Source organism: Chengkuizengella sediminis (assembly GCF_010078385.1).
Taxonomy (GTDB): domain Bacteria; phylum Bacillota; class Bacilli; order Paenibacillales; family KCTC-33759; genus Chengkuizengella; species Chengkuizengella sediminis.
The window spans coordinates 1-57,671 of sequence record NZ_SIJC01000003.1; the positions used below are offsets into that span (position 1 = coordinate 1).

The 57,671-nt window shown below is 35.1% G+C and carries 53 protein-coding genes and 2 pseudogenes (1 of these 55 running past the window's edge); 15 read left to right on the forward strand and 40 right to left on the reverse strand.

The window, feature by feature from the left end; genetic code table 11:
• Positions 1-487: 487 nt before the first annotated feature.
• The 5 genes and pseudogenes from EPK97_RS07185 (at position 488) to EPK97_RS07205 (ending at position 3,993) form a co-directional block, all read left to right on the forward strand.
• Positions 488-754, forward strand: coding sequence for an ATP synthase subunit c family protein (locus EPK97_RS07185; RefSeq protein ID WP_162035957.1), 267 nt, complete (start codon positions 488-490; stop codon positions 752-754).
• Positions 755-979: 225 nt separating this feature from the next.
• Positions 980-2,362, forward strand: a complete 1,383-nt coding sequence (locus EPK97_RS07190) for an aspartate aminotransferase family protein (protein ID WP_162036358.1) — start codon at positions 980-982, stop codon at positions 2,360-2,362.
• Positions 2,363-2,365: 3 nt separating this feature from the next.
• Positions 2,366-2,641 (forward strand): annotated as a pseudogene (locus EPK97_RS22140) (CoA transferase subunit A); the annotation flags it as partial.
• Position 2,642: 1 nt separating this feature from the next.
• A pseudogene (locus EPK97_RS22145) lies at positions 2,643-2,972 on the forward strand (CoA-transferase); the annotation flags it as partial.
• 166 nt (positions 2,973-3,138) lie between these two features.
• Positions 3,139-3,993: a MurR/RpiR family transcriptional regulator gene (locus EPK97_RS07205; protein ID WP_162035959.1), complete on the forward strand. Its 855-nt coding sequence runs from the start codon at positions 3,139-3,141 to the stop codon at positions 3,991-3,993.
• A gap of 123 nt (positions 3,994-4,116) precedes the next feature.
• Here EPK97_RS07205 and EPK97_RS07210 read toward each other — a convergent pair whose 3' ends face one another.
• Both EPK97_RS07210 and EPK97_RS21750 read right to left on the reverse strand, forming a co-directional pair.
• Positions 4,117-5,118: an LNS2 domain-containing protein gene (locus EPK97_RS07210; RefSeq protein ID WP_162035960.1), complete on the reverse strand. Its 1,002-nt coding sequence runs from the start codon at positions 5,116-5,118 to the stop codon at positions 4,117-4,119.
• Positions 5,119-5,190: 72 nt separating this feature from the next.
• Positions 5,191-6,651, reverse strand: a complete 1,461-nt coding sequence (locus tag EPK97_RS21750; RefSeq protein ID WP_240903726.1) for a phosphatidylinositol-specific phospholipase C domain-containing protein — start codon at positions 6,649-6,651, stop codon at positions 5,191-5,193.
• A gap of 912 nt (positions 6,652-7,563) precedes the next feature.
• On the opposite strand from EPK97_RS21750, the gene EPK97_RS07220 reads away from it, so the two are divergent.
• Positions 7,564-8,853, forward strand: a complete 1,290-nt coding sequence (locus EPK97_RS07220) for a stalk domain-containing protein (protein WP_162035961.1) — start codon at positions 7,564-7,566, stop codon at positions 8,851-8,853.
• A 164-nt stretch (positions 8,854-9,017) separates the two neighbouring features.
• Here EPK97_RS07220 and EPK97_RS07225 read toward each other — a convergent pair whose 3' ends face one another.
• From EPK97_RS07225 to EPK97_RS07345, 25 genes are all read right to left on the reverse strand, one after another.
• On the reverse strand, positions 9,018-9,740 hold the full coding sequence (locus EPK97_RS07225) for a hypothetical protein (RefSeq protein ID WP_162035962.1): 723 nt from the start codon (positions 9,738-9,740) through the stop codon (positions 9,018-9,020).
• 112 nt (positions 9,741-9,852) lie between these two features.
• Positions 9,853-10,575, reverse strand: a complete 723-nt coding sequence (locus EPK97_RS07230) for a hypothetical protein (RefSeq protein ID WP_162035963.1) — start codon at positions 10,573-10,575, stop codon at positions 9,853-9,855.
• A gap of 135 nt (positions 10,576-10,710) precedes the next feature.
• Positions 10,711-11,145: a hypothetical protein gene (locus EPK97_RS07235; RefSeq protein WP_162035964.1), complete on the reverse strand. Its 435-nt coding sequence runs from the start codon at positions 11,143-11,145 to the stop codon at positions 10,711-10,713.
• Between the two features lie 148 nt (positions 11,146-11,293).
• Positions 11,294-12,016, reverse strand: a complete 723-nt coding sequence (locus tag EPK97_RS07240) for a hypothetical protein (RefSeq protein WP_162035965.1) — start codon at positions 12,014-12,016, stop codon at positions 11,294-11,296.
• A gap of 38 nt (positions 12,017-12,054) precedes the next feature.
• The gene (locus tag EPK97_RS07245) at positions 12,055-12,741 is read right to left on the reverse strand and encodes a hypothetical protein (protein WP_162035966.1); all 687 of its coding nucleotides are present in this window, start codon (positions 12,739-12,741) and stop codon (positions 12,055-12,057) included.
• 956 nt (positions 12,742-13,697) lie between these two features.
• Positions 13,698-14,474 carry an N-acetylmuramoyl-L-alanine amidase gene (locus tag EPK97_RS07250; RefSeq protein WP_162035967.1) on the reverse strand — a complete coding sequence of 259 codons (777 nt, stop codon included), beginning with the start codon at positions 14,472-14,474 and terminating at the stop codon, positions 13,698-13,700.
• A gap of 11 nt (positions 14,475-14,485) precedes the next feature.
• Positions 14,486-14,680, reverse strand: coding sequence for a BhlA/UviB family holin-like peptide (locus EPK97_RS07255; protein ID WP_162036360.1), 195 nt, complete (start codon positions 14,678-14,680; stop codon positions 14,486-14,488).
• 121 nt (positions 14,681-14,801) lie between these two features.
• A complete protein-coding gene (locus EPK97_RS07260; protein ID WP_162035968.1) occupies positions 14,802-16,211 on the reverse strand; it encodes a WD40 repeat domain-containing protein in 1,410 nt (469 codons plus the stop codon).
• Between the two features lie 59 nt (positions 16,212-16,270).
• Positions 16,271-16,561, reverse strand: a complete 291-nt coding sequence (locus EPK97_RS07265) for a hypothetical protein (protein ID WP_162035969.1) — start codon at positions 16,559-16,561, stop codon at positions 16,271-16,273.
• Positions 16,562-16,594: 33 nt separating this feature from the next.
• A complete protein-coding gene (locus tag EPK97_RS07270) occupies positions 16,595-18,277 on the reverse strand; it encodes a hypothetical protein (protein WP_162035970.1) in 1,683 nt (560 codons plus the stop codon).
• Positions 18,278-18,292: 15 nt separating this feature from the next.
• On the reverse strand, positions 18,293-18,688 hold the full coding sequence (locus tag EPK97_RS07275) for a DUF2577 domain-containing protein (RefSeq protein ID WP_162035971.1): 396 nt from the start codon (positions 18,686-18,688) through the stop codon (positions 18,293-18,295).
• 57 nt (positions 18,689-18,745) lie between these two features.
• A complete protein-coding gene (locus EPK97_RS07280) occupies positions 18,746-19,315 on the reverse strand; it encodes a YmfQ family protein (protein WP_338075662.1) in 570 nt (189 codons plus the stop codon).
• A complete protein-coding gene (locus tag EPK97_RS07285; RefSeq protein WP_338075663.1) occupies positions 19,305-20,387 on the reverse strand; it encodes a baseplate J/gp47 family protein in 1,083 nt (360 codons plus the stop codon). Before EPK97_RS07285 ends, EPK97_RS07280 begins: the two co-directional genes overlap by 11 nt.
• The gene (locus EPK97_RS07290; RefSeq protein WP_240903727.1) at positions 20,387-20,821 is read right to left on the reverse strand and encodes a DUF2634 domain-containing protein; all 435 of its coding nucleotides are present in this window, start codon (positions 20,819-20,821) and stop codon (positions 20,387-20,389) included. The genes EPK97_RS07285 and EPK97_RS07290 overlap by 1 nt, the downstream gene beginning before the upstream one ends.
• Positions 20,822-20,825: 4 nt before the next feature.
• Positions 20,826-21,785: an XkdQ/YqbQ family protein gene (locus EPK97_RS07295; protein ID WP_162035972.1), complete on the reverse strand. Its 960-nt coding sequence runs from the start codon at positions 21,783-21,785 to the stop codon at positions 20,826-20,828.
• A complete protein-coding gene (locus EPK97_RS22350; protein ID WP_338075664.1) occupies positions 21,782-22,429 on the reverse strand; it encodes a LysM peptidoglycan-binding domain-containing protein in 648 nt (215 codons plus the stop codon). The genes EPK97_RS07295 and EPK97_RS22350 overlap by 4 nt, the downstream gene beginning before the upstream one ends.
• A gap of 11 nt (positions 22,430-22,440) precedes the next feature.
• Positions 22,441-24,531 (reverse strand): hypothetical protein, encoded by a 2,091-nt coding sequence (locus EPK97_RS07305; RefSeq protein WP_162035973.1) that lies wholly within the window; start codon positions 24,529-24,531, stop codon positions 22,441-22,443.
• A gap of 186 nt (positions 24,532-24,717) precedes the next feature.
• Complete coding sequence (locus EPK97_RS07310; protein WP_162035974.1) at positions 24,718-25,116, reverse strand: phage tail assembly chaperone; 399 nt, start codon at positions 25,114-25,116, stop codon at positions 24,718-24,720.
• Between the two features lie 94 nt (positions 25,117-25,210).
• Positions 25,211-25,648, reverse strand: coding sequence for a phage tail tube protein (locus EPK97_RS07315; protein ID WP_162035975.1), 438 nt, complete (start codon positions 25,646-25,648; stop codon positions 25,211-25,213).
• Between the two features lie 32 nt (positions 25,649-25,680).
• Complete coding sequence (locus EPK97_RS07320; protein WP_162035976.1) at positions 25,681-26,709, reverse strand: phage tail sheath subtilisin-like domain-containing protein; 1,029 nt, start codon at positions 26,707-26,709, stop codon at positions 25,681-25,683.
• A 1-nt stretch (position 26,710) separates the two neighbouring features.
• Complete coding sequence (locus EPK97_RS07325; RefSeq protein WP_162035977.1) at positions 26,711-27,169, reverse strand: hypothetical protein; 459 nt, start codon at positions 27,167-27,169, stop codon at positions 26,711-26,713.
• A 461-nt stretch (positions 27,170-27,630) separates the two neighbouring features.
• On the reverse strand, positions 27,631-28,161 hold the full coding sequence (locus EPK97_RS07330; protein ID WP_162035978.1) for a hypothetical protein: 531 nt from the start codon (positions 28,159-28,161) through the stop codon (positions 27,631-27,633).
• Positions 28,148-28,597 carry a sigma factor-like helix-turn-helix DNA-binding protein gene (locus EPK97_RS07335; protein WP_162035979.1) on the reverse strand — a complete coding sequence of 150 codons (450 nt, stop codon included), beginning with the start codon at positions 28,595-28,597 and terminating at the stop codon, positions 28,148-28,150. The genes EPK97_RS07330 and EPK97_RS07335 overlap by 14 nt, the downstream gene beginning before the upstream one ends.
• A gap of 416 nt (positions 28,598-29,013) precedes the next feature.
• A complete protein-coding gene (locus tag EPK97_RS07340) occupies positions 29,014-29,646 on the reverse strand; it encodes an isochorismatase family protein (RefSeq protein WP_162035980.1) in 633 nt (210 codons plus the stop codon).
• Between the two features lie 216 nt (positions 29,647-29,862).
• Positions 29,863-30,378 carry a DUF4309 domain-containing protein gene (locus EPK97_RS07345; protein ID WP_162035981.1) on the reverse strand — a complete coding sequence of 172 codons (516 nt, stop codon included), beginning with the start codon at positions 30,376-30,378 and terminating at the stop codon, positions 29,863-29,865.
• Positions 30,379-30,534: 156 nt separating this feature from the next.
• Between EPK97_RS07345 and EPK97_RS07350 the strand changes: the two genes are divergently transcribed.
• The gene (locus tag EPK97_RS07350; RefSeq protein ID WP_162035982.1) at positions 30,535-30,720 is read left to right on the forward strand and encodes a hypothetical protein; all 186 of its coding nucleotides are present in this window, start codon (positions 30,535-30,537) and stop codon (positions 30,718-30,720) included.
• Positions 30,721-30,929: 209 nt separating this feature from the next.
• Here the strand turns inward: EPK97_RS07350 and EPK97_RS07355 are convergent, their stop codons facing one another.
• Positions 30,930-31,649, reverse strand: coding sequence for a Fic family protein (locus EPK97_RS07355; protein WP_162035983.1), 720 nt, complete (start codon positions 31,647-31,649; stop codon positions 30,930-30,932).
• Positions 31,650-31,765: 116 nt separating this feature from the next.
• Complete coding sequence (locus EPK97_RS07360) at positions 31,766-33,514, reverse strand: B12-binding domain-containing radical SAM protein (protein ID WP_162035984.1); 1,749 nt, start codon at positions 33,512-33,514, stop codon at positions 31,766-31,768.
• A gap of 207 nt (positions 33,515-33,721) precedes the next feature.
• On the opposite strand from EPK97_RS07360, the gene EPK97_RS07365 reads away from it, so the two are divergent.
• From EPK97_RS07365 to rlmD, 4 genes are all read left to right on the forward strand, one after another.
• Positions 33,722-34,300 carry a TetR/AcrR family transcriptional regulator gene (locus EPK97_RS07365; protein ID WP_162035985.1) on the forward strand — a complete coding sequence of 193 codons (579 nt, stop codon included), beginning with the start codon at positions 33,722-33,724 and terminating at the stop codon, positions 34,298-34,300.
• A gap of 99 nt (positions 34,301-34,399) precedes the next feature.
• Positions 34,400-35,629 (forward strand): NADH:flavin oxidoreductase/NADH oxidase family protein, encoded by a 1,230-nt coding sequence (locus tag EPK97_RS07370; protein WP_162035986.1) that lies wholly within the window; start codon positions 34,400-34,402, stop codon positions 35,627-35,629.
• A gap of 596 nt (positions 35,630-36,225) precedes the next feature.
• Entirely contained in the window at positions 36,226-36,756 is a 531-nt protein-coding gene (locus EPK97_RS07375; protein ID WP_162035987.1) for a hypothetical protein, read from the forward strand.
• A 267-nt stretch (positions 36,757-37,023) separates the two neighbouring features.
• Entirely contained in the window at positions 37,024-38,424 is a 1,401-nt protein-coding gene (gene rlmD, locus EPK97_RS07380) for a 23S rRNA (uracil(1939)-C(5))-methyltransferase RlmD (protein WP_162035988.1), read from the forward strand.
• A 462-nt stretch (positions 38,425-38,886) separates the two neighbouring features.
• On the opposite strand, the gene EPK97_RS07385 is transcribed toward rlmD, so the two are convergent.
• Positions 38,887-39,795: a branched-chain amino acid transaminase gene (locus EPK97_RS07385; RefSeq protein WP_240903728.1), complete on the reverse strand. Its 909-nt coding sequence runs from the start codon at positions 39,793-39,795 to the stop codon at positions 38,887-38,889.
• A gap of 305 nt (positions 39,796-40,100) precedes the next feature.
• On the opposite strand from EPK97_RS07385, the gene EPK97_RS21365 reads away from it, so the two are divergent.
• On the forward strand, positions 40,101-40,274 hold the full coding sequence (locus EPK97_RS21365; RefSeq protein WP_170295486.1) for a hypothetical protein: 174 nt from the start codon (positions 40,101-40,103) through the stop codon (positions 40,272-40,274).
• Positions 40,275-40,644: 370 nt separating this feature from the next.
• Here the strand turns inward: EPK97_RS21365 and EPK97_RS07390 are convergent, their stop codons facing one another.
• The 7 genes from EPK97_RS07390 to xylA all read right to left on the reverse strand — a co-directional run bounded on the left by EPK97_RS07390 (position 40,645) and on the right by xylA (position 51,971).
• A complete protein-coding gene (locus tag EPK97_RS07390) occupies positions 40,645-41,283 on the reverse strand; it encodes a fibronectin type III domain-containing protein (RefSeq protein ID WP_162035989.1) in 639 nt (212 codons plus the stop codon).
• A 375-nt stretch (positions 41,284-41,658) separates the two neighbouring features.
• Complete coding sequence (locus EPK97_RS07395) at positions 41,659-45,345, reverse strand: glycosyl hydrolase (RefSeq protein WP_162035990.1); 3,687 nt, start codon at positions 45,343-45,345, stop codon at positions 41,659-41,661.
• A 242-nt stretch (positions 45,346-45,587) separates the two neighbouring features.
• The gene (locus EPK97_RS07400; RefSeq protein ID WP_162035991.1) at positions 45,588-46,778 is read right to left on the reverse strand and encodes an MFS transporter; all 1,191 of its coding nucleotides are present in this window, start codon (positions 46,776-46,778) and stop codon (positions 45,588-45,590) included.
• 65 nt (positions 46,779-46,843) lie between these two features.
• Positions 46,844-47,479: a YigZ family protein gene (locus EPK97_RS07405; RefSeq protein ID WP_162035992.1), complete on the reverse strand. Its 636-nt coding sequence runs from the start codon at positions 47,477-47,479 to the stop codon at positions 46,844-46,846.
• Between the two features lie 99 nt (positions 47,480-47,578).
• Positions 47,579-48,931: a glucose-6-phosphate isomerase gene (locus EPK97_RS07410; RefSeq protein ID WP_162035993.1), complete on the reverse strand. Its 1,353-nt coding sequence runs from the start codon at positions 48,929-48,931 to the stop codon at positions 47,579-47,581.
• Between the two features lie 115 nt (positions 48,932-49,046).
• Complete coding sequence (xylB, locus tag EPK97_RS07415; protein ID WP_162035994.1) at positions 49,047-50,543, reverse strand: xylulokinase; 1,497 nt, start codon at positions 50,541-50,543, stop codon at positions 49,047-49,049.
• 120 nt (positions 50,544-50,663) lie between these two features.
• On the reverse strand, positions 50,664-51,971 hold the full coding sequence (gene xylA / locus EPK97_RS07420) for a xylose isomerase (protein ID WP_162035995.1): 1,308 nt from the start codon (positions 51,969-51,971) through the stop codon (positions 50,664-50,666).
• Between the two features lie 188 nt (positions 51,972-52,159).
• Between xylA and EPK97_RS07425 the strand changes: the two genes are divergently transcribed.
• The 3 genes from EPK97_RS07425 to EPK97_RS07435 all read left to right on the forward strand — a co-directional run bounded on the left by EPK97_RS07425 (position 52,160) and on the right by EPK97_RS07435 (position 54,957).
• A complete protein-coding gene (locus EPK97_RS07425; RefSeq protein ID WP_162035996.1) occupies positions 52,160-53,326 on the forward strand; it encodes an ROK family transcriptional regulator in 1,167 nt (388 codons plus the stop codon).
• Between the two features lie 246 nt (positions 53,327-53,572).
• On the forward strand, positions 53,573-53,881 hold the full coding sequence (locus EPK97_RS07430; RefSeq protein WP_162035997.1) for a hypothetical protein: 309 nt from the start codon (positions 53,573-53,575) through the stop codon (positions 53,879-53,881).
• 206 nt (positions 53,882-54,087) lie between these two features.
• Positions 54,088-54,957, forward strand: a complete 870-nt coding sequence (locus EPK97_RS07435) for a LysR family transcriptional regulator (protein ID WP_162035998.1) — start codon at positions 54,088-54,090, stop codon at positions 54,955-54,957.
• 356 nt (positions 54,958-55,313) lie between these two features.
• Here EPK97_RS07435 and EPK97_RS07440 read toward each other — a convergent pair whose 3' ends face one another.
• From EPK97_RS07440 to EPK97_RS07450, 3 genes are all read right to left on the reverse strand, one after another.
• On the reverse strand, positions 55,314-56,261 hold the full coding sequence (locus EPK97_RS07440; protein ID WP_162035999.1) for a hypothetical protein: 948 nt from the start codon (positions 56,259-56,261) through the stop codon (positions 55,314-55,316).
• A gap of 239 nt (positions 56,262-56,500) precedes the next feature.
• The gene (locus EPK97_RS07445) at positions 56,501-57,430 is read right to left on the reverse strand and encodes a VanZ family protein (protein WP_338075677.1); all 930 of its coding nucleotides are present in this window, start codon (positions 57,428-57,430) and stop codon (positions 56,501-56,503) included.
• 188 nt (positions 57,431-57,618) lie between these two features.
• Positions 57,619-57,671: the 3' portion of an acyl-CoA carboxylase subunit beta gene (locus EPK97_RS07450; protein ID WP_162036001.1), read on the reverse strand. The gene runs 1,477 nt beyond the window's last position; 53 of the gene's 1,530 nt are visible here — the last part of the coding sequence; its start codon lies beyond the right edge, outside the window; its stop codon occupies positions 57,619-57,621.

The window sequence follows — 57,671 nt, forward strand, 5'->3', positions numbered from 1 at the left end:
CACCAATGGAATATCGTCACTATTTAACTGCAACAGTTGCATAAAATAGCGCCAATCTGTCGATTGACGCTACATACATCTTTATATTATTTCCACTGTCTATTTGACAGGGGGCAGTTCAAATGAATTGGCGTTTTTTGCTTTTAACTTAAGTTTCCCAAATAAATGCGAATAAACCAATTAAAAATTCCATTATATCCCTCCTCAATTAGCATTCTATTCTTCTTCATTTTAGTTGTAAAACATTAATTACCTATATTTTTCTCCAATTTTATGATTATGTCTTACTCTACCCAAATATGAAATCAACCTGTCGAAACAAAATACTTTACAGCCTTCTTGTTTTTTTACGTCTTATTTTCTAAAAACATTATCAATAATGTTCTAAAAACAATATAATATCTGAACCATTGTTTTAAACATGAGCTTCAAATATTTACAAGTGTAGAGTGTTTATCATTATTCAGCAGTCACAGGAGGTGAAAAAATGTCATTTTCTAAATTTTGTTGTTGTGCTATAGGTGCAGGAATCGCTATGTTAGCGTTGATCGGTATTGGAATCGGAATTGGCCAAGCGGGTGCATTTGCAGTAGAAGGAATCGCACGACAGCCCGAAGCAGCTGATGCGATTAATGAAACTTTAATTTTTCGTGTAATACTGCCTGAATTATTTCTTGCCTTACTCGCTTTTACTGTTTCCATACTAATTATCTTTCTATGTGTAATAAAAAGAAAGGAAACACCCCATTGTTAAAAAAGTGATTCAGGTTTCGACAATCTGCGTTTCCCTAACTTCAACATGGTAGACCTTGATATATCAAGGTCTACCATGTTGTTTACATTTAAACATCTTAAAACTATTCTAAATGGAAATGGATGGTCTTTTAGTTGTAAATATTTCAAAAAGCCCTTTATGTAATAAATATTTCATAGTATTATATTATAAGAAATAAAAATTTAAAATGAACATGTGGAGGTCCTGCTGTTGGAAAAAACAAAATTTAACCTATTATCAGAAAAGACAAAACAATCTGCTGAATTATTTGAACAAGCGAAAAAGGTGATACCAGGTGGTGTTACAGCTAATATCAAGTATATTGCACCCCACCCCATCTTCATGGAAAAAGGTAAGGGTAGTAAACTTTATGATGTCGACAATAATGAGTATATCGACTATCTTTTATGTTACGGCGCATTAATCCTAGGTCATGGTCATCCTTATGTATTTGAATCAGCAATGAAACAAATGAAAGAAGCCGGCACGACTATTTTTGGAACACCTCACCGTTTAGAATCAGTTATGGCTGAAAAATTAATTTCACTTTATCCAGGTATTGAAATGGTCAGATATTCAAACTCCGGCTTGGAAGCTACGTTGCTTGCGATCAGAACAGCAATGGCTTATACAGGAAAACCGAAACTTGCTAAATTTGAAGGACATTATCATGGCGGATACGATCAAGTACTGTTGAGTGTTAACCCCGAGGATGATCAAGCAGGCAATGCGGAATTTCCAAATCCCGTGCCTGAGTCTCGCGGAATTCCTGACTATTATGTGGAGAATACGATCATACTTCCATTCAATGATTTAGCATCAACAGAGAAGATTTTAAGAACAAAAGCGCATGAAATTTCTTCTATCATTATGGAGCCAATTCAAGGCGGGTTTATTCCTGCAGATCAAGAATTTATGGCAGGGCTCAAAGTGTTAACAGAAGAGCTTGGCATCCTGCTCATCTTTGATGAAGTCAAAACGGGTTTTAGATTATCCCTTGGTGGCGCACAAAAAAATTACGCCATTAAACCTGATATCACAGCTCTTGGAAAAGTACTTGGAGGTGGGTTCCCAGTAGGTGCAATCGGTGGAAAAAAAGAGATTATGCTCATCAGTGCACCTGATGGAGGGAGAGATATTCTAACGGCTGGCGCTGAAAATAAAAACAAACAGGATGCTTTGTTTCACAGCGGAACATACAACGGTCATCCGACAATCCTTGCGTCAGGCCTTGCAACAATTGAGGTGCTTGAGAGTGAAGGTACTATGGAAACATTATTCTCTAATACTCAATTACTGAGGGTTCAGCTTGAGGATGTATATAAACAATACGATATACCTATGAAAACGGTAGGAGAAGGCAGTATTTTCAATATCATTCTTACAGAAAACAACATTAAAAACTATCGCGATATGAATAAAGCAGATACCACCTTAAGAAAAAAGCTAGATTACGAATTACTGAAACTTGGAATTTATACGAAACCACTTAATCGCTACTCCATGTCAGTCGTTCATACAGAGGAAGACATTGCTCGTACAGTAGAAGCGCATAAAAATGCAATTCAAATTGTTAAGCAGGTGTGATGTATGAAAAAGAAAGTAATACAACGTATTGAAGATGCCATAAATGACATTCAAGACAGTGCAACGCTGATAGTTGGTGGATTTGGTTTGTGTGGAATTCCTGAAAAGGCAATCCAAGCGCTAGTAGAGCAAGGAACCAAAGATCTAACCATTGTCAGCAACAATTGTGGAGTTGATGACTTTGGTCTAGGGCTTTTATTAAAAAACAAACAAATTAAAAAAATGATTTCCTCATATGTTGGTGAAAATAAGGTATTTGAACAGCAATATTTAAGTGGGGTCACAAAACGGCGATTTAGCGAACTGGATGATTCCGAGCAGAATGGTTAAAGGCATGGGAGGGGCAATGGATCTTGTTCATGGTGCAAAACGCGTCATTGTTATAATGGAGCATAAAAATAAATATGGGAAACCTAAAGTGAAAAAGGAATGCACACTTCCTTTAACTGGAAAAGGCATTGTGGATCTTCTAATAACAGACTTAGCTGTTTTTGAATATACGTCTAAAGGCATGATGTTAATCGAAAGTTTGAACAAAGCAACAGTCAAATCTATAAAGGAGCATACTGAAGCTGACTTTATTGTTCATGATAGTCTTAACCAAGTGTAACCGTAAAGATTATTAAAGAAAAGATTAGGATGATTCAACATTCATAAGTGGGGATTCTATCTTGCGAAGAGTGAAGCCCTACTTTCATTTTGTAGATGCAAACAGCAGCATATTAAAGTAAACTGAAGAAAAGGTTACTTTCTAGTAATGTAGAAAGAGGTTTAACATGGATATTAATGTGTATAAGGTCATCTCAGAGAAAATGTCATCAATGAGCAAATCACAATTAAAAGTTGCACAGTTCATTTTGAAAAATCCAAATCATGTTCCTTTTCATAACGTAGGGGAATTGGCAAGATTGGCGAATGTCAGTGATGCAACCATTGTTCGATTTGCAACTTTTCTTGGTTTTTCAGGTTATCCTGAATTTCAACGTCATATTCAAACTTCTGTGCAACAACAACTATCAACCGCTGAGAGACTCAAGCTGTCTAACAAGTTGTACGGAGAAAATGATCAAGAAATTTCTCAAATCTTTAAGGAGGATATTGGGAATATTCAATTGACCATGGAAAATTTAGATGCCAAAAGCTTTCATCAAGCAGTCGAGTATTTATTGAAAGCTAAAAAAGTGTATATTGTGGCGAACAGAAGTGCAGCGGCATTAGGAATGTTTATGCATTATTATTTGAATATGATTCTTGATCATGTTGAAATACTTGAATCTATGAAAGAAAATGCAGACCGATTATATGATTTGCAAAATGACGATTTAGTTGTTGGTATTAGTTATTCTCGTTACACCAAAAACACAGTTGATGTTTTTTCTTACGCAAAAGAAAAGGGTTCTATGACCATCGCTTTAACAGATAATCTCTTATCACCACTAATTCAACATGCAGACGTTTCATTAACATCAACAAGTCAAATGCCAACATTTATAGATTCTTTTGTTGCACCATTAAGTTTAATAAATGCTTTAATTATCTATACAGGAAAAGAAAAAAAAGATGGTTTTGATCAAAAATTAAATTCTTTAGAAGATGTTTGGGATAGATTTAACGTATTTTATAAAGATTAATAACGTCCAGTTCGATCGGCATAGAAACTGTTAAAACCGATATAAACAGCATTCATTGTACTAGTTGTAAAGAAGTAGTTATTAACGTCTTACGTTATCAACTACTTCTTTATTAAGGTAGGTTTAATTCCCTATTAGAGTCATTAGATGATCTGGATAATTATTTACGGGTGTAGTTCCCTCAATGCCTGCATTTTCTCCAATTATAAATATCCGATCCCTGTTCAATCCAACGTTTAAATATGCTTCTATATCCGTCAGAGCATTTCCATAAGCATCATCTATCATCCCTCCACTATTCAATACATTTGATAAATAGCCTTCTTTATACCCTGCTGAATCATCAGTAAAAGATGCCTCCGGATACGTATGTAATATCCCATGTGGAAAACCATTTTCAATTAGCCATCTTTGTGAAACTTCAGATAACCAATATGGTCTTGCTGTCAGATAGATTATATTGTATCCTTGCTCAACATAATAATCTACAACGTCATTAGCACCTGTATACATTTCTGCACGATATGTCTCTGAAAAAAATTCATCAGCATATTCTTTTACAGATTCGAAATCATCAGTTGTCAATGTACCATCAATATCAAAAACAACAAACTTTTGATCTTGATCAATTACTTTAATAAACATATTTGCAAAAGTTGCATCACCTTCAACATGCAATCTAATTAGGTGTAATCCATCTCCTAGTTTCTGATCTTCAGGGATAGTAAATGATATTCGACCATCTGAGTCAGTTTCTTTCCTACCCATCTGTGACCAAGCAGGTTCTTCATCTGAAAATGACCACAAATATATTGAAATCCATTCACCTTCAAGGTCTTTCCTAATATCTCCATATTGAAATTTCCCTTCGATTATCTGTGATTCAGTAATATTATAGATTTTGTCATAACCATTATGATGTGGAGTATGAGTTGATATGAAGAATTCATTAAAAAAATCGTCAAAACCTTCGGGTTGTGGGCTAGTAAATACATCTACTGACAGATCATAATACAACTTACTAGAACTCCCTGAAGCATCCACTAAATTGTTAGTTGGGAGAATAAGTATAACTGGCAGGATCAATAAAAAAAGATATTTTTTCACTTTATCATTTCCTTTCAATATATTTCTCCTTATTTTATTACTCAATCAGATAGTAAAAAATGATATTGTACGGTGGTTTACTATAAATGATTATTTAACAGCATAAACGTTAACGGTAAATGAATTCCCACCTGTACCTGATGGGTCTGCTATATATATGGAGTCATTCTTTATGACATTAGTGTATGAACCATTTTTTAATGAGTTAAAAATAATTGGATCAGTCCATATCGCAACATCCTCTTTCACTCTAAAACTGATAGTATCTGCATTGGAGTTATTAACAATTTCCCAATATAATTTTTCAGTACCTGAAGGAATGTTTACTGTAGAAAAGTTATTGCTTGAACGGTGTTTCTGACCTGACTGAGGTCCACCATTTGATGTAATTGAAGCAATTAGAGTAAGTTGTTCTACTGGTCCTTCATACTCACTTCCTTCGTTCATACTTTTAATGATATTAACGATATCAGATTCATGAAACCAATCTAGCATAATAATATTTAATGGTTCATTAGCCCAATCATTTAGCACCCATCTTGGAACTTCATTGTTTGCTGATCTAGCTAAATCATGTAATGAATCAACACCTATCGCAGAAAACGGATCTAAACCTCCAAGTACAGCATCTATGATTAAATCATCATCAGGTGTTAATACCCCTTGAAGAACAAAAAACTTGTTTAGATCTGCTGAGTTTATACTTTGATCAAGCTTTTGTTTTAATACATTTACATCAGTTGTATTTGCCCAATCCGATTGTATGTTCAATCTGTGATCCCAAATCCAACTCATAAAGTCATCTGCATAAATATTTCTTATATCTATTGTGTCAGTATAACGCTGGTGATCACTGCCATATAACACGATAACTCTCTTATTTTCATTCCAAAGCTGATCAAGTGTAACATTAACTCCATATGATGGTGGAATTAATAAATCACCAAAAGTATTTTGGAGTAAATTATTGAGATGATTATAGCTCGTTTCAGTCATTTCATAAAAATGTAGAAAATCCAAAATAACAATTTCCTTTTCGTTTTCATTCAAAAACCTTTTCGTATCAGCGATGATTTCATCCACTGACTCCCCATATAAACCGTGAAGAGTACGTAAATTCGTTTCTTGAATTTGATAGTCGTCAAAAACCGGCTGCCATACATTTGGTGCTACGCGTAAATCAAAATAACGAATTCCTTCATTTAACTGTTCTTCAATGGTTAAACCTTGTGTCTGTGACCAATCAGCAACAATTGATTTTCCTGCGTGTGCAGCTCCATTTTCAAATATATCTTTAAGATTCCAAAAATCTGGACCTGGGTCTCTAGGGTCACTTGCATCATCCATCGTTGATGTACCAGAGTCATGAGTACCTGGTAAAATAACCTCTCGTAATGTACGATTACCAAATTCAGGGGTATTTGAGTTCACTTGCTCCATCCAATTCTCATTGCTTTCAGCAGACAGAACAAAACTACTATTCATCCAAACTGATGCAAATAATAATGTAAAAATAATAATAAAATTTAATGATTTTTTTGCCATATTCATTAAAACTTCCTCCTCTTTAATTAAATTGATTTAACTATTTCTCACATTGAAAGCCCTTACATTTGTAAATAAAGAACATCTTTAAAATAAATAGATACAATTACACTATCATTGCATGATTTTCCATCCCCCTTTATTTAAGTATTATTATATAGTTAGTTATAATTAACATTATGTGTCAATACTCCAATGGTTCAATAAATAATAGATTAATTATCTTTATTTTTAAAATATTCTGATAATAATGAATATGCTCAATGTATAATTATCACCAATATAGAGCTTAGAAATCTTCCACACTTAATATTATGCAACTTCTCTATGTAAGTCCTTATATTTGCTTTGCAAATAATATATTACGATTAAGCAACTAGTCTTACCACTTAAGTATATTCTCCATAATATACTACGGTTGTAATTATTTGTCAATATAAGATTGGAAGCGGTGTAACAATTGATAGATTTAAGTCAAAAGATGTTGAAAAGTATACTTATTTAGCAAATTAACTGTTAACAACGCTTGGTGACAAAACTCCCACAAAACTTGACACAGACTGGTAGAAAAGTAAATTGATAGATTTAAATCTTTCATTTATAATTTAAATAGAGTATTTTGTAAGTTAATCCATACTAGTTAATAATTATTCCCTTGCACATTACTTCTTCCATTATGAAACAAATCTTAGCATCCATTTACTATATTACATCAATATAAATTCTAATATCTTCTTCTACTCTATTATTTATTTTTAACTAAACAAAGTTACACTCAATACTTTTAATTTGCAGTCGTGATGTGGAAAAAAGTAATGCGAATTATTAAATGGGAAATTCATTACAAAGTGAGGTGAATCTAACTTATCAAACAAATACTCAAATTCAAAAGAAAAAGATAATCAGGAGGAGTTAATTTTGAAAAAAAGAACCATAATTTCGATCTTGTTTATTTTATCTTTTATATTTTCTGCAACTGCATTAGCAGCAGAAGTATCAAAGACAGAAGTCTGGATTGACGGAGAGCAAATACAATTTGAACAAGAGCCATTTATAAAAAATGGGACTATACTTGTTCCTTTTAGGGTTTTGTTTAGTGAATTGGGTTTAAATGTAAAGTGGGATCAAGAAACAAAAACAGTCACTGGGGAAAATGACGGTTTAACCGTTGAATTGACACTGAATAATAATCAAGTCACCGTAAATGGTGAAACGATCGAATTGTTAGTCCCCCCCCAATTGGTTAATAATCATACTTTTGTACCCTTAAAATTTGTAGGAGAATCAACAGGGGCAAGTGTACAATGGAATGGTGAAACGAATGCAATATCCATTGATAGCCCTGATTCACAGGGAAATGAACAATCAGAATCAGCGACAGACTCTGATTATGTTGCTACAGTAAATGGTGAAAAAGTAGATAAGGACAAGCTATTTGATTTAATGCTTCAACAACTAGGGGAAGAAACTACTGACGCTTTGATTCAACAGTTAATTGTTCAAACTTTAGTGTCTCAAGAATTAGCAAAAGAAGGGTTAAGTGTGACAAATGAAGAATTAGCGAACCGCGTGGTTAAAGAAATCGAACAATTTAAAACTTCATTTGGTTCTGAAGAAGAGTTTGAAGCTTATTTACTTCAATACGGAATGTCTATGGAAGATTATCAGGAATTTGTAGAAGAAATGATCCCATTCCAACTTCAGGTTGAAAAATTATTTGAATCAAAAATTAATATAACAGATGAAGAAATTGCAACTTATTATGAAGAAAATTTATCGTTCTATACAGAAGAAGAGCAAGTAAAAGCATCTCATATCTTAGTGGAAACGAAAGAAGAAGCTGAAGCTATTATGCAACAAATTAATGATGGCGCAAATTTTGCAGAGCTAGCTATAGAACATTCAACTGATCCAGGAAGTGGTGCAAATGGAGGAGATTTAGGTTTCTTTGGACGAGGTATGATGGTACCTGAATTTGAGGAAGCAGCTTTTAATTTATCCTTTGATGAAGTTAGTGAAATCGTACAAAGTCAATTTGGATTCCATATCATTAAAGTAACGGATAAAAAAGAAGCTAACACACCTACTCTTGAGGAAAAACAAGAAGAAATCAAAGAAGAGTTAATGAAAGTAGAAATTAGTAAACAGTACCAATTATGGATTGAAGAAGCTAGAACAGGATCAGAAATTGAAGTTTTGATTAACTAGAATAAGGTATAAATAGAGATAAAGAATTAGGGTTTCTTGATTTTTTATCCCCAACTACAGCCAGTGTAGATAACATTAATTTTTTAAAATAATGGAGATATGATATTATTCATATCTCCATTTTGTGTGTTTATTGAAGAAATATCAGATATTGAGTTATAGAATCATAATTTCATGATTTTAATCGCTTTTACATTCACACTATAATTGTAATTTGTAAAAGACGCTTCATTTAAGTATTCCTCCATCGAACAATTAACCCCTATCGTTACGCCTACCGGCATTCCTAGCAACCTTCCATCTCTCTCTACAGCAAATAATAGATTGTATAGATAACTGATAGAAGATTCATTTGTTTCTTTCCACTGTAACCATCCGGTATTATATGGAACTAAGTTCAAAAAAGTGGCTCTCATCGTCTCTTCGTAAGCTGCTAATTGATCCTCTGTTAATTCAACTCTTAGCCTATTCGTAAATAAGTCTACTAATTGAGATGACATGAATTCAACATTGGCATCTTCCTGATAGATGGTTGAATTAAACGTTCCGAGAAGCCCCATTGTAGCATCTTCTCTAATGATACTAATGGCTGGACAAAACTCTAGTTCTAATGTTTCTCTATTCACGGCCTGTGTAAGTTTATCGGCTATATAGAGAGCATCAGCAAGGGAGTCATCAGATAAGTGCCAAGCTTCTCTGAATTCAACCGTTCCATCTTCTTTTAAGATCAGCATAGGCATACTAGACTTCGTAGTTGATTCATCGCTCTGAAGAGCGCGGACACCTTGTTTCGGTTCGGGACTTTGATTCTCGCAAGCAAGAGATATCGTAGAAATATGAGTGCTTAATAGCACGATTGTCATCACGCAAATAAATATTTTTTTCATCACAATGTTCCTCCTTGGGTTTCGAATTGAATTAAGGTAGAAATGATGAGAATAATCAACCCTTTACTTATCCTATTACACTAAATCGATCTAGTCTCGAATAGGTTTTTCATCAATTAAACTTCATGATTTTAACGGCTTTCACATTGACACTATAATCGTAATTTGTAAAAGAAGCACCACATAAAAATTCCTCTTTAGAAGCATTAGCCGATACCGTTAAACCTACTGGCATTCCTAGTAACCTTCCATTTTTCTCAACCGCAAAGAATAGGTTATATAGATAACTTGTGAAAGAGGCAGATGATTCTTTCCACTGCATCCATCCAGTATCCACTGAACTTAAGTTTAAAAAAGTGGAAGTTATCGTTTCTTCATACGCTCCCAATTGAGCCTCTGTTAATTCAACAGATACAGCATTCGCAAGGAAATCTACTAATCTTGCTGACATGAGTTCAACGTTAGCATCTTCCTGATGGATCGTTGAATTAAGCGTTCCGAGAAGCCCCATTGTAGGATCTTGCTGAATGATATCAATGGCTGTGCCAAACTCCAGTTCCAATGTTTCTCTATTCACGGCCCCTGTGAGCTTATCTGCCATATAAAGAGCATCCATAAGTGAGTCGTCAGGTAAGTGCCAAGCCTCTCTAAATTCAATCGTTCCATCTTCTCTTAAGATCATCATAGGCATACTAGATGGCGTTGATTTAACGCTCTGAAGAGAGCGAACATCTTGTTTCGATTCAGCACCTTGATTCTCCGAAGCAAGGGAGTTCATAGAAATATGAGAGCTTAATAACGCGATTGCCATCGCACAAACGAATAATTTTTTCATCACAATGTTCCTCCTTGGGTTTGAATACGTCAATCAATTGGTGATCATCACTTACAAAAAGATCGCCTCTCTCTAAAAGGTGACGATCTTTTTGATTCCAATAATATTTTTAATTTTTAAATAAAAAGAATAGACCTAGTTTCCATACACATCCACAGTTTTTATGACCGTTTCATCTCCCCGGGGGTCATTATTCTCATGGACTGAATAAAATCGAACATACCTTCCTTCTTGCCCTACATTAAAGGTTAAAAAACTGCCCACCTTTTTAACAGGTAATCTACCTACCGATTGACCATCTACATAAGCAACGAGATGTGCAGTATTCCAATTTCCTACATTATCATGAGCATAAACAACAATGTTGTCTATGTATTTCTGACCTCCTAAATCGATCTGATAATATTTAGAATTCCCACCACAACTACCTCCACCAATACAGATATCTGGGATAGAACTGTAAAGTAAGCTGCTAGCTTCGATACTACTTGTATCCGTTACACTCGTATCAATTGAATCGGTAAAACTACTATTTCCCTCTGCACTAGTAAAATTAGAACCTGTGACCATCAGTAAACACACCAAGAACGACATCATAACTTTTTTCATTATAGCTACCTTACCTCTCCGTTTTTTTGATTAAGTGAGCATATATCTAGAAAGAAATCGTATCAACAAACACTACAGGTCATGGATGATTCATACAACTCTCATGTTTTTAATTAAATTTCATGATTTTAACGGCTTTCACATTGACACTGTAATCGTACTTTGTAAAAGAAGCTCCATTTAAGAATTCCTGCTTAGAAGCATTCGCTGACACTGTTAGGCCTACTGGCATTCCTAGTAACCTTCCATTTTTCTCTACAGCAAAGAACAGGTTATATAGATAACTTGAGAAAGATTCAGATGATTCTTTCCACTGCATCCAACCGGTATCCACTGAACTTAAGTTTAAAAAAGTGGCTCTCATCGTTTCCTCGTAAGCTGCCTGTTGATCCTCTGTTAATTCAACGGATACAGCATTCGCAAGAAAATCTACTAATTTACGACACATAAGTTCAACATTCGCTTGTTCTTGATGGATCGACGAATTCAGTGTTCCGAGAAGCCCCATTGTAGGATCTTCCTGAATAATATCAATGGCTGTACCAAACTCCAATTCTAATGTTTCTCTATTCACGGCCTGTGTAAGTTTATCCGACATATAAAGAGCATCCATAAGCGAGTCGTCAGGTAAGTACCAAGCTTCTCTAAATTCAACCGATCCATCTTCTCTTAAAATAATCATAGGCATAATAGACGGGGTTGATTCAACTTTCTGAATAGATTGGACATCTTGTTTCGATTCAAGTACTGGATTCTCCGAAGCAAGGGAGTTCATAGAAGTATAAGAGCTTAATAACGCGATTACCATCGCACAAACAAATAATTTTTTCATCACAATGTTCCTCCTTGGGTTTTGAATTGCATAAATGATTAGATGATCTTTATCATCTTTACACCTTTTAATGCGACCTTAAAATGAAAAGATTCATTTCCAGATAAATTCAATACTTGTTCTTTGGATGCGTTTAGCTCTGTAGTAAAAATGAAAGGTAAAGCCAATAGTACGCTCTCCTTTTCGACTAAAAAGATCATATTGTAAGTATACGTTGTGTGATTCTTCGAATGGGGGTCTGAGATGATGTTCATCCAATGGTTATCCACTTGATCTTTTAGATTCAAAAAGGCCTCTGAGATCGCTGCCTCATACAACTCCAAATTCTGTTCAGTAGGTTCTAATTCCAAATGAAATAGAATCATAGTGGCTGCTTGATGAACCGCAGTGTCGGTGGTCATTTCTGATTCAAATGTTAGATTCAATGTTCCCGCTAAGGCAAGATCTTCCCTATTTTGAGTAAAATCAATGACATTGCCAAGCTGTATTTCGTTAGTCTCTACATCCATAGCTGCTTGTTGAATGTCTAAAGATAGTTTTTGCGCCTCTTGCATTTTCTCTTCTTCTACAAAGATAAACTCTTTAAAATAAGAGGTGTCCGTTGTTTCTACTAAACTTTGTTCTATCCATGCTCCCTTGTCTGCTTCTACTAAGGACAACATGGAATATGGACTACTAAAAACAACGATCACGCCTACAAGAAGTACTGTGATTAACTTTTCCATTGGTCACCCTCTTTCTAGAAAAAAATACAAGATTCATGCTCTCGTGTTTTGATCCCTCCCATGAAAAAAATGGTTTCAAGATAAAATACATTAATTACCTTAAAATGCAATAATTAACATATTAACTATACATGTTCCTTTTTATGGAAGTCAATAAAAAATTTTTAAAAATCATCTTTATTTTGATCTAAATATTTTTTTCTACCAACCGTCCATTACTTCCCTCTTATAATGGACGGTTGACAGGGTGATATATATCCATTCAACCTTTGGTAGAATGGATATATAAGATACCACATTTTACCACATTTACCAATATAACATAGTTTGTGCGCTCGTGTAACAGTTTTTATTTTTGTTCTAAAAAAGTTCACTTTCTAGTAACTTATAACTAAATAATATGATTTGGTTGGTAGACTTGCTCCTCCATAGGATCAGGGAAACCAAAAGGAAGCTCCATTCAAAAAGAGCTTCCCTTTGTGCGTAGGTGAATAAAGACCCATGAATTCCCCCGATTAACTTGAAGTTGATGTACCTTACCTCTAAAAGTTGAATTTCCTTTTTTTAACTTTATTTTAATTTATGCTGGTGCTGGTGTTGCTAATTCCACACCTAAAATTGCTGCTGAGTCAACAACTAATAAAGAAGCTGGTTGTGCTGAACTATTTGTTTATATATTATGAAGGGGGAAGCTAAAGTGCATGGACTAAAAGAGTCTGTAATATGCCTTTTTTAGAGTTGATAGATAAGGAGTTGTGTAATCTAATATTAGAATACTCATCGTCCCAATCTTTTCTCCCAATAGAAATTGTATCAAGTTACCTCATCTTTAATATTAATTAATATAAAGTCCATTACGTAATAAATGATTGTATGACTCAATAGTATAAATCAAAAGTTCTTACACTCTCTTATTTTAGACTCTACTCTACTTTATTTTATTTCAATTATATGACTTAAGGAATGGTTGTATTTTGTCTTATAGACTCTTTGACATGGTGAATGATTCTGGATGCAGTGACTGCCATCTCTGCTCGAGTCAGTGCATGTGACGGTTTAAATGTTTCATCGGTATACCCGTTCATAATCCCTAGATCAGCTACTTCTTGAATCTCTGCGTAACTCCAATGCTGTACACTCACATCCGTAAAGCTACTCTTTTCTTTTAACTCCAGACCATACATCTCTACAATTCCGTTTACAATTCCCTCAGCACACAATTGTCGGTACCCATCAGACTTTAACAACTCACAAGATTGTACGTTTGTCATAAACTCGCACTCAACCAAGATGGCCGTCATCTCCGTCTCACGTAATACATGAAAGTTTGCTCCTTTCACTCCGCGATCTCTTCTCCCAGTTAATTGAAGTAACTGATTTTGAACACGAGTAGCAAGTTTAACAGCTTGTGTTGGAAGAGATTTATAAACAAATGTTTCAATCCCAGTTGCTTCATTCCAATCATCCTGATAAGCGTTAGCATGGATGGATACAAACAAGTCTGCTTGCCAATCGTTTGCTGCATTTGTTCGTTCCATTAATGGAACATCTCGGTCATCTGTATGTGTGAAGATCGTTTCTACTCCCTGAAATTTAAGCAACCTTTCTTGAGCATAACCCGCAACCACACGATTAAATTCGAATTCTTTTAAACTTTCATCCGGAGAACGTTTCCCCTGTGTTTCTGGGCCATGACCTGCATCAATTGCAATTTTAAATAATTCATTTGGCATAAGCTTATCAACTAGCCTTTCATCTTATTTTCAAGTTTATCGATTTTATCTATAATTAAATCATACTTTTCTGAAAACTTATTAAGTAGAGCATGAAGTCGATTCTCTCGTTCTTTACCCTCTTTTTTTGTAGTATATAAAAGCCAAACAAAGAGGACTGCAAACGGTCCTTGTGTCATAAAAAGTGTCATTAATTCTTTTTCCATGTCCATTTCTTCACCTCATTATAAATTTACACAGTAATTTCTAAAATATATGGTTTATAAAATTGCCATCCGCAGCTACTGCTATGATATAGGAGTGTTAATTCTAGCATATATACCTCATTTATATCGAAACGCGATACATTCCTGATATCTTATGAACCGTGAGATCATCACTTCCGGTGTAAACAAAACCATCTGCATCCACAGCAATCGCCCAGACCGCTTCTGTATGGCCTGTGTAGGACCATAACTTCGTTCCATTTGGTGTAATCTTATGAACCAACTCTGTAGGGGCTGTCTCTAAACCGAACCCAGTAGCATAAATATACCCATCCTGATCTACTGTTATATTATCTATGTTTCCATTGGTTTCTTCTCCTCCCCAAGACCATACTTTCGCTCCATTTGGGGTAATCTTATGAACAGTATTATCCCAACTCCCACTATAAACATAACCTTCTTGATCCACATCGATACCATAAACCGGATTCGTATGCTCTGTATACACCCAAATCTGGGTTGCATTGGGTGAAATCTTCTGTACCTTTTGATTCCAATCCCCGGCATAAATGTATCCATCAGCATCTAATGCAAGACTTTTTACTTTATTTAAATCTTGCGAGTAAGACCATACCTGACTTCCACTCGGTGTAATTTTGCGTATGGTAGCATCTGAACTCCCCGTATAAATATAACCTTCTTGATCAAATTCAATACAATCTACATCCCCTGTATATTCTGTATAAGTCCATATTTGACTTCCACTTGGTGAAATCTTATGCAGGGTATTATCAAAGCCTCCTGAATATACATATCCATCATCATCAATAGCGATCGCCTTAACAATGTCAGTGTGACCGGAATATGTCCATATATGACTACCATCAGGTGAAAGTTTGTGTAACGTTTGATCATAACCACTTGAGTAGACATATCCATTCGTATCAACATTTATACCCCGTACTCTATCCGTATGTCCATCATAAGACCAGATAAGACTATCGAACTTTAAAATAGATAATTGTTCTTCGAGATGAACGGCAACTGATTTCTTGATCGTTTTAATATCATCGGCTAACTCAGAAAAAGTATCACTACCACTGGAATCTTTCGTGTTATCTACGTTAGTTATGGCAGTAGCGACCGCTTCTTTCCCATCACTGACAGATTGAAAAAGTTCGGACAAAGCTCCTTCTACTTCTACTGAATTGAAATGTCCATTTACATCATCAATTGTGATGTTATTGGCTGTAAGTTGTATAGCTGATATTTGAGCGTCCGTATACATTCTCGCATTTTCTTCTGCTGTATCCGCTTTTGTTTGTGCACCTGTTGTTATTTCTTTAGCATTCCACGTGCTCCTCTCCGCTTCTGTAATGTGTGTTGTTGTACTTGAAGCATGAGTTTGAAAATCATCTTTCCTTGCAACTTGTTCATCGATAATATCCCAGTTCTCATTAAATGAATGACGTGAGACATTTTCGTTTCCCAAAGGCTTCTTGATTTCTAGATTGGGTGTTAATTCTGGCATAATGAAACCTCCTTTCATTCGATCCAATCAAATTATTGAAAGGAATGATGTATTTCGGTCTATTTTTTTGAAAAAAAAGGAAACCTTCGCTTTGTTTGTGTCGTATCGAGGTATTCATCATTTTGTTCATATTCATAGAACAACGATTTATCATATGGATTATAGTACAATAATGCTTTTGATCCTTGGGCTAGAAGTGTTTCATCTTTTTCTGGCATATTTTCTATTAAAACACCTTGAGCTATTTCAGTATCACTGAGACCCTCTTTTTCATCAAAAGGCATGTAATGAATCAGTGTGATTCGAACTTTCTTTTCCTCAATCTTTTCACCTAATTTAATAAAAATCATGATTCCTTCCTCCTAAAAAATGCAAGTATTAAACTATTCTATGGCAGTCCAAGTAAATGGAACGGTATTATTTAAAAAGGCAGAGTTGCCCGCCCCCGCATGTGCAAAGTAAAAACCATTTGATGTTGGATAAAAAGAGGTTATGTTCAATGTCACTTCTCTATAGATTGGTTCTTGCCATCTATCATCCCATTCTTCATATACATACTTGCCCTGAGAGAGCACAAATAGATTGCTAGAAATATAAACAGCATCTCCTCCGTCCACTCTTTTTTCAAAGGGTCCTCCAACAAAAGTAGAGCCTCCAACGATTTTAAGAATGGTAGGAGCAAATGGTAGATTTGATATCGTTACATTATCCGTTGTAGAATAACCTATATTTAAATTTACTGTACCTGTAGCCCACTGTTTTCTGTTAGAAGTTCCTGTCATTTTATTACCATTGACATATGCCGTTTTTCCACTAACGATATCACTTGATGTAGCCGTAGCATCACTAGTAAACGAACCAGATACACCAAAAATATTTTTACCTACTTTAATACTAGCTGCGGTGAGATCAGCATCTCCTACTACGTATCCAGAGCCACTATGATATCCTGATGAGATGCTTTGATTCGATGTACTTGGTGTAATCACCAAACTCCCTCGATTGGACATGGTTCCTATTACCTTAGATCCATTCACATATGCTGTTTTCCCTGTTAAAATATTAGATGTTACCGCAGTAGCATCCCCTGTATCCACTACATCGGATGCTCCATTCACTCCAAATAGGCTAATCCCTTTTTTGATATTCTCACTTTTCAGGTCAGCGTCTCCACTTACGTATCCTGATCCGCTATGGTATCCTTCTGGAATGCTTTGATTGGATGTACTCGGTGTATAAGTCATCGCACCACGAATGGGCATGTTTCCTGTAATTTTAGATCCATTGACATAAGCAGTTGTACCAAGTAGGAGATTGGCAACTACGGCTGTGGCATCTCCTGTATCCACTACATCCGATGCTCCATTCACTCCAAAGATACTAACCCCTTTTTTGATATTCTCACTTTTCAGATCAGCATCTCCTATTACTTGTCCTGATCCACTATGATATCCTTCTGATATGGTTTGATTGGATGTACTTGGTGTTAGCACCACACTTCCACGATTGGGCATGATCCCTGTCCTTTTTACTCCACCTTGGTAAAATGTTGTTCCTGTAAGTACATTTCCGATTGAAGCTGTAGCGTCATCTGATATATTGCGTATAGCTGCTGCCAATTGTGCAAAGGTATAATGTCCAAAAGCACTTTGTCTCATGTCAGTAATAGCGGCAGCTAGCGTGGTCTTTCCATCACTGACAGATTGAAAAAGCTCTGATAAAGCTCCTTCGACATTTTCAGATGAAAACTCTCCATCCACATCTTCAATGGTAATATTTTCAGCAGTCAGTTGAATAGAAGATACTTTTTGATCTGTATAAGTCTTGGCATTTTCTTCAGCTAAATCTGCTTTCTCTTGTGCACCTGAGGGTGTTTCTTTGGCATTCCAAGCACTGCGCTCATTCGCTGTAATGTGCTGTGTCGTATTCATTACATGGGAATCTAGCTCTTCTTTAGTGGCTGCATTCTCGTCAATAATATCCCAGTTTTCATTAAAAGATTCACGAGAGACGTTTTCATTTCCCAACGGTTTATTGATTCCTAGGTTTGGTGTTACGTCTGGCATTCTCAACTTCCTCCTTTATACAGCTGCTTTATCCAGCACAATGTATTTTTGATTATTACTAATCGAGGCAACAATGACTCGATCTCCTACTTCAAGAGGTGATTCAATCGTGACCTCCACAGATTCACCAGTTACTTTTGCATCTAATGCTAATTTGGTGAAAGTAGTTTCACATGGTCCATGTGGGCTCGTACTTACAATATCGTGGCTTGTTACGTCTGTATCTAAAGTCATTTCTTGACTTTCTATTCGTAATATTCTTTTATGTTCAAGCAAGGGTTCAGCTACAATTAAATCTTCTTCTTCAAGGATAATTTTCATATTATCAACCTGAATTTTTAAAGGATCGGTAGATTTAATTGTTGCTAGTTCAATGTCAACCTCTTTGTTAAATCCGAATATTCTGAACATTTGGATGAGTTGACTATAGGCACTTCCTTCTAACCGTTCGATGTGAGTCCACCTCCACTATTCTCTATAGGTTTCAAACTGACCCCATGTACTATTTTTGCTATCTAACTCGTTCCAAGTTAGCATGTATATGTCTAAATCGTCCCAAGTCATATAGGTAAAGATATATTCAATACCAAGATGAGCAGGGATGATCTCTGCTAATGCTTGTTGAATATCTTCCAAGTTCGATGGTATGCCCAATTCTCCAATAAATGTGATGACAATTCTATAATCTTGAGGTACTTCTTCTACGGCTACTTCTCCATGTCCATATGATTCTGCTACTTCTTTTATTAATCTTACAGTAACGGTTCCGATGCCACGTAATTTAGATTTAACGACGGATCGACGCTCTTCGTATGATTTAGATTGATCTGTCACTAAGCCACATATACGCTCCCAATGATCTAATCCCCATGTTGCTGTCTCAATAAAGAATTGTTGAAGAACTTCATTAATCTCTTCGTTTAACCCCTCTATTTCTCCAGCTTCAAGTAGAGTCACATTTGTCCCTATCACAGATTCTTGATAGTATTTGGGTAAATAATCTAGCATCTGTTGCTCTATATCTCTATCAACTTCCACTAATCGTCACCTCACCTAAAACAGCCACTTCCCCATCTTCAATAGAGACATGGACATTGGACGTACCGCCATTAATGGTTAGTCCAACGTAATCTAACACTCCGTCTATTTCTAATATGGTACTGGCTATTTGTGAGTATCTAACAAAAGAATCACGATATGCTAAAGTAACAAGGTACTCTGTTACTTGCACTCTAATTTGTTCCGCAACTTGATCCATATCATAACCTTGATCTAATACAATAGAAGCATCAATCGTAATGCCAACTTCTGGTGCTCCAACAACAGTAACATCTGCCCCGACTGGGCGTGCCGATTCAATGTATTGCCTCACATTAGTAACAATGCTTTCGTCTGGTGCCGTTTTATCTGTTGAGAGAAGAATCACTTTTACTGTTCCATTGCCATTCCAAATCGGAACAACGATTGCATCTGAAATCCCTGAAATTTCTTTTGCCCACTCTAAATAATGATTGGCATTCCCACTTGTTGAGGGATTTTGTACACGTTCTAAATAACGACTCAGTAAATCTGCATCCGATTCTTCATTTACTCCATTATCAAATGATTCAGGATTCGCAACCTGAACAACCCCACTCAAATCTCCATAAACAAGGCTAATTTCACCAGCATCAACATTACCTAATGTACCACCTTCTTCAGCTTTAACAGCGATATCAATAGATCCATTCCCCTGATCAATGACCCCTTCTTCAATGGTCATAAAATAGATAGGATCGCTATCTACAGTCACTGCCGTTGAAATACGGACACCTTCTGGAATCGTAATTTCATTATCACTTGTAAAGGTAACCCTACCAGATGCTTGTAATTCAGAACGCCTCCCTACTCCCAACTCTCTACAACGCATGTCCAAATATTCACCATAGGTAGTATCAGCAAAGCCATATTTTAAAGCCAATTCTAGTTGAATATACGCTTGGGCAAGTTCAATGGCAGCTGGTGAGAGCAGATCATATGTGATAGAACCTTCACGTTGATCAATGGTTGCGGGTGATTTACTGAGCATGCGTTCCAAAATTACTTCTTTAGTTTCTGTTTCATATGCCACTATACTTTCACCTCCTGTTCTATCCTTCCATCTACCGTATCCACTTCAAAAGTGGCATAAAGTGCATCTCCCTTTCGAGAAATACTAAAATTAAGTACGGTCCGAATGCGATCATCATAAGAAATGGCTTCTTCAATCAGACGAGGGACTTCAGCATCCACCAACTCATGAGGAACATCTTGACCGATTAAATCCTCTAATTCACTCCCGTATTGATCAGTGTATATAAGGTATCGAAATCGCGGCGTTGAGAGTGACTTGCGTACATATTGCTTAACCGCTTCAATGCCATCAATATACCCCTTCATTTCTCCTGTATCAAAATCAAACTTATATGTCTTAGAAGGTTGGACTTTTTTTATAGTGGTATTCGTTTCTGTGGTTATTAATTCAGGTATAGGGCTTAAAGCCATTGGATTCACCACCTTTTTCATTTGATTAACTCAACTTATCCACCTTTAATCTCATACGATGTACCTTGTCTTGAAATGTATGAGTATCTGTCACTATGTGAAAATCACCTGATATCTTCGTCATGGTCTCAGATACATAAATCACTGATCCAGCTACCACCGCTTCATTTCCTAAGGCTTCAATCTCAGCTTCCTCGCTCACTTTACTCAAGTCTTTTAACATTTGATTTGCCAACTGTTGGGCTTGTGAAGTATTTTGATCCACATCGCTTTCCTCGATATGCTGCATTAAACCAACATTTTTAATTAAGGATTGATCTTCAACGATAGTTGCGATGGGTTGATCTTCAAGATCTCCACTAATCACTTTGACTTGATTTCGTACATCTTCAATGGACTCGGCATAGGATGCGTTTAAAATATTAAATCCATTTTGCAAGGCCCATTCGACTATATTCTTCTTGCGTTCAATGAGTTGTAACTTCCCCTCTTTCGAGAATAAAATAAAACGCCTGCCGATTTGTTTACTTGTCTCTGTTAAGGCGGTATTCATCATGTCCCAAAGGGTTTTATTACGCATAATGAATTTTGGAAAAACATATCCTGTATCTTCAATAGATCCAAAGGAAATTCCGAAGTCATTACATAACTGTTTGATGATTGAAGAGGCTGTCATATTGGTAAACTTCTTCGTATCTACATTCTTTGTTAGGTAAATATTTTCATCATAGGCTGTCACACTCATATTGCCATCTGCTTGAATAGAGTGCGAGAAGATCACTCCTCTAAATAATTCCTCGTCATCTTTTGAAAATTTCAAAAGTTTACCTTTCTCTATGAAAACGGTTTGTTCTTTCCCATTTGTTGTATTTGATAACTGAAGCTCCAATTTGCGAAATGCCTGCTTGCTATCTCCGGACCATGTAATGGAAGTAACTAACGGATCTAGGTACATATCATTGTTATACTGAACTTCTACTTTCATGATGGAATCACCAACTTTTGTCCTGGTCTAATCTGATTAGGATCAGGTCCGATGACATCGATGTTGGCACTGTGAATGTTTGTCCACAAACTCCCATCACCAAGTGTGGATTGAGCTATCTTCCACAGTGTATCCCCACTCTTCACAATGTAGTTACTTACCTGCTTTTTCGAACCTGGACGTGTTTCTTGTAGTTTGGATTCATCTGCTACTTTTTTAAAATTCAGAAATTGATACTCTTTTAGGGTCATACTATAATAGACGTCTCCTGGACTCCCTGCTTTTTCTTCATATTGAAAGGAGCGAATCGTAGCCAGTACATTGATTTTATCCGTTTCTCCTATCCCTTCAGTGACAATGAAACGCAATGGCTCTCCCGATTGTTGCCATGAGCGAATTTTTTTTACGGTTTGCCATGGGTCAGCCAACGCCTCATATTCACAATACACTGAGTGATAATCTCTCGGAAAAAAGGATGAAATTTGAAATTCTCTAAGCTGGTTATCGCCTATGACTGTGTATTCTCCAAATTGAGAAACTTGAACATCCGAATATTGATGACCACTTGTTACATCGATTCGATCTGGATTTACTGGTAATTGTATTTTTTCAGCTCCGTTATTAAATGTTAGCCAGAATTGCACAGTATCACCTCCTACACAAATGACATGCCTGCTATACGAAGTTTACGAACCATTGTATCCACTATTTTGTCTACGTCTTGCTCCATTTCGTCATTATTTCCTGTGTAATTTACCGTTATGTGAAATGTATTGTTGCTCGTCTGCAGCCCTAGATCACTACGTTCATCTGAATCATTTGAGTACATATTTGCAACATTGGAACGATATGGATTATGCGATTGTGGAACACCAACATTTTTATTTATATCACTACTGAAATCAAAGAAATCGAGTACCATTGCTATAAAACCCATATCTTTTGCCTCATTTAAGATCGATGTACCGAATACTTTTGTTTTATCCAAGATTGAGGAACCGAATTCTTGCACTTTTTCCATAGTAGACCGTCCTAAGTCCGTCATTTTAACTAGTTGATTAACTGCAACATTTTTTATTGAAGTAATACTTTCTTTCATCTCGTCCATATCTATCGTTGCTAGTTTCCCTCCAGCCCAAGAACCAAGAGCACCTCCGATAGTTGCTCCTATCGCAGTACCAACAACAGGGATGACTGAGCCAATGGTGCCACCTAGGGTAGCTCCAATCACACCACCTGCTGTTTCTCCAACGGCTTGTTTCTTATCTTTTGCGGTAACAATGTCTGCAGCACTTAACAATGTCCCAATAACCGGTATACGTTTTGTCGCTCCTTTAGCAACGGATTTAGCTCTTTTAACTAAATTAGAAGTATTGTTTGAAGTCACCTTGGTTAGTTGTTTATTGGATTTAGTTAGTTTATCTTGATTGGTTCCTATCCCATGGATTGCAGACGATATTCCATCACTACAACATGTACCTTCACCGTTACCTCCACCTACTAAATTTCCTATCATACCTCCAACCAAACCAGCAACACCTCTTCCTTTTCTTCTCTTTTTCCGGCTGGTTTTTTTAATGGGACGACCCTTCACTTTCTCAAATGATGGATTCTTGGTTTTTTTATTTAAAGGCTCTTTCGCCTTTTTCTTGGTCTTCTTGTTGTTTTTGGCAGTCTCTGATTCAGTTGCTGATTCAACAGGGTTCTTCCATATTTTTTTCAATTGCCCAGGAAGTTTTTTTGCTTGATCCCACGTTCCTTTCGCAGTCTCTGCAAATTTTTGGACACTAGCAAAGGTCGTTTTTAACGTTTGAGCAAAGGATGATACTTGATTCCAAGCCTCTTTTACAGTGGAGCCAAATGCAGAAGCTTCTTGCCAGGTTGCCATTATCTTATCTCCTACACTAGCTGAGCTTGACCAAATGCCTTGAACTTTATTTCCAAATTTCCCTGTTTCATTCCATGTTGCTTTCATCGTCTTGCCTACATTCTTCGCCTCGTTAAACGTCCTTTGAAGTGCTTTACTTACTTCCATGCCTTCTTTCCATGTGTTTTGTGCAGTTTTCCCAAATTGCCCAACCTTGGATAGGATTGATTTGGTTTTTTGCACAGTTTGAAGTGAATTGCTGACAAAGGTAAGGGTCTTTTGAAACACGGGTGTCAATTTCTCTTCTATCTTGTTAAGTGCGGTAACTTTGTTGGAAGATTCGTCTTCAGGGTTACTCCAGATCCCTTTAATAGACCCTGAAATCTCCTTATATTGACCCCATGCCCCTTTTGCCTTATCTGCATATTCTTCTACGTTTTTCAAAGAACCTTCTAATGTATCTACAAGACTTGTTGTTTGATTCCATGTTGATTTGATGCCTGAATCGGACCAAATGTCTTTCACTTGTTGACCAAAGTTCTCTGCCTCTTGCCATGACTTTATCATGGTGCTTCCAAAGCCTTGCGCTTCTTTAAACACATTTTGCAATGTACTTCCTAAATTCACTGTATCTTGCCAAGTATTTTGTGCTACATCACCAACATTTTGTACTTCAGTTATAGTGGATTTTACTTTCTCTACATTAGTATTCAATGCTTGTGATTGCACTTTCAAACGATCCATTATTTCAGTAGACTTATTGATCCATTGATTTGTTTGAGCAAACATGTTTGTTACTTTTTTATACACTTGGTCTACTGGCTTTATTAGTCTCTCATAGTGATCGATTGCTATGTTCAATTCTGCTGCCCTTGCCAATTCATTAACCTCCTTTCCTTAAGCGTTGCAAACGTTTCTGTTCTTTCTCTTCTTCTTCTAACTGCAATAACATTGAAGCAAAGATAAATCGTTGTGCTCCGATGGGTTTGGCATAGAGTTCATCAGGAGGCAGTCCATGACGCTGGAAAATGGTGTGAAATAAAAAGGGAACGCCACCTGATTTAATTAGTTTTTTATTTCTTCTATGCTCTCATCCTCATCAGCAAATCCAGACAACGCTAGTATTTCGTTTGATAGTTTTGCGATTTCTCCAGCTAACAAACGTTTTTGAATCACATCTATCGGTGTCGGTCCAAAAGCTTCTAATAACTGTCCATCTGTCCAATTTGGGATCAGACATGCTTTTTCAATCACTAATGCACCAAACTTTTCATCATCAACTTGCTTCTCCCCGCCTTTGACTGGAAAACTCGCCTGCTCACGAATTTTATTGATCGTTTTCCCATCTAATGCTTGGATATGAAAATGAAGATTAAAGCGCTTCATAAATATCTCTTTCTCAGGTCTTAAATCGGCATCTAATAAAGTACGTAATACAACTTCTGCATTCTTTATACTCTTCATCCACGTTTCATCCTCTCGTTTATATGGTTGAATGTTTTAAATATTGAAAAAGACGAGTCTAGGGAAAACTCGCCTTTTATTTTGATCAAATTCACTATGTTTCACTAATCGTATCTAACAGTTCATATCCAGTGAATGTGAATGGAAGTTCTTCTTCCACAATTGCACCCACTTCATAGTTAATCAGTGGAATATTGTCAAACTGTACACCTTTCAGACGTACACGATATGCACCGAATGATTCAGGGTCTTTTAATGCGAGAATGAGTTCTGTCACAAATACACCACTGCGATCATCAGCGATTTTCCCAATTTTCTCAATAAATTCTGTGGTTACTTTATAACCAGTCATGGTTCCACTTCCACTAAGTCCTGTTACTTTATGAGCAATCCAACGTGTTCCTGCGCGTTGAATTTCTTCCTTATTCAATTCCACTGTTGCTTCAGCACTCTTCATGTTTGTTAACCATTCACCATCATGCCATACTTCTCCAAAAGTACCGTTAATCGTACGAGTTGCATCTAATGCCATCTATAATCACCTTCACTTTCTTCTTATTCATTTTAAATGTTGATATTCAAGAAAATACGTTCCATAGAATCTAGCTCTCTATAGCTAATACGTAAGAAAACTGAATCACCTGCAGAAACACGATCTGGATCAAGCTCTACTAAAATGTCCGTTAATACATTAGAGTTTTCTAATGTTTCAAGATACGCCTTAATCGCTGAAATAAGTGCTTTCTGACCATCTTCATTGTTATCTAATTTACCAATATAAGAGTCAGCTGCAGTCTTTGCGATATCTGTTGCTACTGCTTGTCTTGCACCAATGGCTCTGATTTTACTTCCTAATGAAGTAATCCCCTGTTCAATTTTCACTTTATCTCCATCATGAACAAGAACGAGTGCACCATTTTCTAAAGCCGTTTTTACATCTGAATTTTTGTAACGAACATTCACATCATCCACGAACACTTGCGAATAAGTAATCGATTTATTAATGGCCGTTCCTGCAATAAGACCCGCAATATAAGGAGCAAATTGAGCTGATGTATATTCGCTATCCTCTTTTTTCACTCCGTTAATAAGGTGAACAATATAATCATCTCCATACTGCCTGGATACTGGAACAGTCGAATCATCACTGCGTCCTAATACTGCCAAGAAGTGTTTTCCTTCTTCTCTATTGCTTTCCACCCATGTTTGAATATTTGTCTGCTGTGTTGCATCTGCTTCACCATCGAATACAAACACATTAAATGGATAGGTATCCAGAACATCACGCATCGTAGCATAATCTGCTTCTTGTGGTGAATCTGGCATCGTGTAAACGAGTACCTCTTTTGCTCCACCTTGCAGAGCTAACTGAATGGATTGCACTCCTTCAGAATCAAATAATGGGTATGCTTCACTTTCTTTTTCTATAGAATATACTTTCCCAGTTTCTGCTGAACCACTGTAAGTTAATAGTGGGATCGCTACTGTTCCACGATTCCCCCCTTGAATTTGTGCTACTGCTGATTCTACAAAGTTTAAATATAATCCTGGTTGATTTGGTAAAGAGATTGGACTCCAAGTTCCTCCTGCCATCTCACATTCCTCCCTTATTTAATTGTCTATACGTATTGTGGATGTTACTCATCTTCTCAAAGGTTTTCTGTGGTAAAGAAATCGTCTCTGTTACAGTTAACACTCCAGTACATGATATATTTTCTCCTACAAGTGCAGGAGTGGTAAATGTAAATGATTCCACATGTATAGACTTCTGCTCTTCCGAATTTGAAAGAAATCTTTCTTCATATAATGCATTGCTTAATCGATCTACTTGTTCTAGAGTTTTCTCTGCAGATACATCTACATACTCTAGTTCAAATTGACATTGCTTAACATACTGATAAGGTGTTTGAAACCTTCGAGAATCCTCTTTGTGACGAATAATCATTGTCTCTGGATCTACTTCCTGAGCAAGTTTATGCCTCTCCACCTTTCTAGTAGGGGAGATAGTAAGCAAAAAACGCTCAATAATTTCAAAATATTCAATTATTAACACATTCTCATCCCCTGTGGGCAATAACCTTACCCCAACTCTTCATTCCTAGTTTTTCAATCTAAGATCTTGTTCCTGTTCCTATTCTTTTTTTACGACTCATTGCCAATGTAAATTACACGGTTACTCCTTCCTCATATTTTCACCTCCATCTACACAAAGCCAATAAAAAAAAGATCCCATCATATACTTGGCATCATCATTTTCGTGAAGCATTATTACTTGAAGTCTTTATAAGTAATGATGCTTATCATGAAATTTTTAAAACCGAGTAATGGAACCTTTTCTTTTTGTAATCATGATTCTAAAATGTAATTACTTTGGCATAAAGAGAGAGTTTGAACCGAGGAAAAATATACCCCCTTTTATTTATTTTTTTATATAAATCGCTCAACTAGAGCGGTATATAGGTACATTCGAGTCTATAAAAACAGGAGAACTGTGGAAGTGGTTGAAAAGTTCTGTCATTCATATTGAATATTTTCCTTATCTTTAAGTAAGTACTGTTTGATTGGACTTGGATTAGAAAAGTCATAGTAAAGAACGTTGGTTTTGCGTAATCGTTCCTGATCATTTTTCTCTCGAATCCACTCTTCTTTAGCAGTTCGTTTCCTACGTACAGGAGGATTGCATTTCGTATAATTGACATCCATCTCTTCAGCTAGAGTAATATTGTATTCACGTTGTTGTCGTAAATGAAACTGCCAACTGCTCATTATCGGATAATCTTCACGTTGTACCTTATAGGGATTAACATCTGTTAATTCCTCATATAGAATTAAATCAGCTAATTGTTGCAGCAAATGAGGGCTTAGGGAGTGCGAATCGTTTATTTCATGATGGTATGTCTCTATTATAGCTTCAATGCATCGTATCCTCTCTTCTCTCAATTGAACTTCATAACATGTATGATTAAATGTAAAGCTTTTCCCTTCTTTTAGACACCCTTTTAGCATGTCCACCATCTTGTCCAATTCATCCTTAATAGCTTTCAACGACATCACCCTCCCATCCATGTTCACATGAATTATGATCTGAGCAAATCTTAATCTCTACTTCGTTATAATTCCAACCCTTATACACTTGAGTAATCTTTGTTAGAGCACCTTGAAGATGAGAACTTACTTGCTTCTGTGATATTCCGAGAATTTCACTTGCTTGTTGTTGAGGAAACTGTCGGTATCCATATACTAAAATGAACGTTTGAGTTTGTCTTTTTGTTAAATCTGCTTGTTCAATCGCCGTATTCAAATCGAGTAAAATGTCGCTTGCTCTTGTATCCCCTTTATATCGCCGATTAGAAATAATAAATCGATCTTTTAATAATCTTCTTACACCTTTAATATCATCTAGCGAATAACTGACACGAAATTGTTTGTTATTACTAATCTTTTTTCCTTCTTCTATCTCTTTCATTAATTGTATTGTCATTTTTCTCATTTCCTCCCATTCTTGTCGCACATATTTTGTTTCGTTTATATACCGGACATTGATCATTTCGTTATGCATTGCTACAAATAACTAAATAAGTTGCAATACCTAAAGGTGATGGATTCTGCCAAGTATATATTGAGTAACAGGGGCAAATCTAATGGAAATGAGTCGATCAAATATAGGAACATTTGTTCTTATTATAAGTGCATTATTTTGTTTCGTCAACACATAAAGTAGAAATAGATGGAAAAGATGGTAAAACATATCGCTCTGATGTATCTACCAAAGTAAAAAAACTTAAGAGGGTGATTTTTTCCCCTCTTAAGTTTCAAACTATTGAAAATTAGTATTTTTTGATTTTTGTTTGGGAGTATTCCATTACTCCCAGTTTCCAAACGCTTAAATGATTTATTTTATTTGTTTTTTTGACCTTCTCCATATGCAGTTCCATAGCTTTCTATAAGAAGACCATAATTCGGCACTAATTCTGCATAAAGGGAAGCAAACTCTTCTGCATCTGATCGATTCCAAGTTCTCTGAACCTCAGCAACTACGGAAACCGTATCAACTGGAACAGCCCCAGCTTGAACCATACGAGCCATTGTAATGTCAGTTGACATATTACTTATTGTACCTGATGCGTCTAAAATATCATACACTGCATACCCTTCTGCTAAGGCACTTAAGGTTGGAAATGCCATACAAACATTTGTCCATGTACCAGCCATTATAAGTGTTTTCCTACCAGTTTCCTCCACAGCCTTCACAAAATTAGGGTTATCCCATGCATTGATCTCTCCGTTACGTGGTACATAAGTAGCATTAAGCATATTACTAACCTCTGGGATAAGAGGTCCATTCGGTCCTTCAGGAACTGAGGCTGTCGTGATAACGGGTATATCTGCGATTTGAGCTAACTTGGTAAGAGCTTTTACATTTCTCCTTAGTGTTGGAACATCTAAATCCTTGACCGTTTGGAATAAACCACTCTGATGGTCAATAAGAAGTAATACCGCATCATTTGGATCAATAAAGATTGTCTTCATGTGAATTCTCCTCCTAAAATACTTTTATTTTGTATAATTATCTCGAATTAAAATATCTTTAATTCAAGATAATTATATGATTACATTTCTCTAATGTCAACTTAAATTTCCCACAGTTAACAATATTCGGAAATTCAGAACTTAATTAAAGATCAAACCTTATAATTTCAGTCCATACCCATAAGTGAAGTTCACTTATGGGACTAAACATATATTCTAATTTATTTTATAACGAAGTACTCCTTCATGACTGTTTTCTGTACCATAATCAATGTAAAACCTATAGTCATTCTCTAAAACATAAGTTATTAGATAAGAATCATCTTCACCATCTAAACCTTCAAAAGGTTTTCCTCCTAATATTTCTTTTATCTGAGTAGGTGTCATATGAATATCTACATCAATGACTCTTACTAAATCCTCTGAATCAAAATAAAATGTACAGCCATTATATTTATAATATGTAGCATGCATTTCTCCAATAGTATCAGGCATTCCATGCGTCTTTAATATTTCTTGCTTAGACATACCTATTGAAACATCTACTCCTGGTAATTGACCTGATTTTGACTGATCTAAAAGGTTGGAATCTATAGTCAAATTACAACTAAGCTCAGAGAAAAATTTATATTTATTCATTTCTAATTGATCGATACGATCTAAATCTGTATATCCTGATAAGATTAGTATGTAAAGAAAAAAGGAGAGCATAGATCCTGATCTTGCTATCATAACATTCACCCCAAATACCAAAATATTTTTTCAAACTTAATTTATTCTTTTTACTTTGTACAAGTCTATGAAAGGTAGGGGGGAAACATGTTTAAAAATAGAGCTAAAGGAAAAAATAATAGATAAGTATAAGGAGGATGGATCAATCTCTCTATTTTGAGTACTTTGAAAAGCTATCTTCAAGCAAAAGAAAAAATGAGTCGAAATGAAAAAGAAGTCCAATTTACGATTGAAATTTTAAACCTCATTGAAAATCAAACTAAGGAATTTAAAAAAGATCCGAGTATTGGAGGGGATATTTCTCCAATGCTGGATCTTCTGGGTAAATGCTTTAGAGCATAAAACGCCCAATAAGCTAAAAGCTAATAGGCGTTTTTATCGATTATATAAAGGCAAAGTTTCCTTAAATAGACTCTCTTTGATTAAAGAAGGTCTATTTTTCACTAGATAATGAAAAAGCCTCCATTGTTTTTAAAATATACTCATCTTGTTTATGGTAATAAACGACATAACCTGTCGCATGACAGCTTAAAACATTTCTATTTGAATTTTTAAAGTACTTTAAAATACAACTGATATGTGTTAACCAACGCATTAACTATTAACTTTACAAAATCATCATTATCACCTGTTATATGAGCTTTATCTAGAACTGCATAGTATTGTGAACGTCCTTCCTTCTCAATAATGATAGGAGGATATCCATTTTTCATCAATTCAAGGTTTACCAATAACCTTGCTGTTCTCCCACTCCCATCAACAAAAGGGTGAATTTTCACAAATTCAATGTGTAAGATAGAGGCTGTTTCAATAGGATGCAGCTTCTGTGTGTCATACCACTTTTGTAATTCCTGCATTTGAATCGGAACATTTAATGCATCGGGAGGAATGTGTTTAGCCCCACTAATAATTACATTCTCTTTTCTATACACACCTGCATGCTCGTCATCAATTCCCTTTAAAATCAATCGGTGTATATTTTTCATTTGCCATTCTGATAATTTTTCATGATTTCGAACTATTTCTTCAACTAGTAATATGGCCTTTTTGTGATTGATAACTTCTAAATGTTCTTTAATCGTTTTTCCACCAACGGTAATTCCCTCTAGAGCAACTTTTGTTTCAGATAATGTTAATGTGTTTCCTTCAATTGCATTAGAATGGAAAGTCCACTCGAGCATCAAATGATCTCTCAAGCTTTTCAATGTAGTAGCAGGTAATGGTCGTTTAGTATCCAATTTTCTTTTCATTTCATCTACTGCTTCAAACATTTGATTCACCCCGACCGATGATTATTACTTACCTTAAGTTACTTCTCTAGTGAGCAATTAAATCCTTTTTTAAAACCTTTTTGTTCATTTTCTTTATGAGGACTTAAACCTTTAAATCAAATTAAATCCACCGTATAAGTCTCAGTTTTTTTGTTCATGTTTGTTTGAAAGGTTACTATAAGTAACGTACTGGATTCGGTATGAATGATCCCCTCATCAGTAAAGGCTTCATAATCAAATGGTAGAACCTCAAGCACAACATGTTTAAACATATCTTTTTCACTCATATTCAATTTGGCAAATGAATCAGATACAACTTCAGGTTTTTCAGCGATCCATTTCATGTAATGTGCATGCTGTTTTTTATCTAACGTTGGTTCCCACCAAATTTTACGTGGTTTATATTTATGGTTTAAAAAATAGTCTAGTTTCATCAGTCCTTCAATTACTTCTATACTTTTTGTGTTGCGATGTTTTAAAAATGACATTAACCTTGTAAATAAGTTTTCGAGCTGGTGACCAATTTTTTGCCAGCCTTGCTCTTCCCAATAATCACCGAATTCTTGGAAAAAATCAAAAGCAGAATCAAATTCATGTTGAATTAAATATTCCAAAGTATGATCCATACGATGTGCATTCCAGTATTTTTCTAATACGTCCTCTACTCTTTTAATCCGAACGATGTCTGAAAACGACATAATATCATTTTCTAACATTTCATATGGAGCCCGATCCATATACTTGTATCCGTGTTTATGGGCTGTATTACGCATCCCTGTTCCACGAAGCATTTTTAAAAAACCTAACTGCAATTCCTCTGGTCTTAATTCAAAAACATCATTAAAGGTTTTTCGAAATGAGGTGTAATCTTCTTTCGGCAATCCTGCAATTAAATCTAAATGCTGATCTATTTTTTTACTTTCCTTAACCTTTGTTACTGTTCTTGAAAGTTTTTCAAAGTTTTGACGTCTTTGGATTAAATCGTTTGTTTCATCATTTGTTGACTGTACACCAATCTCAAAACGAAAGATGCCTTCAGGTGCATTTTCAGATAAATAGTCAAGTACTTCTGGACGCATAATATCTGCAGTAATCTCAAACTGAAATACACACCCCTGATGATTTTCAATCAAAAACTCGAAAACCTCCATCGCATAATCTCTTTTAATGTTAAATGTTCGGTCTACGAATTTGATTAATTTAGCACCCGATTCAATTAAAAATAACAAATCCGCCTTCGTTCTTTCCATATCAAAATATCGTACACCAACCTCGATACTAGATAAACAAAATTGACAGCTGAAAGGACAACCTCTACTCGTTTCAAAATATACGATTCGATTAGTTATATTTGGCAAATCTTCTTGAAATCGATATGGGGTTGGAATCTCATTTAAAATTAATTTAGGTCGTGGAGGATTGATGACAACTTCCTCTTCTTTTCGATATGCAACACCATACACAAAATGATATTTTTGCTCGTTTTGTATTTCTGTTAATAAATGATGAAAAGTCTCTTCCCCTTCTCCCATCACGATAAAATCAACCTCTGGAATCCGCTTCATCCAATAATCTGTATCATAAGAAACTTCAGGTCCGCCTAATACAATTTTAAGCTCCGGTTTTATTTTCTTTAACATTTCAATTACAGTAATCGTCTCTTCAATGTTCCATATATAACAGGAGAAACCAATCACATCGACGTCTTTTTGGTAAAGATCAGACACAATGTTCATGACCGGATCTTTAATCGTAAATTCTGCCATCTGTATATCAAAATCTTTTTCACTAAATGCTTTTAAGTAACGTAATGCCAGACAAGTATGAATATATTTAGCATTTAATGTAGATACAGCCACTTTCATTTATATAAATACCCCAATTTCTATTCATTTTATTGCGTGCTTGTATTAATATTATTTTCGCCTAAAACATATGGTACCATTCTTTGAAACAAAAGCAATGATCTAGAACATTTTTACAAAGCAAAAGATGGAACGCGTACTTGACATAAACGATTTACTCTGATAAATTTGAATGAACGTTCAATCAAGAAAGGTGTAACACATTCAATGAAAAAAAATGACAGTGATACAAAACAAAAAATAGTAGATGCTGCATATAAAGTATTAGCAGAACAAGGATATGATAAAACCTCAATGAAGCAGATTGCCAAAGAAGCTGGCGTCGCTCAAGGGTTGATTAACTATTATTTTGAAAGCAAAGAAGACCTTTTATTTGAGTTGTTTCATGAAGAAAGCTGTAGATATAGTGAAGAGTTATCAAAGCTTTCTAATATTCCGATGTCAGATAAGTTTATTCATGAAGCGCTACAGGTTCCTAAACAGTTAGTACAGAACCAACCTGAGTGGCATCGTTTAAGATTTGAGTTATTTGCGATTGGCCTTCGTTCAAAAAGAGGAGCTCAAGAAATAACCCGAAGTTCAAAGATGGATCGCGAGCAGACGATAAATGAACTATCCAGACTTCCAATCAGTGAAGAACTAAACATAAAAGGATTAGCAAGAATTATTACCGCTGTGATGGATGGATTATCATTGCAAATGATGGTTGATCCAGAATTCGAAGCTGATTCAGCTTATGAAACATTTGCAAATATGCTCGAAACTTACTTGTCTAACAATAAATAAATTTTTTTAGCTTAAATTTGAATGAACGTTCAAACAATTGACTGTCTAAGTTTAAATTTTAGATAAAAATATAGAATACAAACAGGAGCGTGATGGAAAATGAATTCACCTTTATTTGAAGAGTTCACATTAAAAAATGGGTTGGTAATAAAAAATCGTATTGTAAAAGCTGCAATGAGTGAAGCCCTTGCCAATATTCACTTTCAACCGAATGAGAAAATATATAAATTGTATGAAAAATGGGCGGATGGAGGAGCAGGGATTGTGATCACTGGTCATGTGATGGTAGATCGGAAGGCTTTAGCAGAACCCAGAAATATCGTTGTAGAGAATGAGGATGTTCTTCCCTTTTTAGAAACGTGGGCAAAAAGAGGGACAAAAAACAATACGCAGCTTTGGATGCAATTAAATCATCCAGGTAAACAGACATTTAAAGGAATGACGGATAATTCCGTAGCTCCTTCGGCGATCCCATTAGAAGGAGACATCGGTCGTTTTGTTGCTCCACCAAGAGAATTAAAACATGAGGAGATATTAGACATTATTCAACGTTTTGGTTATAGTGCCAAACTTGCACAAAAAGCAGGTTTTTCGGGTGTTCAAATCCATGCTGCACACGGTTATCTGATTAGTCAGTTTTTATCTCCTAGACATAATCATCGCAAAGATGAATGGGGTGGTGATATTCATGGAAGAATGAAGTTTTTAATTGAAATTTATAGAGAAATACGTAATCAAACAACCGGAGATTTTCCTATTGCAGTAAAAATGAATTCAGCAGATTTCATGAAAGCTGGTTTTACGGAGGAAGAGTCTATCTATGTTGCTTCACACCTTGAAAAAGAAGGCGCTGACCTGTTAGAAATTTCAGGAGGGTCATATGAAAGCCCTCAAATGACAGGTCGTAATGTTAAGGAAAGCACTAAAAAAAGGGAAGCCTATTTTCTGGATTTTGCGGAAAAGCTCCGTCAATCCGTAAATATTCCTTTGTTAGTTACAGGTGGTTTTAGAAGCAAAGAAGGAATGGAAAATGCACTTCATTCTAAAGCAACTGATTTTATAGGTTTAGCCCGCCCTTTTGCTGTCAGCCCAGATCTACCGAATTTATTAAACCTAAACAAACTACAGAAAATAGATATTAAACCTAAACAAACAGGTATTAGACTTATAGATGATATTTCTTTACTGGAAACTACATGGTATGCACAACAAATAGAAAGAATAGGTTTAGGGAAAAGTGTAAGACCTAACTACCCAGTTTGGTTCTCATTGTTGCAAGCTATCTTTAAAAATGGGAAGGAAGTTTTTCAACTGCAAAGAGCAAAGTGATTGTATATATCATTAAGTAAAGTCTTCACTTAATTGACACACAAATATTATTTACACGAGTGCATAAACTATGTTATATTGGTAATGTTGTTAAAAAATGGTACATTATACATCTATTCTATCAAATATTGAATGGATGTATGTCCCATGGCAACAGTCCGTTATAAGAGGGAAATAACGGACTGTTGTTTTTTTAAGTATACTGCAGTAATAGGTTTTTATATCTTTTCTCAAAACAAATCATCACTCTTATAAAAATTGGAGTGATGATTTGTTTTATGTTTATTATTTAGTAATGAAGGTCATTTCGTTCTTTGCTGCTGAATCCTCGTAAACTTTCAAATTATCTTGAGTTAATGCTGGTTCAGTTCTACTGGAATCCAAATCATATTTCTCAGATAATTCATTTATTATTTCTTCTGTAATTTCATTTTCACTGTAACAGAAAAAATAGAAGGAAAAGAATGCGACTATTGGACTGAAATATCAAATTTCCAAATGGAAAAAATTGAAACTCATTTAAAAGTGTTCCGTAATTATAATTAAACGTCAAAAGATGTAGTTCTGTTAACAAAATTCACTAGGAGGTATGACAAATGACAAAAAGAAAAATGTTTATTACTTTATTGATCCTCTCAGGTCTTATTGTATCCTTAATTTATTTTATGACTAATTTCACAAATAAGGATAAGGAACAAAGAGAATTAATCGAAGCGTTTGCAGACCAGTTATACACAGTGGATATGAATGTTATGGACAATGTAACAGTTGAAAAATGGACAGAGTGGTTGGATGATTTTGAGCCATACTTTACATCAGAAGGATTTGATCAGTTTGCAAGATATAATCTTATGGGACTCTATATAAAAGCTGCTTCAACACAACAATTTAATATGAAAGTAGACGATAATGTTAAAATTGAACAATATTTTGAAGATATAGAAGATAATATGATCGGATATCAGGTTGAGGTTCCCTTGAAATTATATTATCCAAATAAAGATGAAGAAATTTTTATTAAAGTAAAAAGTTCAATAAATCTTATAAATGAAGATGGTAAGTGGAAGATAAAAAGTATAAGGTATATATTTTCTGATAGAGATAAGGAAATATTTATATATAATTAAATTTACATTTTCACCTTAAATAGTATTAAAAAGCAAATTGACCCTTATTTTTACAACATAATTAATTACAACAAAACATCACTCTAAAAATCAGAGTGATGTTTTGTTGTAATACTTGATAAATTATCTAGCTAAAAATATTTTTCCCGTAATAACCCAACCTCCCCCTCCATTGTATTTCCACCCTATCATTGTTATGATGTAAAGCAGAATAAATAATTAATACAAACCCAATTCAAATAAAAGTGTAAAACGGAGAGAAACGTCATGGAAAAGAATAAGAAAAAATTCATCACAACCTCTGCAGCCCAAGAATTAAAAACTGGTGAGATACTTGTTGTAACTATTAAAAGGATCGGTATTAATGGTGAAGGTGTAGGGTATTACAAGAGGAAGGCGGTTTTTATTGAAGGAGCTCTTCCTGATGAGGTTGTAAAAGCAAAAGTAGTACAAATTCAACCGAACTTTATCAGAGCAGAACTTGTAGAAATCGAGCAAAAATCAGAACATCGTGTGAAACCTCATTGTTCCATTTATGAAGAATGCGGAGGATGCCAGCTTCAGCATTTAGACTACAAAGAACAGTTAAATGTAAAAGAGGATATCATTCGAGAATCCTTCAATCGTTATACAGACAAAACCAAAATAAATATTCGACCTGTCATCGGAATGGAGGACCCTTGGGGTTATCGAAATAAAGCACAGTATCAGGTAGGTTTTCAAAAAGGTGCGGTACAGACTGGGCTTTATTCAACCCGCTCTCATCAGTTAGTGGACATTACAGGTTGCCCTATTCATCATCCAACGATCAATCATATTATTGAAGAAACAAAGAAAATTGTGCAAGAGCTACGGATTCCCATTTATGATGAAAAGAATAATAAGGGGATCTTAAAAACAATTGTGGTACGTACAGGTTTTAAGTCCAATGAAAATCAACTCACTTTAGTAACAATAAAAGAACAAGTTCCTAAGTTGGATCAACTTATCGAGTTAATTCGAGAAAATATTCCAGAAGTTACAACGATAGCCCAGAATATTAACTCTGCAAAAACATCCATTATTTTTGGAAGTAAAACTAATATCCTTTGGGGAAGAAGACAAATCAAAGAATCATTAGGAAATGTAAATTTCTCTCTATCACCAAGAGCATTTTTCCAATTGAATCCTGAGCAAACGATTAAACTTTACAACACAGTGAAAAAAGCCGCTGATATCAGAGGACATGAAAAAATTGTGGATGCTTATTGTGGAACAGGAACGATAAGTTTATGGTTAGCACCTTATGTAAAAGAGGTTCGTGGGATTGAAGAAATTCCTGAAGCCATCAATGATGCTAAAAAAAATGCAAAACTAAGTGGAATTGAAAACGCACAATTTTATGTAGGGAAATCTGAAAACTTACTGCCTAAATGGATGAATCAAGGATTTCGCCCTGATGTGATTGTTGTTGATCCTCCTCGTACTGGATGTGACTATAAACTACTCCAGTCAGTAGTAAGAGCAAAAACAAAAAAATTCATTTATGTTTCTTGTAATCCATCAACTTTAGCAAAAGATAGTTCATACCTATTAAGGAATGGTTACCACCTCAAATGGATTCAACCTGTAGATATGTTTCCTAATACATCACAAATTGAGAGTGTGGCTGTGTTTGTAAAAAAGTAATTCTCAATGTAGCAAATTCTTTTTATAAAATTAATTTATTCTTAAAGCTCAAGCATCGTTTTTGCTTGAGCTTTATTTCTGGTGATAAGTTAACCCCATTAAATCATGTTTGTAGACTCTAGTAAGATATTTATCTCAATACAACAAGGGAGGGCTCTAAATAAAATGGACTATTCCATAGATATCATAGCTTTATTCACAGAAATTATAGCTTGGAGTGTTATTGCAATATTGAGTGTTTTAAAACAAAAAAAATTGATAGTGTGCAGTGGTATCAAGATACTATTTTAATGAAAAAAGTGAAAGAGCGGATGCAAAGGATAGAATAATATCTCATCGTAAAAAGTATACAAGAGGAAAGTGATCGTTTAATAGTGTACGGAAGCTATAGAGGAAGGATATGTACAAAAATAATGCTACAAAAGTGAAGAGTACATGTAGCGTTAGATCACTATAATTATGTTATCTTTTTTTATAGACTGGGGTCAGAAAGAACTTATATTTTGGAACATTACCTCTTACAATTTGATTATATAAGTCCTTAATTTTTCTAGTAACAGGTCCTTCTTTGCCAGTTCCAATCGTTCTTTCATCTATTTGTACGACAGTTTTAATACCCGTTGCTGTACCAGTGATGAATACTTCATCAGCTGTATAAAGCTGTGACCTCACTAAACTTTTTATAATCGTTTTGATTCCAAACTCTTTTTCAGCTATTTTTATTACTGTATCACGAGTAATCCCTTTCAGGACATCGTCTGAAATAGGGGGTGTAAATAAAGTATTATTTTTCACAATAAAAATATTATCTGTTGGCGCTTCAACGACTTTGCCATCTTGATTTAGAAAGATGGCATCATCAAAACCAGCAAGCTGTGCTTCAGATGAAGCTAATGCGGAGTTCATATAAGCACCTGTAGCTTTTGCTTGTGGAGCAATGGCATTACTGCTATTTCGCCTCCAAGAAGAAATACTTAACTTTAAAATTTGCTTTCCAACATCAAGAGGCGTAGCAAAAATGAATACTCGATTAGAGGTATTGAATAAGGTAAGGGGGATGGAGTTTTCTCCATTAATACAAAGTGGACGTATATATACATCTTCCCTTATTTTATTTATTCGTAATAACTTAATAGTTGCACGAATTAATTCATCTACGGTAAACGGGACAAAGACGGTTACTATTTCCCCTGAATTTTCAAATCTTTTGTAATGATCTCTAACTCGAAATATAAATAATTGTTGTTTGTCTTCATTCCAAAAGGCTCTAATTCCTTCGAAGCATCCTAAACCATAATTTAATGCTTTATTTCTTGCATTGACAGTCGCTTTTTTCTCAGGTACAAATTTCCCTTGATCAAAAATCAACATGATGACAACCACTTCCATTTTTTATTTAATGTGCTATGTATGATATTAATATGAGGATAAGTGTACAATAGTTACAATTATAGGCGAAGCAGGTGAAGGAGGATGGTTTAGAAAGATGTGATCCACAAATTCAAATGGAAACAAACGATCTCCATGCAAGCAAAGCTTTTGAGTCATTCATATTCATCAAATCAAATAAAGTTTTAATCGATGACAATTAAAAAACAGAAAATTGAATAAATCAATTCCACTTTAGAAATGATGGATAATATAATATATAAAATAAAAAGGATGTGAAGTAGGTATTGGAAACAAATATGAGTCCTGAGGAAGTGCTTACTCAAATTGTAGAATTACATAACAATGGTGAAACATTAGCCAAAAAAAGTGTAAAAAAAACACATCCCGATTTAATGAAAAACGCCCTTTACTACTTTCCTAATTGGGATCAAGCCATGGAAAAAGCTGGATTGCAATAAAAGTTATATGTTCGAAACATAGCATTCAACACTCAATTTCCAATTTTGTAATTTGAGGGAAATTGAAAAATTCCATGAGAATTGATATGCTCCCCTAAAGGTGGATAGATTTTAAATAATCTGATTCCTTGAAGGGGAGTATTTTTATACAAAAATCATTCATTGCATATCATGTATACATGATCGTTAATTATTTTAAGTTAACATTAATTTGTATTTTACACATATACCTTTTTATTTATGTTAAGTATATGTTATATTATTGCGAAAAAAATATAGGGTTGCAAATTCGCAACCCTATTACATCTCAATTTTTTAACTCACTATAAATTAATATCTTATGTATTTATAATTTCATAGTTTTTCAATATTACTCACTATCATATTGAAACCCTGCAATGTGCCATGTGAAGCTAACATTTAAGATTTCACGAATATTACCAAAGGATAACACCCAAGAACCACCACCTGCACTTGACATTTTTACATTTTGCGGCACACCATTTTTAGTATAATGCATGATGACATAATCAGCTTGATAACCTTGGCTTACCCAGTACGCACCTGCATTAGGATCTACCTTACTCCAGCCAATATAAATATTTCCAGAATTTGTATAATTTCCTGCATTAAATGTTGCAATATTAGAAGGTTCTGATTCGTTTCCGTTTACATCCACTGCTGTTACATAATAATAACGAGTTGTATTGGCATAAACACCTTGGGGATCAATAAATTCAGTCGTTGTAGGATACGCTGCATGTAATCTCATTGCATTTAGATCAACACTAGAGTAAACATTGAAATGATCAATATTCGATAAATCAGAATAATCCCAGTTTAAAACAATTTTAGAATATTCTAAGTTTGTTGATATACTAGTTTGTAAATTTGTTGGTGCTTCTATTTCTGTTGTTTCAGTAGCTAATGAAGGAGAAATACTAGCAATAATCATCATAAGTGATGTCAGCAATACTACCATTTTTTTCTTGGTTAAAAATGTAAACATATAAATCCTCCTAATTTTTGGTTTGAAAGCTGGCCATACTTTCTTTTCTATGTCATTATAGTTCACATGATTTAATATAGTAAAATTGAATATACAGCTGTATTTATTGAATGAAGCGTATACATTTATGATTTAGAACTATTTTCCTTTAATTATCTTATATTTCCTTATAATTATAAATTTTCATGTATAATGCTGAGGTTACCTTATGGACGTGTATATAAATTATTAAGTGAAAAACAAAAGAGGGACCTTAAAGGATCCCTCTTTTGTTTTTCCACTATTCATGTTAATTTTTTTGTATTAATTACGTCAATATAACATTAAATCGCTTTTCCTTTTAGTAGGCTCAGTTATAGATACCCTATATGTTGTTTAATGATCATATCCATAAGGCGGAGTATCATAGGCTGGAGTACCAATTGTAAATGTATAGAAAAAGTCTACGTGACTGCCCGAATTTAAGCCATTCACTGTGTACTCCCATGTACCGCCATTGTTAGAAGTAGCAACATTAAGTTGACCCCCATTATCCACATTGTAATGTAAGTCTACAAAGTTAGATCCTGCATTTGGTGTAAACTTAAACAGTGCACTTGTTGAATTTAAGTTTTGTATTTCAATTGTATAATCATCTGTAACAATAATAGTATTTCCAGATGGAGCATCCGTTGTTACTGTTACTGTATTACTTGAAGCTGATTCATTTCCAGCAGCATCCAAAGCTCTCACTGTGTAATTATACGAGGTTGAAGAAGAAAGTCCTGTATCTTGGAAAGAAGTTGAGGATGTTGAACCTACTTCTGATCCATCTCGATATACCTTGTATCCTGTAACTCCAACATTATCCGTTGATGCTGACCAAGAAAGATCTACTGTCGTATCTGATTGACCTGTTGAACTTAATGATGGTGTTGTAGGAGGTGTTGTGTCTGGCTGACCACCGCCTCCAGAGCCAAATGTAAATTGATAATCAGGAGAGTTATATGCTGGCATACCAATGGTATACGTATAGTTGAAATCAATCAAATCTCCTTGACTCAGTCCAGTAATTGTATATTCCCATACACCACCATTATTAACTGTCCCTACATTGATTTGTCCACCATTGTTGACTTTATAATGAAAATCAACAAAATTGGATGTTCCTGATGTAGGAGTGAATTTAAATAATGCCGTACTAGCGTTTGTTTCCACCATTTCAATTGTGTAATCGTTCTCAATAATGACGTTACCAGATCCAACATCACTTGTTGTCGCTTGAACAGCACTACTAGCAGTAGAGGAGTTTCCTGCTGCATCCTTTGCAATGACTGTGTAACTATACGTCGTATTGGCTGTTAGACCATTATCAGTATAACTCGTAGTAGTTGATGTTCCAGCTAAACTGCCATCTCGATACACTTCATAACCTGTAACTCCTTCATTATCTGTAGATGCATTCCAAGATAAACTTACACTATCTGATGTGGTTCCCGTTACCGCTACATTTCCAGGTTGACTTGGAGGCGTCTGATCATTTGATTGATCTGTTGTACCTTGAACTGAGCTACTTGCAGTAGATGCATTTCCAGCTCCATCCTTTGCTACTACTGTGTAAGTATAGGTTGTGCTTGCTGTAAGACCATTATCATTATAAGTTGTTGAATTAGATGTTCCTGCAAAACTGCCATCGCGATACACATCATATCCAGTCACACCCACATTATCTGTAGATGCATTCCAAGATAAACTTATACTGCTTGAAGTGCTTCCCGTAACCGTAACATTTGTTGGTTGACTTGGAGGTGTGGTATCCGCTTGCCCATTTCCAGTATTAAAGCTATTTGGTTGAACAACAATGGAAGTGCCATCAGAGAAGTTTACTGTTTTCACGCTATTTGACATATTGTAAGCAATATACGTATTAGTATTTCCTTTTTTAAACACTGCATATAAAGGATAATCTGCTGTAATAGAAGTATCAACTGTTCCAATTGCATTTAAATTATGAATCCAGTGATAAGTATTGGCTTTAGAATTCCCTGCTTCTGGTGTGAATACATTGGCTCTTGCATTGTATTGACTTAGTGCATCGGCTGGGTCTTCTATCGCTCGATACATCCAAATGAGATCTTCCCAAGCATCCCAATTCGTACCTTGATTCTCATTAATTAAAGCATTGTAATTCAATTCTGTATAAGCTGGGAATTGCGTTAAATATAACGATCCTGACTGGAATGGAAGCCAATTGATGCCATGGATTTCTTCAGGGTTCCCAGTCCACCAAACACCATCACCAACGGTTTTTCCTCCCCATAACATACTCGCTGTCTCTCGATTAAAACCAGCATGATGATTTTCACCCGACACATCAAACCAGTATTCATTAATCGCATTCATTTCCGTTGTATAAAGGTAAATTCCTAAATCACGGAGAGCCGTATCACCCGTGGCCTCACCCCATAAAATCATTCCTGTCCAAGCATTCATGCCCTCAGAAGAAGATTCATTATTGTTGCCATCTCCAAAGTTGGCATTACCTGAAGCCCAAGAATGTCCGGCATAAATATCAAAATTTCTCAAGAAAGGAAACATGGTATCGTTACGATCATCACTCGCAATATCACGAATCAATAAATCTACCATACCTCCCCAATTGGATGATGAAGACCAGTTTGAATCTACCCTGGCAATTTCTGCTGCAGAGCGAATAAAATATCCGTAATGAAAATGATGGTCATTTAAATCCGTTACAGATCCATAACTATCTGGATAACCAAACATCGTACCCCAATTATCGTTATAATAAAATACTTCAGTACTTCCCAAATTCCCACCTGGTTCACTAGCTGTAAACCAATCTTCTAATCTGTCTTTAATCTCATTTCTAAACTGATTCGATGCGGTTGTATCTCCTACTTGGTCTGCTATCGTTGCTAAAGTAGTCATTTTGCCTAAACGTTTTCCTACCCAATACGTATCAATGAGACCTGAGTAAACCTCACCTTCAGCTTCATTCACGTATCCCGCTAAGACAGACATATCATAAGTTCCTAAATCAGGAATAGCTGGTATCACCCCAGTGAACGTCATATTAGTTTGGAATGAATCCCCTTCTGCCACCTTCATCGTTCCGCGCACTGAATCGTAAGAATAACTCAGTAATGACTTTGAGGTATGTTTCCATTGATGAGGATATAGAGCAAAAATAGTACCTGTTTGAGAGCCTTCCTTTTGATTTGTTGTATAAGTATAAGTTGTTGTGACCTGACTCGTATTTTCATTGTAAGACCAAGATATCAATGTATCTGTAACATGAGAATATGCATATTGTGTAAATTTATTTAGTGTTGATGTTGAATTGTCTGGAAGCGCGGCAATTGAAAAGTAATCGTTTCCATTTAAGTTGTTCGTTAAAGTGGAACTTCCAATTCCTGACCATGTGGAACCAGAAGGACCAAATAAAGCATAATGTCTATTATTAATCGTAATTCCTAAGACAGGACTGTTAGCATTTCCAGACCATACCGATGGCGTACCCGGAAACGTTAATCTAGGATTCCCACCTGAATAAGTAAAATAAACATATGGAGATCCATGACCATAAGATACTTTCATCGTATTTGAACCACTTGCAAATAAATTGCTAACAAACCAATCACTATAACTATCTACTTTTGTATCTGGGAACGCACCAACATTACTATGCCCAACTGTAAAGTCGTTCCCATCTACTTCCCCCATCCAGCCTTTAATAAATCCATTTAAACCTTCAATTTCTGGAGAAGGGTTAAAAATTCTTAAGCCTCCTGATTGATTCCATACAGCTAGTGGATGTGGATATTGCCTTTCAGAGTAAGCCTGAAAAGCTGTTGAGCTCCACCAGTCGTTTGTTGGCATAGGTCCCGTAACATTCGAAGTTTTATATATCGCTGATTGTATATTCGTTGCGCCTGGGGGTAAGATGTCGGAATAACTTCCTTGACCTACATTCACTTCACCATTAAAACCTAAAGATGTTAATGGAAAAACAACAAGAATAAGGGATAATGACAATAAAATCATACTTAACTTTTTCAAATATATACCTCCCAAAAAATTTGAATTTAACTACCTATTGAAATCGATTTCAATACTGTGTTAAAGCTGCATTCACCTCTTTCTTATCAAATTCTTAGTAGGTTTCTCATTACTTGGAGTTATACGATTACGTATACAAAATGTAATCGTTTACAACATGTTTTTATTTATAGTATACAGTAACTTATAGTGACTGTATATGAAAAATATGCTAAAAAAAAGAAAAATTTTAAAATTTAAAGTCATGGAGTGTTCACGGATTTTTTATACATAGGCTGTTCAGATTTAGTCGTATTCTGCTGTCTGAAAGATACCACCGCTATCAATAATAAAAACAAAACAAAGGCTACGATATGGAAAAAGCTGATTGATTTAAAATATTGAATGATAATACCTCCAAAATAAGGTCCTGCTAAGCTGCCTACACTATAAGCTACACCACATAACAAATTCCCCGCGGGCAACAAATTTTTAGGTAATAAATCAGTCATATAACTTATCCCTAATGAAAAGGTTGATCCAACAACCATTCCAGCGATAAATAAACAAATTGTCAGTGCAGATAATGAGTGCTCTAGTAAACTAGCAATTGAAAAGCTAATCATCCCTAGCAATAAAATCGTAATTAATACATTTCTTCTACCAACCTTGTCACTTAACATCCCAAGGGGAAGCTGAAATACGATCGCACCCAGAGCAAATGCAAAAAGTAGAAAAGATATATTTTCAACATCAAACCCTATGCGAAGTCCATACACTGGAAAACTCCCATTCAACGAAGCCTCTAAAAAGCCATACCCAAGTGGAGGTAGAATGGCTACCCATCCATATTTCCATGCTTTTGAAAATCGATTCATCATTTCTCTAAACGAATCGGACTCATTCGTTTGCTCTGGATGTTCATTCTTTAATATGAAAATCAACATCCAAGCTATAAAACATAATAAGGAAGACAACATAAAAGGGAGTGCCTCACTGATTTGAACGAGAGGTGTCATTAAAGGTCCAACTGCTAACCCAATGCCAAAGGAAAGCCCATATAATGAGATATTCCGACCACGTTTATTGGCTGCTGATGTTGTAGTAATCCATGTTTGTGTTGAAAAATGAAGAGCATGATCACCAATACCGATGATGAAACGTAACACAAACCAAAACCAAAATGTTTTCCATAACGGAAATAGTGCCAAGGATACGATAATGAGCAAACCTCCAAAAATAATAATTGGTTTATACCCATATTTCCTTAGTTGGGGTTCCATAAAAGGTGTAATAAATAAAATCCCAATATATAATGCAGCTGCGTTCAGCCCATTAATAGAAGAAGAAACACCATCATTTTCAAATATAATTGCAATTAAAGGAAGTAGTAATCCTTGATTAAATCCTGATATGGCTACAATGCCAATGAGTATCCAAAATCGAAAGTTCATAAGTTTGTCCTCGTATTACTATTAGTTAATTTCAGTGTAGTTAATATCATTCTTTTTTGAAATATTTATATAGAATGATCAATATATTGCTGTTCACCTTGTGTAACTTTACCTTGTCCTTGTGTAAAATCAACCATATTTGCGATGAACTGTTCTAATTCAACAGCTAGTGGTAAACATACAAGAGTTACTTTATCTGTAAACAGAATATCCTTTATCATCATATCACGATTACGTAATTCATTCTCCACTTTTCCATGCCAAGTATAATCCACTTCTACGTTAACTTCTTGGTGAAGTTTCTTGGTGATGGGTTGTGACGCTTCAATTCCAACAACCGCTCCCTCTGTATAAGCTCGAATAAGACCGCCAGCTCCAAGCATAATTCCACCATAATATCGTGTCACAACTACTGCAATATTTTTCAAACCTTGATTTTTAATCACTTCTAAAATGGGTCTTCCAGCGGTTCCACTTGGTTCCCCATCATCTGACTGTTTCTGAAATTGATCCCTCTCTCCAACAATATAAGCAAAACAGTTATGTGTTGCAGCAGAATGTTCTTTTCGAATTTTAGCAATAAACTCAATCGCTTTTTCTTCAGATGTTACTGGTGTTGCATGTCCAATAAACCTAGATTTTTTGATGACAACTTCTGCTGAACCTGATTGTTTCAATGTTTTATATGAATCTAATTCCATCTGCATAACCTCCTTTTCATCAAAAAGCAGTCCACAAGAGTGAACTGCTCCATAAGTATGTTAAAAAAGAAAAATTTCTTAAGAAACCTCTCAAACCTTTTATTCAGTTAGACGGGATTCTAATTCCTCTTTTTCTTTTTCAAACCCTGGTTTCCCTAATAAAGCAAACATATTTTTCTTATATGCTTCTACCCCAGGTTGATCAAATGGATTTACACCCATTAGATATCCGCTAATACCGCACGCTTTTTCAAAAAAGTATGCTAAGTAACCAAACCAATAAGGAGAAATCTCAGGAATCGTTACGATTAAGTTAGGCACTCCACCATCTGTATGTGCTAACATCGTACCTTGAAACGCCTTTTTGTTTACAAAATCAATCGTTTTGCCAGTTAAAAAGTTTAATCCGTCTAAGTTATCTTTATCTGCTTTGATTTCGATTTCAGCAGTTGGCTTTTCAACTTGAATAACCGTTTCAAACAGGTTTCTAGTTCCTTCTTGAATAAATTGTCCCATGGAGTGAAGATCAGCAGAGAAATCTACGGATGCTGGGTAAATCCCTTTGTGGTCTTTTCCTTCGCTTTCTCCGTACAACTGCTTCCACCATTCAGAAACATAATGTAGTGAAGGTTCATAATTTACCAAAATTTCAATCGCTTTACCTTTGCGATATAAAGCATTTCTTACAGCTGCATACTGATAACTTAAATTTTCTTTTAGATTTGGATTGCTAAATTCCTTCTGTGCTTCAGTAGCACCATTCATCATGTCTTCAATATCAATGCCCGCCGTTGCAATCGGTAATAATCCTACTGCCGTTAATACGGAATATCTTCCACCAACATCATCAGGAATGACAAAAGTTTCATAACCTTCTTCTGTAGATAGCTTTTTCAAAGCTCCTTTTTCCTTATCTGTTGTTGCATAAATACGGCTGCGTGCTTCCTCTTTACCATATTTATTTTCTAGTACTTCTCTAAAAATACGGAATGCAATTGCTGGCTCCGTTGTAGTACCAGATTTAGAAATAACATTTACTGAAAAATCACGATCACCGATAAGCTCCAATAAATGTGTGATATATGTAGAACTGATATTATTCCCTGCAAAGTAAACCTCAGGTGTTTTACGAGCGTCCTTTGTAAGGTTGTTATAAAAACTGTGCGATAACATTTCAATCGCAGCTCTTGCACCTAAATAAGAGCCACCGATTCCAATGACTATTAGTACTTCTGAATCGGATTGGATCTTTGCTGCCGCTTTCCTAATTCGTGAGAATTCTTCTTTGTCATAATTTGTAGGTAGATCAATCCAACCTAAGTAATCAGATCCTGCGCCAGTTTTTTCATGGAGCTGATTGTGTGCTAATTGCACAGCGTTTTCTAAATAATCCACTTCGTGTTGCTGTAAGTATGGTTGTGCGTTACTGTAATCAAATTGAAGCTTTTTCAAACTATTCTCCTCCTATTCAATCTAACTTTTTTATCGTTTTTCTCTACCTTTAAGCATACTTTAAATAACAGGTTTATTGCAAGAGTAGTGTGCTAACCATATTAAACTCACTATTCTAAGCTCTAAAAGGTTTAAGTTTTTCATTCAATTCCTTAGTCTGAGGATAAATAGCTGTAAATACTTCATATAATTGTTCATATTTGTTTACATGATCGTCAATAGGTTGAAAGCTTTTTGAAATTTGAATGAACTGATTTGAACAATCCTCTAAAGAAGTAAACCACTCACAACCAAGTGCTGCTAACATTGCTGCCCCCATACCTGGTCCTTGTTCATTTTCTAACTTGAATATTTCGGTGTTAAAAATATCGGCTTGCATCTGTAGCCAACTATCGTTTTTAGCTCCGCCGCCTATCGATATCATTTTATCCACTTTTTTCCCAGCATTTCTAAACAAGGTTATCGATTCATTTAAAGAAAATGTGATGCCCTCCATTATGGATCGGACAAAATCATCTCTCTTATGCGAGCTATCCATACCAATAAAACTACCACGGATCACAGCATCTGCATGAGGTGTACGTTCACCCACTAAATAAGGTGTAAATAAAAGGCCGTTAGCTCCTATAGGTACATTAATAACATTTTCCACCACATCTTCAAAACTTTCAGAAGAAGCAAAAGTGTCTTTAAACCAGCTTAAGCTGTGTCCTGCTGAAAGGGTAACACCCATCACATAGTATGCATCTTCTTTACCATGATTAAAGAAGTGAACCTTTCCCTCAACATCCCTGTTGCGATCTTCCTCATAAGATAAAATCACACCAGAAGTTCCAATGCTGCATAAACCTACACCTTGTGTTAAAATTCCAGCACCAATTGCTCCACATGCATTATCTGCCCCACCGGCAAAGATTTTCGTCTTCTGGTTTAAACCTGTTTGTTCAACAATTTCCGGCAATAGATTCCCTACAAAGGCGTGAGACTCTACTAATGGAGGACATAGATCAATATCTACATTTAAAATTTCACAAATTTCCTTACTCCACTCTTTATTCACAACATCTAATAATAAAGTGCCTGCTGCATCAGAATAATCCATATGAATTTGTCCCGTTAAACGATATCTCAAATAATCCTTAGGTAATAAAAATACTGTCGCTTTTTCATAAAACTCAGGTTGGTTTTCTTGTACCCATAAAATTTTAGGCACTGTAAAACCTTCTAGTGCAGGATTCTTAGTAACTTTTAATAACTTTTCTCCAAGTTTTTCTTTGATCTCATCACATTGTTTCGTCGTCCTAGTATCGTTCCAAAGAATCGCATTTCGAATGACTTCATGATGTTCATCTAATAAAACCAACCCATGCATTTGCCCTGAAAAGCTAATTCCTTCTATATCTTCAGTACTAACATTAACATGATCAACCAATTCCTTTAATGCTAAAATGGTTTGTTTTACCCAATCCTCAGGGTTTTGTTCGCTATATCCTGACTTTTCCTGTATCAATGGATATTCCTTAGCGCTTTCAGCATAAACTTCTCCTGCTTGATTCACTAATAAAACCTTCACTGCACTGGTACCTAAATCAACACCAACAACATACTTCATCCAATTATTCCTCCTAACCCATCAAATACAGCTCATTACCATCCTATTGTAATCATAAAACTCCCTCTGTTAATAAAGGGAGTTTACGTTTATCAGTGATCGCTATCTACACATATTAAATTAAAAAATATATTCATTCAAGATTCCGCGAAGTTGTTCTAATCGACCTGATTTATTTTTGGTTTCGCTATTTTGTAAAGCATATTGTTCAAGTGTGTGGAAGTTCGCTTTACCAGAAACGACATCTAAACCAATGCCACTTTTAAAGCTATCATAACGATTTTCAATCACATCATCTAGAACGCGTTCTTCAATTAATTTTCCAGCTGATTTCAATCCTCTTGCAAAACTGTCCATACCTGCAATATGTGCATAAAATAAGTCCTCGGGATCCATAGATGCTCTTCTAACTTTTGCATCAAAATTCACTCCACCTGATCCTAATCCGTCATTTTTAAGAATTTCATACATAGCTAGGGTTACAGAATATAAATCAGTTGGAAATTCATCTGTATCCCACCCTAGTAATAAGTCGCCTTGATTGGCATCAATCGAACCAAGCATGCCATTGATTCGAGCTACTCTTAATTCATGTTCAAACGTATGACCAGCTAAAGTCGCATGATTCGCTTCTAAGTTTAATTTAAAGTGATTCTGTAAATCGTATTTTTGTAAAAAGGCAATCGTAGTAGCTGCATCAAAATCATATTGATGTTTTGAAGGTTCTTTTGGTTTTGGTTCAATTAAAAATTGTCCTGTAAATCCAATTTCCTTCGCATAGTCAATTGCCATATGATAAAATCTTGCTAGATTATCCAACTCAAATTCCATGTCTGTATATAATAAGGATTCATATCCTTCACGTCCACCCCAGAACACATAGTTTTCTGATCCTAGTTGAACTGCTGTTTCAAGCCCCTTCTTCACTTGTGCTGCAGCATAAGCATATACATCTGCATTGTTTGTCGTTGCTGCTCCATGAACAAATCTTGGATTTGTAAACATATTCGCTGTATTCCATAATAACTTCACATTACTTGTTTTCATTTGGTCTTGTATTTCATTCACGATTTGATCTAAAATTTCGTTTGTTTCTTTTAAACTGTTTCCTTCTGGCGAAATATCTCGATCATGAAAACAGAAATATGGCATCCCTAATTTTTCAAAAAACTCAAATGCTGCCTCTACTCTTGCTTTTGCCAAACTCACACCGCTATGACTATTCCAAGGACGCAGCATCGTTTCAGAACCAAAAGGATCAGCACCTGTTCCTGTAAACGTATGCCAATAGGAGCATGCAAACCTGAGATGCTCTTCCATTGTTTTACCCAATACAACTTCAGCAGCATCATAGTGTTTAAAAGCAAATGGATTCTTGGAATCTTTTCCTTCAAACTGAATTTTCGGAACGTTATTAAATATACTCATATTCAAAACCCCTCCATCACATTTTAGTATGATTTATTTATATAGTGATTTAATGTTTGTTTTTTGATGTACTTTTGATGATTTTATTTTATCATCAAAAATTCACTTTGTCTATTCACTAAACAAAGTTGTATATTTTCCTTCCATTTCATGTTAATATTAATGAATATCTAACTTTGAGGTGTATTATGAAGATTACAGGCGATCAAAATTTAATTAAAAAAATAAATAAATCCATCGTCTTAGATGAGATAAAAAATCATAAAATGATATCTCGAGCTGAGATTTCTGAAAAAACAGGATTAAATAAAGGTACTGTTTCAGCGCTCGTTAATGAATTGATAGAAAGCGATTTCGCCTATGAAGCAGGACCTGGAAAATCCAGCGGTGGCAGAAAACCTGTGATGTTACTATTTAATAATCAAGCAGGTTATGCCATCGGGGTTGACCTAGGTGTGAATTATATATTATCTATGGTTACGGATTTATCTGGAAACATTATTCTGAAACAAAAACACTCTATTCAAGCACTTTCAACGAATGCCGTTTTATCTACATTGGTTGAAAGTATTCGTGATCTAATTCAAAAAACACCTAAAAGTCCATATGGAATTATCGGAATTGGCATTGGTGTTCCCGGTATAGTAAATGATCAAGGGACCATCCTACACGCTCCGAATTTAGGATGGAAAGATGTACAACTTAAACAAGTTTTATTTGAAAAATTTAAGATCCCCATCGTCATCGATAACGAAGCCAATGCAGGTGCATTAGGAGAAAAAGAGTATGGGAAAGGTAAAAACATAGAAAACTTAATTTATATTAGTGCTGGGATCGGCATAGGAACTGGGATGATATTGAAGAACGAGATCTATCGTGGTTTCTCAGGTTATGCAGGAGAATTAGGTCATATGACAATTGAAGCGGGCGGTGAACAATGCAGCTGTGGGAACACGGGCTGTTGGGAATTATATGCTTCAGAAAAAGCTTTATTAAATCAAAACCAATCCTTATCTCAAGATGAGCATAAACTTCAACAATATGTACAGCTAGCTACTCAAGATGACCACTTAGTGATTGGAAAATTCAATAAAGTAGGTACTTATTTAGGCATCGGTATTTCTAACATTATAAACATTTTCAACCCAGAGTTAATCATTGTTGGAGGTCGGTTAAGTACTGCTGAGCCATGGATGAAGGATACTATACTATCCACGGTAGAGAAAAGAGCGTTAACCTACCATTTGCAAAACACAGAAGTCATCTTTTCAGATCTTGGGACAAAATCTGCAGCGTTAGGGGCCGCTTCCTTAGCAATTTCTAGTTTCTTTGCAGATCATGAGGAACTTATTTAATCCAATTTAATACTTGCGTTCCATATGAAACAACCTCATTAACTTCTTCAGTTGATGAGGTTTGTTTTATCTATTAAATAATATCATATTAAACGGCTAGCTTAAGATGGATTGTATGAATAAAATCAATACTTAATATAAAGAATATTCATTTTATTAATCATAAATTATCTAGTATTATTTTAGCAAAGAGAGACGTGTAATTAACACATATCCACAATTATTACTTATTTAGGAGGTAACATTATGAATAACAAAATGTCTAGAAAACTATTGATCGCTTTATTAACTTTTACTATGGTTTTTTCTTCTGTTAGTCCAGTATTTGCCCATGAATCAGATCTTGATGATGAAACACATAACCTCTTGCATCTATTTGAACCAAATATCCCATCTCCAAGCTTTCCTTATTGCGGGCAAGAGCCACCCGGTTATGATGGACCTTGCGAATGGTTTGTATCACCTTTTCCAATACCATTCCCCCCTTTACCACAACCACCTTCACCCATAATTCCAATACCATCCCCAGAACCACCCTTGCCTCTACCTTTCTAACCTATGACAAGGATAGACACCTGTAGGGGTGTCTATTTTCACTTATTCTAAAAGGACGAAATTTTTAGTATTTAATACAGTAAGTAATCATTGTTTGAATTATCAGAATTATGAAGTATAATATTTTAAAAGAATTTAGAATCTGCTCTGCTTCAATTGAGATAGATGATAGAATACGTTCCATTACTTTTTGGGGGTAGGACAACATGACATATTTGCAACTTGAAATCTTTATTAAAGTTGTTGAATTAGGAACATTTACACAGGCTGCAAAAGCTCTTCACTTAACACAGTCAAATATAAGCCATGCGATTGCAGGACTGGAGAAGGAATTAGGGTTTACTTTATTGACGAGAGGACGAAATGGGGTTTATTTAACAGATATAGGAAAGCGGTTACTCCCCCATATCCAAGAGAGCCTTTATCATCTGGAATGTGTAAAACAAGAAGCAGCAGACATAAAAGGCTTGAAAATTGGGTCGTTGAAAATAGGATGTTTTCCTAGTTGTCCTACTAATTTACCTCCTAAGATTATAGGTGCCTTTCATAATTTATATCCAGGAATAGAGTTGGACATACAACAAGGGTCGTGTGAAGAAATCAAACATTGGCTAGTCTCAGGAACAATTGATACGGGTTTTATCACCCTTCCCAATAAAAATTTTGATACTGTTCCTCTAATAACAGATCATTTTAGTGCTATGTTTCCAATTCATCACCCATTAACTGCAGAAGCGGCCGTTTGTGCTGAGCAGCTCAGTTTTGAACCCATTATTATGCCAAGAGGAGGATGTGAAATTTACATCAAAGATTTCTTTAGTACCAGTGGTAAAGTCCCAAATATCAAGTTTGAAATTTGGGATATCAACACGATTATTTCTATGGTTCAAGAGGGAGTGGGGATTACGATTTTGCCAGAAATGGCTTTACCAAAAAACTTAACAGGAGTCCATGTTATTCCACTGAGCCCACGAATGCAACTCCAAATTGGTTTAGCAGTACGATCCTTTAAACACATGTCTCCTGCTGTTAAAGTTTTTATCGAGGAGGCAATGAAAGCTAAAGTTGTTAAATAACAATTTTAATATTTCTATATTTTCGCAACAAGATTAATAGAGTAATTTCCAGAATGATGCCAATAATAGATGCCACGAAGACATATGTGAATAATAAGTCTCTTGTCATATTCATCATAAATGTTTGTAAAAGGATCAATATTAGAGTCAATGATACATAAAACTTAAAAGTATTAGCAGTTCTTCTAATTAATGTTTTTTCACCCCACTTACTTACAATGTCCATCATCAACTGAAAAATAAAATAAACTAAAATTAAGTTTAAGAGCTCTAGAAACGTGTAATAGATAGACCATTCAAATAGAATCGGAACTTGACCTGAAGTATTAATCAGAACATTTTGTTAAAAGCTTGACTCATTCTGAATCCGCTCCTTGCTTTGCTTCTATAATTTCATTAATATTCTTTTGACTTAAATGGGGAGAATCGTTAATAAGTGCACGCTCTACAAAGGGTTTCCCATTTTCTTTAACACCTTCAATACGAATTCCGAAGCGAAAATAGCTTGTATGATTTGGATTGAATGCCATTTGCAATTGCAACCAATCTCCCTCCTTTATTTTAATAGGAAATAATTGCTCTTCAGTAGATACACCTTCTAATTCATTCCAATCTTTTTTTCTATCATCAAACCAAGCAGGAGTATCTCCTCCTGATTTGATAGCTTCTAATTGCTTCAATTTTTCTTGATTTAGATCTACTTTAATTTCTACTTCATCTTTCAGTTGTTCTTCAAAAGGAACAGTGATGTTGCTTATGTTCAACGACTGTAGTGCGGTCAAAATTTTAAATTCTCGATGCTGGTTGCTACTTCCAGCAACTTGGGTTTTTACTATACTGATTTCTGATTGTCTTGTGTAAATATTTACTTTACCAATCTCCGCATTGAGATCTGGATGATCATAAAAGGATACGATCATGTTTTCAAACGACCATATATCTTCTAAATTTTCAAAAGATGATATAGAGCTATAAGGTATGGAGAAAGTTACAGACTTTAAGTAATGATGTATAAACTCTTCTTCATAGTGTTGTGTATTGTTAGACCACATTGAAAAACCATCATATGAAACTGGATATACTTCAATACCGTTAATCAAAGCATTTTTGATTCTAAAAGTATCTTTTTTATTGGTTAAATAATAAAATGTTAGGTCGATATCATTGTCATTATAATTCTCAAAATCATAATAGTGATCTAAAAAAATAGGTTCTGTAAGTTGTTCTGATTGAAAAAATAAATAATTACCTAAGAAACTTAAAATACAAATCGTAATACCTAGCCAAAAAATACTCTTTTTCAAATTCGTTCCCCCACTAAACCAGTTATATTTTTAATATTCTATTTGTTTGTAAAATCATTCGTATTTTTTTATCTAGTATATTAATACTTCTCACTACAAATAATGTTTCTAATTATAAAGAACATTCTCAGATAAACGAGTCTACGTAGTTACCATCATGGATGATCCTTGATGGCTTAAATCAAACTATTAATTAAATAACATAATATATTTTTTCTTATATAGGGTAGCTCCTTACTCTAAAATTCCAGAAGTGTAACATCCCATAACAATACATTTGAATCATTGAACGTTATATTAAGCTCATTTGCATTCTCTAACCCAATTGTAAAATAGCCTGGAGGTGACGGAGATGTATCTTTATCATCAGTAAAGGATTGATTCATCCTTTCTTCCCCATCAACAGAAATAACTACATTTCCATGATAGTTACTAACATCGTCAGGGATGCCAACAAAACCAGTAAGTTGTGCATACTTACCATCTAGTTGATATGTATACTGATTGTAATTTTCACCTTTACTACTATACACATTTAATTTAGGATTTATATTTTCTTCTGCAACTTCAAAGCTAGGGAGATTATTGTCATCAGGTAAATTGCCTTGATTTTCATTTAATTTGTGTAGTGCTATAACGCTTGGTGATGGGTTAAATACATCTGCAATAACCAGTACCCCAATGGATAAGATAACTATTGTTATACCTGTGATAACAACGTTTTTTAAAATGTTGTTTGAACGAATCCCAATTTTATAAGCAAAAAAACCTACAGTAGCCCCAAGTGTATTTACAATCACATCGTTTATATCAAAACTTCCAAGAAAAGTTAACGTTTGTAAGGTTTCCAGTATAAGAATAGAAAAGCAAAATAATACGATAAATTGAATAAAGTTAAAACGAAAGAGCAATGGAATTAATATTCCAAAAGGGATGAAAACAGCAAAATTACCAAAATCGAAAAGCCATAATGTAAAGTTAAAAGTCTCTTGGGGAAGTCCGAAATAAGGAAGTTGCAAAGGAATTCCAGTAGGAATTAGATTAAAAATATATTCCTGTCTTCCATCTACCGTAGATCTTCCAAATCCAAAAAACATAAAGAAGATGATTAAAGATGTATAGGTTACTAATAGTGTCAGGATAATGATTCGATGTTTTTTTTGAATAATAAAACTTCCTTTCTTAGATGCTGATTCCTATTTTGCATTATTCCCACTTTACTACATTTAATATAATTGAAAAACGTAGTAATTAACAATAATAATGAAAGCCATCATGTTTTACCATGATGGCTTTCATTTAAACTATGAATCAAAAATTAGTTATTAGATATACAAATCCTTATAATTTCATTTTCTTACACAGGATACACCGGATGTTTACGATTTGTGAACACCATATATTTTGACA

What these genes read in the sequence shown, in the direction of transcription:
- EPK97_RS07185 (WP_162035957.1), top strand. Translation starts at nt 488, where the DNA reads ATGTCATTTTCTAAATTTTGTTGTTGTGCTATAGGTGCAGGAATCGCT.
- EPK97_RS07205 (WP_162035959.1), top strand. Translation starts at nt 3,139, where the DNA reads ATGGATATTAATGTGTATAAGGTCATCTCAGAGAAAATGTCATCAATG.
- EPK97_RS21750 (WP_240903726.1), bottom strand. Translation starts at nt 6,651, where the DNA reads ATGAATATGGCAAAAAAATCATTAAATTTTATTATTATTTTTACATTA.
- EPK97_RS07225 (WP_162035962.1), bottom strand. Translation starts at nt 9,740, where the DNA reads ATGAAAAAAATATTTATTTGCGTGATGACAATCGTGCTATTAAGCACT.
- EPK97_RS07230 (WP_162035963.1), bottom strand. Translation starts at nt 10,575, where the DNA reads ATGAAAAAATTATTCGTTTGTGCGATGGCAATCGCGTTATTAAGCTCT.
- EPK97_RS07235 (WP_162035964.1), bottom strand. Translation starts at nt 11,145, where the DNA reads ATGGTCACAGGTTCTAATTTTACTAGTGCAGAGGGAAATAGTAGTTTT.
- EPK97_RS07240 (WP_162035965.1), bottom strand. Translation starts at nt 12,016, where the DNA reads ATGAAAAAATTATTTGTTTGTGCGATGGTAATCGCGTTATTAAGCTCT.
- EPK97_RS07245 (WP_162035966.1), bottom strand. Translation starts at nt 12,741, where the DNA reads ATGGAAAAGTTAATCACAGTACTTCTTGTAGGCGTGATCGTTGTTTTT.
- EPK97_RS07250 (WP_162035967.1), bottom strand. Translation starts at nt 14,474, where the DNA reads ATGCCAAATGAATTATTTAAAATTGCAATTGATGCAGGTCATGGCCCA.
- EPK97_RS07255 (WP_162036360.1), bottom strand. Translation starts at nt 14,680, where the DNA reads ATGGAAAAAGAATTAATGACACTTTTTATGACACAAGGACCGTTTGCA.
- EPK97_RS07260 (WP_162035968.1), bottom strand. Translation starts at nt 16,211, where the DNA reads ATGCCAGAATTAACACCCAATCTAGAAATCAAGAAGCCTTTGGGAAAC.
- EPK97_RS07265 (WP_162035969.1), bottom strand. Translation starts at nt 16,561, where the DNA reads ATGATTTTTATTAAATTAGGTGAAAAGATTGAGGAAAAGAAAGTTCGA.
- EPK97_RS07270 (WP_162035970.1), bottom strand. Translation starts at nt 18,277, where the DNA reads ATGCCAGACGTAACACCAAACCTAGGAATCAATAAACCGTTGGGAAAT.
- EPK97_RS07275 (WP_162035971.1), bottom strand. Translation starts at nt 18,688, where the DNA reads ATGTTCAGAATATTCGGATTTAACAAAGAGGTTGACATTGAACTAGCA.
- EPK97_RS07290 (WP_240903727.1), bottom strand. Translation starts at nt 20,821, where the DNA reads ATGAAAAAGGTGGTGAATCCAATGGCTTTAAGCCCTATACCTGAATTA.
- EPK97_RS07295 (WP_162035972.1), bottom strand. Translation starts at nt 21,785, where the DNA reads ATGAAAGTAGAAGTTCAGTATAACAATGATATGTACCTAGATCCGTTA.
- EPK97_RS07310 (WP_162035974.1), bottom strand. Translation starts at nt 25,116, where the DNA reads ATGAAGAGTATAAAGAATGCAGAAGTTGTATTACGTACTTTATTAGAT.
- EPK97_RS07315 (WP_162035975.1), bottom strand. Translation starts at nt 25,648, where the DNA reads ATGGCATTAGATGCAACTCGTACGATTAACGGTACTTTTGGAGAAGTA.
- EPK97_RS07320 (WP_162035976.1), bottom strand. Translation starts at nt 26,709, where the DNA reads ATGGCAGGAGGAACTTGGAGTCCAATCTCTTTACCAAATCAACCAGGA.
- EPK97_RS07335 (WP_162035979.1), bottom strand. Translation starts at nt 28,597, where the DNA reads ATGACAATACAATTAATGAAAGAGATAGAAGAAGGAAAAAAGATTAGT.
- EPK97_RS07340 (WP_162035980.1), bottom strand. Translation starts at nt 29,646, where the DNA reads ATGAAGACAATCTTTATTGATCCAAATGATGCGGTATTACTTCTTATT.
- EPK97_RS07345 (WP_162035981.1), bottom strand. Translation starts at nt 30,378, where the DNA reads ATGATAGCAAGATCAGGATCTATGCTCTCCTTTTTTCTTTACATACTA.
- EPK97_RS07355 (WP_162035983.1), bottom strand. Translation starts at nt 31,649, where the DNA reads ATGTTTGAAGCAGTAGATGAAATGAAAAGAAAATTGGATACTAAACGA.
- EPK97_RS07360 (WP_162035984.1), bottom strand. Translation starts at nt 33,514, where the DNA reads ATGAAAGTGGCTGTATCTACATTAAATGCTAAATATATTCATACTTGT.
- EPK97_RS07365 (WP_162035985.1), top strand. Translation starts at nt 33,722, where the DNA reads ATGAAAAAAAATGACAGTGATACAAAACAAAAAATAGTAGATGCTGCA.
- EPK97_RS07370 (WP_162035986.1), top strand. Translation starts at nt 34,400, where the DNA reads ATGAATTCACCTTTATTTGAAGAGTTCACATTAAAAAATGGGTTGGTA.
- EPK97_RS07375 (WP_162035987.1), top strand. Translation starts at nt 36,226, where the DNA reads ATGACAAAAAGAAAAATGTTTATTACTTTATTGATCCTCTCAGGTCTT.
- rlmD (WP_162035988.1), top strand. Translation starts at nt 37,024, where the DNA reads ATGGAAAAGAATAAGAAAAAATTCATCACAACCTCTGCAGCCCAAGAA.
- EPK97_RS07385 (WP_240903728.1), bottom strand. Translation starts at nt 39,795, where the DNA reads ATGTTGATTTTTGATCAAGGGAAATTTGTACCTGAGAAAAAAGCGACT.
- EPK97_RS07390 (WP_162035989.1), bottom strand. Translation starts at nt 41,283, where the DNA reads ATGTTTACATTTTTAACCAAGAAAAAAATGGTAGTATTGCTGACATCA.
- EPK97_RS07400 (WP_162035991.1), bottom strand. Translation starts at nt 46,778, where the DNA reads ATGAACTTTCGATTTTGGATACTCATTGGCATTGTAGCCATATCAGGA.
- EPK97_RS07405 (WP_162035992.1), bottom strand. Translation starts at nt 47,479, where the DNA reads ATGGAATTAGATTCATATAAAACATTGAAACAATCAGGTTCAGCAGAA.
- xylB (WP_162035994.1), bottom strand. Translation starts at nt 50,543, where the DNA reads ATGAAGTATGTTGTTGGTGTTGATTTAGGTACCAGTGCAGTGAAGGTT.
- xylA (WP_162035995.1), bottom strand. Translation starts at nt 51,971, where the DNA reads ATGAGTATATTTAATAACGTTCCGAAAATTCAGTTTGAAGGAAAAGAT.
- EPK97_RS07425 (WP_162035996.1), top strand. Translation starts at nt 52,160, where the DNA reads ATGAAGATTACAGGCGATCAAAATTTAATTAAAAAAATAAATAAATCC.
- EPK97_RS07430 (WP_162035997.1), top strand. Translation starts at nt 53,573, where the DNA reads ATGAATAACAAAATGTCTAGAAAACTATTGATCGCTTTATTAACTTTT.
- EPK97_RS07435 (WP_162035998.1), top strand. Translation starts at nt 54,088, where the DNA reads ATGACATATTTGCAACTTGAAATCTTTATTAAAGTTGTTGAATTAGGA.